The 57671-nt window shown below is 31.6% G+C and carries 60 protein-coding genes and 1 riboswitch (1 of these 61 cut by a window edge); of the genes, 52 read left to right on the forward strand and 8 right to left on the reverse strand.

Going from position 1 to position 57671, the window contains the following annotated elements; all coding sequences use genetic code 11:
- From ACO6VN_RS13325 to ACO6VN_RS13345, 5 genes are all read left to right on the forward strand, one after another.
- Nucleotides 1–306: the 3' portion of a class I SAM-dependent methyltransferase gene (locus ACO6VN_RS13325; RefSeq protein ID WP_016998831.1), read on the forward strand. The gene continues 255 nt to the left of window position 1, outside the view; the window shows 306 of its 561 coding nt (coding positions 256–561); the start codon falls outside the window, past its left edge; it ends in the stop codon at nt 304–306.
- A 225-nt stretch (nt 307–531) separates the two neighbouring features.
- Nucleotides 532–993, forward strand: a complete 462-nt coding sequence (locus ACO6VN_RS13330) for a DinB family protein (protein WP_016998832.1) — start codon at nt 532–534, stop codon at nt 991–993.
- Nucleotides 994–1239: 246 nt separating this feature from the next.
- Nucleotides 1240–1443, forward strand: coding sequence for a DUF1272 domain-containing protein (locus ACO6VN_RS13335; RefSeq protein WP_016998834.1), 204 nt, complete (start codon nt 1240–1242; stop codon nt 1441–1443).
- Nucleotides 1444–1473: 30 nt separating this feature from the next.
- Nucleotides 1474–1914, forward strand: a complete 441-nt coding sequence (locus ACO6VN_RS13340; protein ID WP_216683355.1) for a GNAT family N-acetyltransferase — start codon at nt 1474–1476, stop codon at nt 1912–1914.
- 24 nt (nt 1915–1938) lie between these two features.
- Complete coding sequence (locus tag ACO6VN_RS13345) at nt 1939–2952, forward strand: zinc-binding alcohol dehydrogenase family protein (protein WP_422404772.1); 1014 nt, start codon at nt 1939–1941, stop codon at nt 2950–2952.
- 371 nt (nt 2953–3323) lie between these two features.
- On the opposite strand, the gene ACO6VN_RS13350 is transcribed toward ACO6VN_RS13345, so the two are convergent.
- Together ACO6VN_RS13350 and ACO6VN_RS13355 are read right to left on the reverse strand one after the other, a co-directional pair.
- A complete protein-coding gene (locus ACO6VN_RS13350) occupies nt 3324–4760 on the reverse strand; it encodes a YhgE/Pip domain-containing protein (RefSeq protein ID WP_016998837.1) in 1437 nt (478 codons plus the stop codon).
- A complete protein-coding gene (locus tag ACO6VN_RS13355) occupies nt 4753–5214 on the reverse strand; it encodes a MarR family winged helix-turn-helix transcriptional regulator (RefSeq protein WP_016998838.1) in 462 nt (153 codons plus the stop codon). Before ACO6VN_RS13355 ends, ACO6VN_RS13350 begins: the two co-directional genes overlap by 8 nt.
- Nucleotides 5215–5459: 245 nt before the next feature.
- Between ACO6VN_RS13355 and ACO6VN_RS13360 the strand changes: the two genes are divergently transcribed.
- The 26 genes from ACO6VN_RS13360 to ACO6VN_RS13485 all read left to right on the forward strand — a co-directional run bounded on the left by ACO6VN_RS13360 (nt 5460) and on the right by ACO6VN_RS13485 (nt 32407).
- The gene (locus ACO6VN_RS13360; protein WP_194201529.1) at nt 5460–6560 is read left to right on the forward strand and encodes an ABC transporter ATP-binding protein; all 1101 of its coding nucleotides are present in this window, start codon (nt 5460–5462) and stop codon (nt 6558–6560) included.
- A gap of 37 nt (nt 6561–6597) precedes the next feature.
- Nucleotides 6598–7851, forward strand: a complete 1254-nt coding sequence (locus tag ACO6VN_RS13365; protein ID WP_016998840.1) for an extracellular solute-binding protein — start codon at nt 6598–6600, stop codon at nt 7849–7851.
- A gap of 15 nt (nt 7852–7866) precedes the next feature.
- The gene (locus ACO6VN_RS13370) at nt 7867–9135 is read left to right on the forward strand and encodes a sugar ABC transporter permease (protein WP_194201530.1); all 1269 of its coding nucleotides are present in this window, start codon (nt 7867–7869) and stop codon (nt 9133–9135) included.
- A complete protein-coding gene (locus tag ACO6VN_RS13375) occupies nt 9135–9977 on the forward strand; it encodes a sugar ABC transporter permease (protein WP_064204182.1) in 843 nt (280 codons plus the stop codon). Before ACO6VN_RS13370 ends, ACO6VN_RS13375 begins: the two co-directional genes overlap by 1 nt.
- Before the next feature lie 14 nt (nt 9978–9991).
- Nucleotides 9992–11008 carry a substrate-binding domain-containing protein gene (locus ACO6VN_RS13380; protein ID WP_194201531.1) on the forward strand — a complete coding sequence of 339 codons (1017 nt, stop codon included), beginning with the start codon at nt 9992–9994 and terminating at the stop codon, nt 11006–11008.
- A gap of 2 nt (nt 11009–11010) precedes the next feature.
- Nucleotides 11011–12663 (forward strand): glycoside hydrolase family 13 protein, encoded by a 1653-nt coding sequence (locus ACO6VN_RS13385; protein WP_194201532.1) that lies wholly within the window; start codon nt 11011–11013, stop codon nt 12661–12663.
- Between the two features lie 190 nt (nt 12664–12853).
- Nucleotides 12854–13819, forward strand: a complete 966-nt coding sequence (dhaK, locus tag ACO6VN_RS13390; protein WP_194201533.1) for a dihydroxyacetone kinase subunit DhaK — start codon at nt 12854–12856, stop codon at nt 13817–13819.
- Between the two features lie 12 nt (nt 13820–13831).
- Complete coding sequence (gene dhaL, locus ACO6VN_RS13395; protein ID WP_194201534.1) at nt 13832–14407, forward strand: dihydroxyacetone kinase subunit DhaL; 576 nt, start codon at nt 13832–13834, stop codon at nt 14405–14407.
- Nucleotides 14408–14410: 3 nt separating this feature from the next.
- Nucleotides 14411–14785, forward strand: a complete 375-nt coding sequence (gene dhaM, locus ACO6VN_RS13400) for a dihydroxyacetone kinase phosphoryl donor subunit DhaM (RefSeq protein WP_194201535.1) — start codon at nt 14411–14413, stop codon at nt 14783–14785.
- 72 nt (nt 14786–14857) lie between these two features.
- Nucleotides 14858–15550 (forward strand): FadR/GntR family transcriptional regulator, encoded by a 693-nt coding sequence (locus ACO6VN_RS13405; RefSeq protein ID WP_064204178.1) that lies wholly within the window; start codon nt 14858–14860, stop codon nt 15548–15550.
- A gap of 452 nt (nt 15551–16002) precedes the next feature.
- A complete protein-coding gene (locus ACO6VN_RS13410) occupies nt 16003–17532 on the forward strand; it encodes an AbgT family transporter (protein WP_422404773.1) in 1530 nt (509 codons plus the stop codon).
- A gap of 194 nt (nt 17533–17726) precedes the next feature.
- Nucleotides 17727–18668 (forward strand): mannose-6-phosphate isomerase, class I, encoded by a 942-nt coding sequence (gene manA / locus ACO6VN_RS13415; RefSeq protein WP_422404774.1) that lies wholly within the window; start codon nt 17727–17729, stop codon nt 18666–18668.
- Between the two features lie 17 nt (nt 18669–18685).
- Complete coding sequence (locus tag ACO6VN_RS13420) at nt 18686–18919, forward strand: hypothetical protein (protein WP_016998851.1); 234 nt, start codon at nt 18686–18688, stop codon at nt 18917–18919.
- A 285-nt stretch (nt 18920–19204) separates the two neighbouring features.
- On the forward strand, nt 19205–20200 hold the full coding sequence (locus ACO6VN_RS13425; protein ID WP_016998852.1) for a LysM peptidoglycan-binding domain-containing protein: 996 nt from the start codon (nt 19205–19207) through the stop codon (nt 20198–20200).
- Nucleotides 20201–20381: 181 nt separating this feature from the next.
- Entirely contained in the window at nt 20382–21746 is a 1365-nt protein-coding gene (locus tag ACO6VN_RS13430; RefSeq protein WP_218688334.1) for an EVE domain-containing protein, read from the forward strand.
- Nucleotides 21747–21905: 159 nt separating this feature from the next.
- Nucleotides 21906–23282 (forward strand): alanine/glycine:cation symporter family protein, encoded by a 1377-nt coding sequence (locus ACO6VN_RS13435; RefSeq protein ID WP_103268959.1) that lies wholly within the window; start codon nt 21906–21908, stop codon nt 23280–23282.
- Between the two features lie 229 nt (nt 23283–23511).
- Nucleotides 23512–23874 (forward strand): transcriptional regulator, SarA/Rot family, encoded by a 363-nt coding sequence (locus ACO6VN_RS13440; RefSeq protein WP_016998854.1) that lies wholly within the window; start codon nt 23512–23514, stop codon nt 23872–23874.
- A 176-nt stretch (nt 23875–24050) separates the two neighbouring features.
- The gene (gene nhaC / locus ACO6VN_RS13445; protein ID WP_422404775.1) at nt 24051–25469 is read left to right on the forward strand and encodes a Na+/H+ antiporter NhaC; all 1419 of its coding nucleotides are present in this window, start codon (nt 24051–24053) and stop codon (nt 25467–25469) included.
- A gap of 235 nt (nt 25470–25704) precedes the next feature.
- Nucleotides 25705–26091 (forward strand): thiol-disulfide oxidoreductase DCC family protein, encoded by a 387-nt coding sequence (locus tag ACO6VN_RS13450; protein ID WP_016998856.1) that lies wholly within the window; start codon nt 25705–25707, stop codon nt 26089–26091.
- A 67-nt stretch (nt 26092–26158) separates the two neighbouring features.
- Nucleotides 26159–27124, forward strand: a complete 966-nt coding sequence (locus ACO6VN_RS13455; RefSeq protein ID WP_070044870.1) for a LacI family DNA-binding transcriptional regulator — start codon at nt 26159–26161, stop codon at nt 27122–27124.
- A 1-nt stretch (nt 27125) separates the two neighbouring features.
- The gene (gene rbsK / locus ACO6VN_RS13460; protein WP_016998858.1) at nt 27126–28007 is read left to right on the forward strand and encodes a ribokinase; all 882 of its coding nucleotides are present in this window, start codon (nt 27126–27128) and stop codon (nt 28005–28007) included.
- Nucleotides 28000–28389, forward strand: coding sequence for a D-ribose pyranase (gene rbsD / locus ACO6VN_RS13465; RefSeq protein ID WP_194201543.1), 390 nt, complete (start codon nt 28000–28002; stop codon nt 28387–28389). Before rbsK ends, rbsD begins: the two co-directional genes overlap by 8 nt.
- Before the next feature lie 12 nt (nt 28390–28401).
- Nucleotides 28402–29898 carry a sugar ABC transporter ATP-binding protein gene (locus ACO6VN_RS13470; RefSeq protein ID WP_194201544.1) on the forward strand — a complete coding sequence of 499 codons (1497 nt, stop codon included), beginning with the start codon at nt 28402–28404 and terminating at the stop codon, nt 29896–29898.
- Nucleotides 29879–30817, forward strand: coding sequence for an ABC transporter permease (locus ACO6VN_RS13475; protein WP_016998861.1), 939 nt, complete (start codon nt 29879–29881; stop codon nt 30815–30817). Before ACO6VN_RS13470 ends, ACO6VN_RS13475 begins: the two co-directional genes overlap by 20 nt.
- A gap of 22 nt (nt 30818–30839) precedes the next feature.
- Nucleotides 30840–31754 (forward strand): D-ribose ABC transporter substrate-binding protein, encoded by a 915-nt coding sequence (locus ACO6VN_RS13480; RefSeq protein ID WP_194201545.1) that lies wholly within the window; start codon nt 30840–30842, stop codon nt 31752–31754.
- A 209-nt stretch (nt 31755–31963) separates the two neighbouring features.
- Complete coding sequence (locus ACO6VN_RS13485) at nt 31964–32407, forward strand: Dps family protein (RefSeq protein ID WP_016998863.1); 444 nt, start codon at nt 31964–31966, stop codon at nt 32405–32407.
- Between the two features lie 453 nt (nt 32408–32860).
- On the opposite strand, the gene deoD is transcribed toward ACO6VN_RS13485, so the two are convergent.
- A complete protein-coding gene (gene deoD, locus ACO6VN_RS13490; protein ID WP_064204172.1) occupies nt 32861–33571 on the reverse strand; it encodes a purine-nucleoside phosphorylase in 711 nt (236 codons plus the stop codon).
- Between the two features lie 109 nt (nt 33572–33680).
- Between deoD and ACO6VN_RS13495 the strand changes: the two genes are divergently transcribed.
- From ACO6VN_RS13495 to ACO6VN_RS13515, 5 genes are all read left to right on the forward strand, one after another.
- A complete protein-coding gene (locus tag ACO6VN_RS13495) occupies nt 33681–34619 on the forward strand; it encodes a sugar-binding transcriptional regulator (protein WP_135031114.1) in 939 nt (312 codons plus the stop codon).
- Between the two features lie 83 nt (nt 34620–34702).
- Nucleotides 34703–35365 (forward strand): deoxyribose-phosphate aldolase, encoded by a 663-nt coding sequence (deoC, locus tag ACO6VN_RS13500; RefSeq protein ID WP_216683347.1) that lies wholly within the window; start codon nt 34703–34705, stop codon nt 35363–35365.
- A 75-nt stretch (nt 35366–35440) separates the two neighbouring features.
- Nucleotides 35441–36742 (forward strand): pyrimidine-nucleoside phosphorylase, encoded by a 1302-nt coding sequence (locus ACO6VN_RS13505; protein WP_216683346.1) that lies wholly within the window; start codon nt 35441–35443, stop codon nt 36740–36742.
- Nucleotides 36743–36753: 11 nt separating this feature from the next.
- Nucleotides 36754–37938, forward strand: a complete 1185-nt coding sequence (gene deoB, locus ACO6VN_RS13510; protein WP_016998868.1) for a phosphopentomutase — start codon at nt 36754–36756, stop codon at nt 37936–37938.
- A complete protein-coding gene (locus tag ACO6VN_RS13515) occupies nt 37938–38288 on the forward strand; it encodes a hypothetical protein (protein WP_422404776.1) in 351 nt (116 codons plus the stop codon). Before deoB ends, ACO6VN_RS13515 begins: the two co-directional genes overlap by 1 nt.
- An 89-nt stretch (nt 38289–38377) precedes the next feature.
- Here ACO6VN_RS13515 and ACO6VN_RS13520 read toward each other — a convergent pair whose 3' ends face one another.
- Nucleotides 38378–38845: an S-ribosylhomocysteine lyase gene (locus ACO6VN_RS13520; RefSeq protein WP_016998870.1), complete on the reverse strand. Its 468-nt coding sequence runs from the start codon at nt 38843–38845 to the stop codon at nt 38378–38380.
- Between the two features lie 138 nt (nt 38846–38983).
- On the opposite strand from ACO6VN_RS13520, the gene ACO6VN_RS13525 reads away from it, so the two are divergent.
- The 9 genes from ACO6VN_RS13525 (at nt 38984) to ACO6VN_RS13565 (ending at nt 46780) form a co-directional block, all read left to right on the forward strand.
- Nucleotides 38984–39526, forward strand: coding sequence for a GrpB family protein (locus ACO6VN_RS13525; RefSeq protein WP_016998871.1), 543 nt, complete (start codon nt 38984–38986; stop codon nt 39524–39526).
- A 41-nt stretch (nt 39527–39567) separates the two neighbouring features.
- Nucleotides 39568–39667: riboswitch (SAM riboswitch) on the forward strand.
- Nucleotides 39668–39728: 61 nt separating this feature from the next.
- Nucleotides 39729–40916 (forward strand): M20 family metallopeptidase, encoded by a 1188-nt coding sequence (locus ACO6VN_RS13530; protein ID WP_422404777.1) that lies wholly within the window; start codon nt 39729–39731, stop codon nt 40914–40916.
- Complete coding sequence (gene ldmS, locus ACO6VN_RS13535; RefSeq protein ID WP_422404778.1) at nt 40913–42100, forward strand: L-aspartate--L-methionine ligase LdmS; 1188 nt, start codon at nt 40913–40915, stop codon at nt 42098–42100. Before ACO6VN_RS13530 ends, ldmS begins: the two co-directional genes overlap by 4 nt.
- Before the next feature lie 105 nt (nt 42101–42205).
- A complete protein-coding gene (locus ACO6VN_RS13540; protein WP_016998874.1) occupies nt 42206–42868 on the forward strand; it encodes a DUF2750 domain-containing protein in 663 nt (220 codons plus the stop codon).
- Nucleotides 42869–43044: 176 nt separating this feature from the next.
- Complete coding sequence (locus ACO6VN_RS13545) at nt 43045–43455, forward strand: hypothetical protein (RefSeq protein ID WP_239705996.1); 411 nt, start codon at nt 43045–43047, stop codon at nt 43453–43455.
- 42 nt (nt 43456–43497) lie between these two features.
- Entirely contained in the window at nt 43498–44295 is a 798-nt protein-coding gene (locus ACO6VN_RS13550) for a hypothetical protein (protein WP_216683343.1), read from the forward strand.
- A 639-nt stretch (nt 44296–44934) separates the two neighbouring features.
- The gene (locus ACO6VN_RS13555; protein WP_422404779.1) at nt 44935–45633 is read left to right on the forward strand and encodes a hypothetical protein; all 699 of its coding nucleotides are present in this window, start codon (nt 44935–44937) and stop codon (nt 45631–45633) included.
- Nucleotides 45630–46250 carry an ATP-binding cassette domain-containing protein gene (locus ACO6VN_RS13560; protein WP_422404780.1) on the forward strand — a complete coding sequence of 207 codons (621 nt, stop codon included), beginning with the start codon at nt 45630–45632 and terminating at the stop codon, nt 46248–46250. The genes ACO6VN_RS13555 and ACO6VN_RS13560 overlap by 4 nt, the downstream gene beginning before the upstream one ends.
- Nucleotides 46247–46780, forward strand: coding sequence for a hypothetical protein (locus ACO6VN_RS13565; RefSeq protein WP_422404781.1), 534 nt, complete (start codon nt 46247–46249; stop codon nt 46778–46780). Before ACO6VN_RS13560 ends, ACO6VN_RS13565 begins: the two co-directional genes overlap by 4 nt.
- A gap of 73 nt (nt 46781–46853) precedes the next feature.
- Here the strand turns inward: ACO6VN_RS13565 and ACO6VN_RS13570 are convergent, their stop codons facing one another.
- The 3 genes from ACO6VN_RS13570 to ACO6VN_RS13580 all read right to left on the reverse strand — a co-directional run bounded on the left by ACO6VN_RS13570 (nt 46854) and on the right by ACO6VN_RS13580 (nt 50031).
- Nucleotides 46854–47624, reverse strand: a complete 771-nt coding sequence (locus tag ACO6VN_RS13570) for a TrmB family transcriptional regulator (protein WP_323710971.1) — start codon at nt 47622–47624, stop codon at nt 46854–46856.
- 18 nt (nt 47625–47642) lie between these two features.
- Nucleotides 47643–48266, reverse strand: a complete 624-nt coding sequence (locus tag ACO6VN_RS13575) for a pentapeptide repeat-containing protein (protein ID WP_323710972.1) — start codon at nt 48264–48266, stop codon at nt 47643–47645.
- Between the two features lie 160 nt (nt 48267–48426).
- On the reverse strand, nt 48427–50031 hold the full coding sequence (locus tag ACO6VN_RS13580; RefSeq protein WP_103268942.1) for a BCCT family transporter: 1605 nt from the start codon (nt 50029–50031) through the stop codon (nt 48427–48429).
- A gap of 151 nt (nt 50032–50182) precedes the next feature.
- On the opposite strand from ACO6VN_RS13580, the gene ACO6VN_RS13585 reads away from it, so the two are divergent.
- The 3 genes from ACO6VN_RS13585 (at nt 50183) to ACO6VN_RS13595 (ending at nt 53423) form a co-directional block, all read left to right on the forward strand.
- On the forward strand, nt 50183–51043 hold the full coding sequence (locus ACO6VN_RS13585) for a GNAT family N-acetyltransferase (protein WP_064204161.1): 861 nt from the start codon (nt 50183–50185) through the stop codon (nt 51041–51043).
- 104 nt (nt 51044–51147) lie between these two features.
- Nucleotides 51148–51675, forward strand: a complete 528-nt coding sequence (gene rpoE / locus ACO6VN_RS13590) for a DNA-directed RNA polymerase subunit delta (RefSeq protein WP_016998885.1) — start codon at nt 51148–51150, stop codon at nt 51673–51675.
- A gap of 143 nt (nt 51676–51818) precedes the next feature.
- Complete coding sequence (locus ACO6VN_RS13595) at nt 51819–53423, forward strand: CTP synthase (RefSeq protein WP_016998886.1); 1605 nt, start codon at nt 51819–51821, stop codon at nt 53421–53423.
- A 390-nt stretch (nt 53424–53813) separates the two neighbouring features.
- Here the strand turns inward: ACO6VN_RS13595 and ACO6VN_RS13600 are convergent, their stop codons facing one another.
- Nucleotides 53814–54341 (reverse strand): DUF2529 family protein, encoded by a 528-nt coding sequence (locus ACO6VN_RS13600; RefSeq protein ID WP_216683337.1) that lies wholly within the window; start codon nt 54339–54341, stop codon nt 53814–53816.
- Between the two features lie 60 nt (nt 54342–54401).
- Here ACO6VN_RS13600 and ACO6VN_RS13605 point away from each other — a divergent pair, with 60 nt between their 5' ends.
- From ACO6VN_RS13605 to ACO6VN_RS13620, 4 genes are all read left to right on the forward strand, one after another.
- Nucleotides 54402–54755, forward strand: coding sequence for a response regulator (locus ACO6VN_RS13605; RefSeq protein ID WP_016998888.1), 354 nt, complete (start codon nt 54402–54404; stop codon nt 54753–54755).
- Between the two features lie 85 nt (nt 54756–54840).
- A complete protein-coding gene (gene fdaB / locus ACO6VN_RS13610; protein WP_016998889.1) occupies nt 54841–55698 on the forward strand; it encodes a class IIb fructose-bisphosphate aldolase FdaB in 858 nt (285 codons plus the stop codon).
- A 176-nt stretch (nt 55699–55874) separates the two neighbouring features.
- Complete coding sequence (locus ACO6VN_RS13615; protein ID WP_422404782.1) at nt 55875–57131, forward strand: UDP-N-acetylglucosamine 1-carboxyvinyltransferase; 1257 nt, start codon at nt 55875–55877, stop codon at nt 57129–57131.
- A 68-nt stretch (nt 57132–57199) separates the two neighbouring features.
- The gene (locus ACO6VN_RS13620) at nt 57200–57529 is read left to right on the forward strand and encodes a winged helix-turn-helix transcriptional regulator (RefSeq protein ID WP_016998891.1); all 330 of its coding nucleotides are present in this window, start codon (nt 57200–57202) and stop codon (nt 57527–57529) included.
- Nucleotides 57530–57671 lie beyond the last annotated feature (142 nt).

Consider the following 57671-nt stretch of genomic DNA (forward strand, 5'->3'; position numbering starts at 1 on the left):
TCAGATTTTAAAGATATTCAATTAAGTAGCGAAACATTCGATAGAGCAATTGCATCAATATCATTGCATGAAGTAAGTCCACTTTCGCAGGCTTTAAATGAAATATATAGAGTCTTAAAAAATAAAGGAGTATTTCTATGTATTGAATTAGAAAAGCTAGATTTAACAAAAGCTCCAAGAGTCTCGTCAGAAGATATGATAGAACAAGTTAGAGATGCAGGATTTGATAAAGTAGATGTATTTTATCCAGAAGGTAAAATTGCTAATCAACCTGTTTATATAGTTGTAGCAGAAAAGAATATATAAGCTATAAGTTTTCTAGATATATTAGATTGGCTATTGGTTAAATAATATACGATAAAATTAAACTCCCTATACAGTCATGGAATAAAGCCTGTTTCTTGATACATATGCTATAACAAGTTATGTTGTATATAGGATATTAAGATAAAGTAGAAAGTCACTTGATTAACTTCCGAATCATGAGTAGATATTTCATATTAATGAAATAATAATAGGGGGAAGATTTATATGCTAAAAGAACAGTTCGAAATTTCTTATAATATGTTATCAAATATTATAAAAGATATTGATGAGAAAGAAGCAGACTTTCAGTTAGAGTTGGCTAATAATAATATTAAGTGGCAGCTAGGTCATATCATAGTTGCAAATGAAACGTTTGTATTTGGTACGACTGAGGAAGAGAATACTTTAGGGGCTGAATTAGGAAAGTCATTTGCACCTGGTACTTCACCACAAAGCTTTACTGGCGCTGAACCTACATTTAAAGAATTAAAAGGTATTTTAAATACGCAGTTAGATAGAATTTTAAATATTGTAGATGACCAATTAGATCGTAAACGAAATGAGCCATTAGCTAATATGACAACTTTTGCTGAAACAATACCTTTTGGTGTAACGCATACTAATTACCATACTGGACAAATAAAATTGATGAAAACTATGATGGATAAACTCGATCAAGGCGTATAATTAATTAGGCTGAGACATTTAATTATGTCTCAGCCTGTTTTTTGTACATTTAAAACAAATTAATGTCTTATCTTCTAAAACAATACCTTCTATAAAACCACTGTTACAATAAATATTCTTTTGACAAATCTTACATTTACCGACAAGTTCTTTTTCCAATATAATCACCTTCATATTAATATTAAATACTAAAAAATGATATGATAATTATAATCAATATTAACATACAATAATGGAGTGATAGAGATGGTATTGGAAATGAAAACAAAATGCGACAATTGCGATTATGTTTTCCATGAAAAAAGTAATGCTTTTATTTGTGTTAAAGAACATACTTTTTGCCGTGATTGTGCAGAAAATCTATATTATGTTTGCCCAGAATGTAGTGGCGAACTTGTAGTAAGACCGAAACTTAAAGCTGATGAAAACACAATTATGAGTGATAGATAAATTTTTATAGATAAACAGGGGGATATACAATTGAATATCGTAAAAATTAACGAAGATGACATTTTACGAATTGTACCAATTTTTGATGCATATCGTGTTCATGCGGGGAAAAAATCTAATAAAGAACAGGCTAATACATTTCTGTATAATAATTTAAAAAATAAAAATGCTACTATATTTATAGCTGAAGAAGAAAATGATGTTATTGGATTTATACAATTATATACGATGCTTTCTTCGATGAAAATGTCACAACTACTTATTATTAATGATTTGTTTGTTACTGAGCAAGCACGTGGTAAACACGTTGGTGAGAAACTCATGAACCAAGCATTTCAATATGGTAAAGAAAATGGGTATGAGATAATGTATTTGGAGACTGAGAAAACAAATGTAGCTGGAAACAAACTATATCAAAAATTAGGTATGGTTTTAGATGAAGATCATAACTATTATAGTAAGCCTTTATAAAATAAAATAAGAGGTGAGGATTAAATGAAAGCAATTGGATTTAAAAACGGCTTTGATTTAAATGAAGAAAACGGTTTTGAAGAATTAGACTTACCTACGCCTAAAGCTGAAGGTAAAGATATACTTGTAAATGTAAAAGCAGCAAGTATTAACCCGGTAGATACAAAGTTACGAACGGCAAACTACGATGATTATAAAGTATTAGGTTATGATGCAGTAGGTGTTGTAGAAGCGGTTGGAAATGACGTTGAATTATTCCATGTTGGAGATGAAGTATACTACTCTGGATCTAACATAAGACAAGGTTCTAATGCAGAATATCAACTCGTTGATGAAAGACTAGTAAGTATTAAACCAGAACATTTATCCAATGTAGAAGCTGCTGCATTACCTTTAACTTCACTTACAGCGTTTGAAGCGCTCTGCGAAGGGTTAAATATATCAACAAACCCTGAAGATAATGAAGGGAAGAAATTACTGATTATTAATGGAGCTGGTGGTGTTGGTTCAATAGCAACTCAAATTGGAAAACATCTAGGTTTAACTGTAATTACTACAGCTTCTAGAAAAGAAACAAGAAGATGGTCTGAAAAAATGGGCGCTGATATTGTATTAAATCATAAACACCATTTACCAGATGAATTAAAAGCTCACCGTATCAATGAAGTAGATTATATTTTTGATACGCATAATAGTGATGAATACTTTGCGGTAATGGCAGAAATGATAAAGCCTAGAGGTAAAATTGTAGGGTTAGTTAATTTTATGGATAAAGTAGATTTAAACTTATTAAAAGATAAAAGTGTTTCATTTTCATTTGAATTTATGTTTACAAGACCTAAATATGAAACTGAAGATATGAAACAACATCATAAATATTTAAGTGAATTGATGAAATTAATAGATAGAGGCTCTATTAAAACAACACATTATCAAACATTAAAAGGCTTAACTGTAGAAACAATTACAAAAGCTCATGAAATGATAGAACAAGGAAATAGTATAGGTAAAATTGTAATAGACTATGAAGAAAAATAAATATAGTTAAGAAATATATTAAACAAAAGAGCTTGGGATATAAATCCCTGGCTCTTTTTTGGATAGAATATATAAAATCTAAAGAATATGTTGTTATTGGATTAATTAAACCGAAAATCCAATAAGAGTTCATTTTGTTGGATTAATAAAGCCGAAAAATCCAATAAGAGCCGTTTTGTTGGATTAATTAAGCCGAAAATCCAATAAGAGTTCATTTTGTTGGATTAATTAAGACAAAAATCCAAATAGACCCGCTCTTATTGGATTTACGATCACATAGACTCACGAATTTAATTTTTCTGACCTAAAATCAAAAAACTGGAACATTTATAATGTTCCAGCTTCTTTTTAAATAAGGATACGTACTTGTATTAATAATCGTTTTCGTTTGCTTTACGTCTAAAGTTTGGATATTTAGAACGTATTGTATAAACAAGCATTGATAGTAATGCAAAGACAATTGCGATACTTCCAATAATCAACATAGATTGTAAGTATGTTACGTCGCTTGTAAAGTTAAATATATTTTCTCTTAATGCTTTAATGACATAGCTCATTGGAGAAAATGGATGTAAGTCTTGGAAGAACTTGCCTGATAATTGAATAGGGAAAGTACCTTCACTTGAACCTAACTGCAAAATTAATAATATGATTGCTAAGAATTTACCGATATTACCTAATACTACAGTTAAGAAAGTAACAATCATATAAGCTGCTAAACTCCATAATAGAAGTGTCAGTGTGAAATATCCATGGTTGGCGATATCCATATCAAATATATATAGACATAGTACTGCTAGTGCGAGTGCGGAACCTACAGATTGTAAGAAATAAATAACAAATTTACTTAACCACCATTTGATTCCTGTTGAATCTCCCATACGTTTATCTATTGGATAGACTGCAGCAAAGGCTACTGCTCCGACATATAAGCTTAATGCAAGAATATATGGTGCGAAACTTTGACCATAATTATCTACTTCAGTTAAGTCGTTTTCACTTGATTTAACTGGTTTATTGATGGAATCTGTATTTTTCTTATTAAAATATTGGCCTTCAGACTGTTTAATAGCTTTATCAATATTATCTTTCAATTTATTATTATTAGCTTGTAGTTCATTTAGACCTTGTGATACTTGCTTACTACCTTGTAGAAGTTGCTCTCCTTGAGCTCCGGCCATAGGTGCCATTTGTTCTAACCCAGATTCAACTTGTTGATTACCATCTATAAGTTGGGATTCTGCATCAGACATTTGTCCTAAAGCTTTAGAGGTATCTTTATAACCATCTGTAAGTTTATTCATGCCATTAAATACTTCTGTAATGTATTTGTCTCGAATAGAACTACTTAGATTATCTTCAACTGCTGTTACTGCTTTAGTTGCAATTTGAGAACCAGTATAACTATATCCAGGGTTTGTTTTAATATTTAAATCAATTTTTTCTGGAGATTTATCTAACATGGACCCAGCGTTTTTAGTTGTATTTTCAGGTATTGTTATAACTGCATAAGATTCACCGCGTTCTAAATGTTTATCTGCAGTAGATTGTTCTACAAACTCCCATTTGAATTTATCATTATCCTTTAATTTATCAACGACGTCATTACCTATATTCGTCTTCTCACCATTAATTTCGCCGCCTTTATCATAATTGACTATTGATATTTTTAATTCGTCAGTTTTACCATAAGGATCCCATAAAGACCCCACGAATACAGAACTATAAATAAGCGGTAAAAGCATGATTGCTATTAAAGAAATGAGCATAAATTTATGTGTCCATAAGTTTTTTATATCATCAAACATGTTTAGCATTATCCTTTCCAGTTATAAGATTGTTTGCTTTTTGGAGCTGTTTAACGAATGTGATGATTTCTTGATCAGAGAAATGAGAAGATAATTTACGACTAAAAGTTTCATAGATTATATCTTCAGTACGACTAACAAGAGATAATCCTTTTTCAGTTAGCAATACAGATTTTTCTCTTTTATCTTCACCTTGTTGGATTGAAATAAGATCTAAATGCTTTAGTTTATTAATTCTATTAGATATTGCTGTTTTAAAAACACCTTGTCTTTGAGCTATAAAACTAAATGTACATTTAGGAGACTCTTTAATAATTTTTAGAGTTTGAAATTGTTCTTTAGAGATTACTTCATCTAACCCAGACTTATTTAAAATTTTTGCTACTTCGCTATGAATGTTAACAATAGATTCTTGAAATAGGTTAAATGCTTTTTTTAATTCATTATTTTCCATTAGTACACCTCCTGTACTTATTACTTTTCATATAGTACACCCTATGAACTAAAATTGCAACAATAAAGCATATTATTAAAACAAACGTTTGCGCTATAGTATAGATAAATATTTATAAGACTAATATATGTATGTAAATATAAATGCAAACGTTTGCGTAAAATTCATTGACAAATTGTTAAATTACACATATGATAAGTTTATATTTAAAAATGAAAGCGATTTCAATTAACGGAGGGAATCATATGACCGATTTAAAATTAGAAAATATTAAGAAAACCTATGATAAAGGAAATACGGTGGTTAATGATTTTAATTTACATATTAAAGACAAAGAATTTATAGTGTTTGTCGGTCCGTCAGGGTGTGGCAAATCAACAACATTAAGGATGATAGCAGGGCTAGAAGATATAACGGATGGAGAATTTTCTATTGATGGTTCAAGAATGAACGATGTAGCACCTAAAGATAGAGATATAGCGATGGTATTTCAAAATTATGCTTTATATCCACATATGACAGTATACGATAATATGGCTTTTGGCTTAAAACTTAGAAAAATGAATAAAAAAGAAATAGACAAAAGGGTACAATATGCTGCAGAAATTTTAGGTTTAAAAGAATTTTTACCGAGAAAGCCTAAAGCTTTATCTGGTGGTCAAAGACAAAGAGTAGCTTTAGGTAGAGCGATTGTTAGAGATGCTAAAGTATTTTTAATGGATGAACCTTTATCTAATTTAGATGCAAAATTACGTGTCCAAATGAGGACTGAAATTTTGAAATTACATGAACGTCTACAAACGACAACAATTTACGTAACACATGACCAAACTGAAGCATTAACAATGGCTAGTCGCATCGTTGTATTGAAAGATGGAGATATCATGCAAATAGGTACACCAAGAGAAGTGTATGATTCGCCAGAAAATGAGTTTGTTGCTCAATTTATTGGCTCACCTGCAATGAACATTTTCGATGCAAGAATAAATCAAGATAACTTAGAAATAGGCGATCAAGTGATTAAGTTGAATGAGAGACAGACAAGATTATTAACAAATGCTGGTTATGATGGGAAAGACATAAGATTTGGTATAAGACCAGAAGATATTCACGATGAACCAATATTTATATCAGCACATCAGGATACAACATTCAAAACAAAAGTATTAGTAAGTGAATTATTAGGTTCAGAAATAATGATACATGGTTTGTTTAGTGACAATGAATTTTCAGCGAAATTAGATGCAAGAACAGTAGTAAATCCTAATGAAGAAATTGAATTAGCCATCGATTTAAATAAATGTCATTTCTTTGATAAAGAAACCGGAGAAAAAATAAAAAATTAAATCAGTGTCAAATTAACACTTGAAAGAAGGAGAGCATATGAAGCGAATAATAAAATTTTGCTCAGTGATACTAGTTGTTACGTTATTAGTAAGTTGTGGTCCAAAACGTACACAAGAAGATATTGATAAAGCTTTAAATGATGATGAAAAGACTTCAAAACCTGAATCGTTAACAATGTGGGTTGATGGAGATAGGCAAATGTCTTTCTATAAAGAAGTAACGAAAGAATACACTAAAAAAACAGGAATAGAAATTATTCTAAAAAACACTGCTCAAGATGACCAAGTTGACAATTTATCTTTAGATGGCCCCTCTGGAAAAGGACCTGATTTATTCTTTCAACCTCAGGATAGAGCAGGAGATGCATACTTACAAGGATTGGCAGCAGAAATTGATTTTACAGAAGAAGAACTTGAAGGATATTCAAAAGATGCATTAGATGCATTAAACTACGAAGGTAAACAATTAGCATTACCAGTAATAGTTGAATCAACGGCTGTCGTTTATAATAAAAAGCTTGTAAAAACACCACCAAAGACTATGGAAGATGTAGAAAAAATTGCTGAAAACATAACTGATAAAGATAAAAAACAATATGGTTTCATGTTTGATGCTAAAAACTTTTACTTTAATTACCCATTTTTATTTTCACAAGGCGGATACATTTTTAAAGAAAAAGATAACGGGTTTGATACTACAGATGTAGCAGTAAATGATAAAGCTGTAGTAGAAAGTGGCAAAAGACTGCAATCATGGTATGAAAAAGGTTATATCACAAAGTCAGCAGATCAAGATGTCATTGTTGGTTTATTTAAAGAAGGAAAAGTTGGCATGTTTGTGACTGGTCCATGGCAAACTTCAGAGTTTAAAGAAGAATTAGGTGACGATTTTGGTACAGCGATTTTACCTAAAGATAATGGCAAACAAATGAAACCATTTTTAGGTGTTCGTGGTTGGTTTATATCAGAGTACAGTAAGGAGAAATATTGGGCTAAAGATTTATTATTATTTCTAACAAATCAAAAGAACATGCAGAAATATACTGACGATATGCAAGAAATTACAGGACGTACAGATGTTTCATCTAAAAATGAACTTCTAAGACCATATGAGCAACAAGCACAAAATGCTGTTCCAATGCCTAATATTCCAGAAATGAGTCAGGTCTGGGATCCTATGGGAAATGCAGCGATATTTATGTCAAATGGGAAAGATTCAAAAGAAGCATTAGATGAAGCAAAAAGTAATATAGACGAACAGGTGAAAATTATGAATGCATCTAAAAAATAAAAGAAGGTGTCAAATATGAAGAATAGAAATCCTAAATTAGCTGGGATATTGTCCATTATTCCAGGTGTTGGACAATTTTATAATAAAAGATACATAAAAGGCAGTATTTTTATTATATTTTTTATTAGTTTTATAAGTGTTTTTTATCAGTTTATGAACATTGGATTTTGGGGGTTATTTACGCTTGGTACAGTGCCAAAACTAGATGATTCAAGAGTATTGTTAGCGCAAGGGATTATATCCCTCATACTTATAGCATTTGCTATCACACTTTACGTTGTAAATATAATCGATGCATATAGAAATGCCGAACAATATAACAGAGGTCACGAAATTAAAGATAGTAAAGGGCGTATGGTTGCAACATGGGATAAAACATTCCCTTATTTATTGATTTCACCAGGTATTTTTTTATTAATTTTTGTTGTAGTGTTTCCATTACTATTTATGTGTTTTTTAGCTTTTACGAATTATAATTTATATAATGCACCTCCTAGAAATTTATTAGAATGGGTTGGCTTTGATAATTTTAAATCGTTATTAACTGTTCCTATTTGGAAGACAACTTTTTTTAATGTATTAACTTGGACAATTGTATGGACACTAGTAGCTACAACTTTACAAATTGTGTTGGCATTATTGTTGGCTATAATTGTAAATCACCCGTTGGTAAAGTTTAAAAAATTAATTAGAACAGTATTGATTCTTCCATGGGCAGTACCATCATTTGTTACTATTTTAATATTTGCAGCAATATTTAACGATGATTTTGGTTCAATAAATAATGATATATTGCAACCCTTATTAGGTATAGCACCAGCGTGGTTAAACGATCCATTTTGGGCGAAAATAGCTTTGATATTCATTCAAGTATGGTTAGGTTTTCCTTTTGTATTTGCTTTATTTACTGGTGTATTACAAAGTATTTCATCAGATTGGTATGAAGCGGCTGATATGGATGGCGCTTCGAGTTGGCAGAAATTTAGAAACATAACATTTCCTCATATTTTGTTTGCAACTGCTCCGTTATTGATTATGCAATATGCAGGTAATTTTAATAACTTTAACCTTATATATTTATTTAATAAAGGTGGACCGCCAGTATCAGGCCAAAACGCAGGAAGTACAGATATATTAATATCATGGGTTTATCGCTTAACATTCGATATGCAAAACTATAATATGGCAGCTACTATTTCATTAATTATTGGGATATTTATCGCAATAATTGCATTTATACAATTTAGAAAAACAAGTACGTTTAAAGATGAGGGGGATATTTAATGAATAAGAAAAACAAAAATATATTAAGAGCTATTTTGATGTATAGTATTTTGGCTGTTATGTTTATTATCATTATTTATCCGTTATTATGGACATTAGGATTATCTTTAAACTCGGGTTCAAATTTATATGGATCAAGTATGATACCTAAAGATGCTTCGCTAAAAAACTATATATTTTTATTAACAGATCCTTCTAGTGATTATTTAACTTGGTATAAAAACACATTAATCGTTGCGACTGCAAATGCATTGTTTTCAGTTATATTTGTAGGTTTAACGTCTTATGCTTTTTCAAGATATAGATTTGTAGGTAGAAAATATGGGTTAATAGCATTTTTAATACTTCAAATGTTTCCTGTTTTAATGGCGATGGTAGCTATTTATATCTTGTTAAATACTATCGGTCTTTTAGATTCATTATTTGGGCTAACTTTGATCTATATCGGTGGATCAATACCGATGAATGCGTTTTTAGTGAAAGGGTATTTTGATACAATACCAAAAGAATTAGATGAGTCAGCCAAAATGGATGGTGCTGGGCATATGAGAATATTCTTCACAATTATGTTGCCTTTAGCTAAACCGATATTAGCAGTAGTAGCACTGTTTAATTTTATGGGACCATTCATGGACTTTATATTACCTAGAATCTTATTAAGAAGTCCTGAAAAATATACATTGGCAGTTGGATTATTTAATTTTATAAATGACCAGTTCGGTAATAATTTCACAGTTTTTGCTGCAGGTGCTATGATGATAGCAATCCCAATTTCAATCGTATTTTTACTTTTACAAAGATATTTAGTCACTGGATTAACTGCAGGTGCAACTAAAGGATAATAAGGAGTGGTTTTGTGGTTACAATTAAAGATGTCGCAAAAGAGGCTAATGTAGCCCCTTCAACAGTTTCAAGAGTAATAAGCGGTCATAAAAGCATCAGTGAAAATACATCGAAAAAAGTAAAAGCTGTTATGCGAAAATTAGGTTATGAACCTAATGTAGCTGCAAGAACACTTGTAACACAAAAAACAAAAACAATAGGATTAATTTTAAAGACAGCATCTAAAGAAATGACTCAAAATCCGTTCTTTACTGATGTATTGATGGGCATATCTATCGCATGTAAAAAAAGAGCGTATTCTACGATTATGACCACTGCGATTGAGTCAGAAGAATTAATCGCAGAAGTAGAAAGTTTAATGAAATCTAAATCTATTGATGGATTTATCATGCTGTATTCAAAAGAAAATGATCCAATTATAAAATTACTTAAAAAAAATAAATTCCCGTTTGTTGTTATAGGCAAGCAACTACAAGAACGAGATATTATTCATATTGATAACGATAATATTGAAGCGAGCGAATTAATGACGCAGTTTATGATAGATAAGGGACATAACCATTTAGCTTTTATTGCTGAACCAGATTCGTATGCAGTGGCAATAGATCGAATTGAAGGGTTTAAAAAGGTTTGCATAAAAAATAATGTTAATGAATTTCAAATTTTTAATGCACGACCTGAAAGAAATGAAATTATGGAAGTCGTTAAGAAAATGAAGGAACAAAAAGTATTTCCAAGTGCAATTATTACATCAGATAGCATGTTAAATATAAATTTATTAAGTGCTTTGTATCACTACAATATAAGAATTCCTGATGATGTAATGACTGCAACATTTAATGATTCTTTCATTAATGAATCTGCTTCGCCACCTCAAACAGTTGTAAATATTCATCCTGAATATTTAGGGGAAGAAGCAGGTATAGCCATGATTAAATTAATAGAAGATCCAAATATAATTAAGAAAAACACTATTATACCGACTGAGATTATAGAAAGAGCATCTACAAAAAGACAGGAGAATGTTTAAATATGGAAGAGCGTATTTGGTGGAAAGAAGCTGTATGTTATCAAATTTATCCAAGAAGTTTTAAAGATTCTAATGACGATGGGATAGGCGATATTAACGGCATAAGAGAGAAATTAAGTTATTTAAAATATTTAGGAATTGATGTAATTTGGGTTTCACCAATTTTTACGTCACCTAATGATGATAATGGCTACGATATAAGTGACTATCAAGATATAATGGAAGAATTTGGTACGATGGAAGATTTTGATTTATTACTGGAAGAAACGCATGAACTCGGTATGAAATTAATCTTAGATTTAGTTATTAATCATACTTCGGATGAACATCCATGGTTTATTGAATCCAAGTCTGATAAACAAAACCCTAAAAGAGACTGGTATATTTGGAAAGAAGGTAAGAATGATAAAGAACCCAATAACTGGGGAAGTATTTTCAATGGATCTGCATGGGCAAAAACAAAAGAAACCGATGAATATTATTTACATATATTTAGCGAAAAACAGCCGGACCTTAACTGGAGAAACACCAATGTGAGAAAAGAATTATATAAGATGATTAATTGGTGGTTTGATAAAGGAATTGATGGATTTAGAGTAGATGCCATTACACATATTCAAAAATCATTTGAAGATGGTGATATTGAATATGCTGAAAATGAAACGAATTTTAAACCTGCGTTCGAGCGATATACAAATAGACCAGGTATTTTAGAACATTTAAGAGAGCTGAGAGACGAAACCTTTAATAAGTATGATATTATGACAGTCGGTGAAGCGAACGGTGTTTCTCCAGATGATGCTGAAAATTGGGTCGGGTTTGAAAATGGAATATTTAATATGATATTTCAATTTGAGCACTTAGGATTATGGAATACTGAAGATGCAGGGTTCGACATTCAAAGATATAAAGAAGTTATGACCAAATGGCAAAACCAATTAGAAGGTAAGGGTTGGAATGCTTTATTTATTGAAAACCACGATCAACCAAGACTTGTTTCAACGTGGGGAGACGATCAACATTATTGGTATGAAAGTGCGACAAGTCATGCGACGAATTACTTCTTACAAAAAGGGACGCCATTTATATATCAAGGACAAGAAATAGGTATGACTAACTATCCATTCCAATCATTAGAAGAATTTAATGATGTATCAGTCAAAAATGAAGTTAGATTAAAAAAAGAAAATGGAGAAAACGTAGAGCAATTATTACATGATTTCAGTAAAGTAAATCGAGATAATTCGAGAACAATGATGCAATGGAATCAAACTGATTATGCAGGATTTTCAAAAGAAAGACCTTGGTTCCATGTAAATCCTAATTATAAAAATATAAATGTTGAACAACAATTAGAAGATGAAGATTCAATTTTAAGTTACTATAAAAAGCTAATTAAACTTAAAAAATCTAATAATGTATTTAATTATGGTGTTTATGAATTAGTAGATGAATATCATCCACAAATTTATACTTATAAGAGAAAGCTTGATAACAATCAAGTTATTATAATGTGTAATTTAACTAGTGAAGAAGCGGATATATCTAAAGCATTTAAAATTGAAAATTATGATTTATTACTGAATAATTATAGAGATATTGAAAAAACACAAAAGTTAAAACCTTTTGAAACAAGAGTGTATCAAATAAAATAAATAACTTAGTATAAAAATCCATGCATAACATGACTTTTATAGAATAACGTATTATTCAATGTAGCTTATACGAATTCTTGATAATGTCTCTTGTGTATGGATTTTATATATATCCATATTGTTAACGCTTACTACCTTAAACGTTTTATAATAGTATTGAGGTAATAGAATTCAATCGGGAGGTCATAGTATGAAGAAATTAATGAAAGAAAAAACAAATTTTGTTGCTGATATGTTAAAAGGCATTGAAATAATGGATGATGCGGTTGAAATAATAAGTGAAAATGTAGTAGTAAGAAAAAATTTAAAAACAAAAGGTGTTGCTTTAGTTTCTGGAGGAGGTTCAGGCCACGAACCTGCTCATGCTGGTTATGTGGCAGGGGGTATGTTAGATGCAGCTGTATGTGGTGAAGTGTTTACATCTCCTACTCCTGATAAAATTTTAGAAGCAATCAAACATGTAGCTACAGATGAAGGTGTTCTTTTAATAGTGAAAAATTATGCAGGGGATGTAATGAATTTTGAGATGGCACAAGAAATGGCTGAGATGGAAGGTATCTCTTGTGAGTCAATCGTGGTGAGAGATGATATATCTATCGAAAACATAGAAGATAGAAGAGGTGTGGCCGGAACAGTCTTAGTCCATAAATATGCAGGTTTCTTATCCGATAATGGATTCAATCTCGCTGATATAAAGAGTAGAACAGAAACATTTATCGAAAAGATAAGAACAATTGGTATGGCTATTTATCCTTGTTTAGTACCAACTACTGGTCAATATGGTTTTGATTTAAAAGAGAATCAAATGGAAATAGGAATCGGTATTCATGGTGAACGTGGTATATATCAAGAGGATATCGAACCAATCGATGAAATAATTAAAAGGTTAATGCACGAATTAGAGAAAGAAATATCAGATAAAACATTAATCGTAATGATTAATGGTATGGGTGCAACTCCAGATTCTGAATTAGCGATTGTTTCACATTACTTTAATGAATATGCTAAAGAAAATGAATTAAATATCGAAAAATATTTAATCGGTAATTATATGACAGCTTTAGATATGCAAGGTTTTTCTATTACTTTAGTACCTTATGATGATGAATATCGCGATGCTTTTGATGCACCGACAGAGAGTAAATATTTCGTATAGGAGGATTTATCCATGGATGCAGATTTATTAACTAAAAAATTAAAAGATTTAAGAAATACTTTTGAACAAGAAGAACAACTTTTAACAGACTTAGACAGAGCAATTGGTGACGGAGATCATGGCGTTAATATGCTGAGAGGTTTCAAAGCAGTTGACGAGAAAATTTCTGGGAATACGTTAAGTGAAGTTTTGAAATCAACAGGTATGACATTAATGAGTTCTGTAGGAGGGGCGTCTGGTCCACTCTATGGATTTAGTTTTGTAAAAATGGCTTCTCTTAACCATGATGAAATTAATCAAGATAATTTGAAAGAATACATTGATGAATTTAAAAATGCTGTAGCAACGCGAGGTAAAGTTTCTGGTGGCGAAAAAACGATGTATGATGTGCTACAGAAAACATCTGAGTACTTAGAAAATAATCAATCTATAAGTAAAGAACAATTACAACAATTTGCAGATGATACGAAAGATTTAGAAGCTACTAAAGGAAGAGCAGCATATTTCAAAAAGGATTCAATTGGACATATTGATCCAGGTGCACAAAGTATGGTATTTGTATTAAATGCTTTAAGTGAGGATGTGTAGAAAATGGCGACAATAGGAATTATTAGTCATAGTAAAGATATAGCACAAGGTGTGAAAGACTTATTAGCACAAATGTCACCAGATGTATCAGTAATCGCTAAAGGCGGTAATAATGAAGGTGAAATAGGAACAAGTATCGATACAGTTAACGCAATCATCGATGAATTGACAGAAGATGCATTATTATTTTACGATATTGGATCAGCAGAAATGAACTTGGAAATGGCTATTGATTTATACGAAGGTGATTATAAATTATATAAAGTTGACGGGCCTATTGTTGAAGGAGCATTTCTAGCGAGCGTATCATTATCAACAGGAGCAACATTAGAAGAAGCAATTTCAAGCATTGAAAGGGAATTTTCTAAAAAATCTTAAAATGTGATCAAGTCAAAAATATAAAATGATATAATTGCTCTACTAATGATTTTACAAGGTGGAGAAATAAAAATGAAAATATCGAATCAGAAATTATATGAAAAAGTTGCAGATGTCATCATATTTGATATTAACGAAGGTCGTATAAATCCTGGTGATCGATTACCATCAATCAAAGCATTATCTGAGAGTTTTGGTGTTGGTCAAGCTACTATTAGAGAAGCATTGAATGCTTTACGAGCAATGGGATATGTCGATATTAAACATGGACAAGGAACTTTTGTTATAAATAGAGAAGAAACAAAATTTAATCTTGAAGCGATTAATGCTAATGTGGAAGACATCGAAAATTTATTAGAAGTACGTAATATAGTTGAAGTTGGTGTAGCAAGATTAGCAGCATCTAATCGTGATGAAAATAATCTTAAGGAAATTGAAGCGGCACTTTTTGATATGAAAGTAGCAATTAAAAAAAATGAATTAGGAGAAGCTTCAGATTTAAGATTCCATCTTGCTATTGCTGATGCTTCAAATAATTACATGTTAAAACAGCTATTGCGCAATGTATCAGAATTAATGCAACATACTATGAAAGAAACAAGAAGAATATATTTATATACAAAAAGCAAATCGATTGAGAAGCTCTATAATGAACATAAAGATATATACGAAGCTATAAAAAGTCAAAATAGTAAATTAGCTGAAGAAAAAATGGCATTTCATTTGTCTGAAGTTGAAAACGCAGTATTAAAACACATTAGATAATTATTAATGATATTAAATAAAGCTTGAGGTGAAACACTTGATCAATAAACCGAAAGAGGCCGAGACATTTGTCTCGGCCTCTATTCGTTATATATACTATTTATAAAAATAAAAAGCGATAAGCTTCAGGATGCTTATCGCTTTGGGTATGTATAACCCATCCGTTCCATTTCATAATCATATATAAAGACTTCTCACAGTAAAATAATAAACTGTAACTTATCATTGCAATAATGAAAAAGATTATTACAATTTAATATTTGTATCTTAAGTATAAGGTCCCTTCAAGAGTTTAGCAATATTAATTATTAAAAAAATAATATCCAAATTACACCGAATAAATAGATTTTATATAAATAATAAAATCATACATTACAAATCGTCTGAAACTTCAAAATATATAGATATTTTATGATATAATATTTCTAATTTCTTATATTAAGGGGGCTATTATGAATCAGACAAAGAGAAAAGTTTCTATTATTAATAGATTCTTAAACTTCATAGAAAAAGCAGGAAACCGATTGCCAGATCCAAGTATATTATTTTTCCTTTTATGTGTAGGATTAATTGTACTATCTTGGTTTGTATCTTTGTTCAATATAAAAGTTGAAAACCCAGGTACAGGAAAAACAGTAGAAGTAACAAATCTAATTTCTAGAGAAGGTTTTTCTAAAATATTAAGTGAATCTATAACAAACTTTTCCGAATTCCCAGCATTAGGCCTTGTACTTGCAGTTATGCTCGGAATAGGTGTAGCAGAAAAAACAGGATATTTTGATAAATTAATGATAATGATAGTTAATAAAGCACCTAAGAAAATCATAGTACCCATTATTATATTTGTAGGTATTATTGGGAATGCTGCTGGAGATGCAGCTCCAGTAGTTTTACCACCTTTGACGGCATTAGTTTTTATTAAACTTGGTTATCACCCGATAGCGGGTTTAGCGATGGCATATGCTTCTGCCTTAGGGGCGTTTGCAGCGAATTTAACTTTAGGGATGAGTGATGCGCTTGTTTATGCATTTACTAAACCAGCAGCTGAAATTATTAGCAAAGATATTTCGTTGAACGTAGCAATGAACTGGTATTTTATAGCAGCATCTTCTATCATTTTATTACCAGCAATTTATTTTGTAAGTATGAAAATTGTTATACCACGTCTAGGTACATATAAAGAAGAAACAGATAGTTCAAGTGATGATAATGAAATAACATCTAAAGAAAACAAAGCATTAAAGTTTGCTAATTGGAGTTTCTTTGCGGTTATAGTTATTTTATTAGCTTTATCAATACCTGAAAATGGCTGGCTAAGAAACGTTAAAACTGGAAGCTTAATTGAAGAATCGCCATTAATGGATGGTGTTGGTATAATCATTCTTGTTGTTTTCTTTGTTCCCGGTTTTGTTTATGGAATTATGTCAGGTAAACTTAAAAATACAAAAGATTTAGGGAAAATGTTAACTGATTCAATGGCGACAATGGGAAGTTTTATTGTAATTGTATTTTTTGCTTCACAATTATTAGCGTATTTAAATTGGAGCAACCTAGGTGTAGTTATATCAGTTAAAGGTGCAGAATTATTACAAGGTCAAAATGGTGTTGTGTTAATAATAGGATTAATATTATTAAGTTGTTTAATTAACTTGCTAATAGGTAGCGCGTCCGCAAAATGGGCGATATTAGCACCAATATTTATACCTATGTTTATGTTATTAGGATATCATCCTGCGTTTACACAGATGGTCTATCGTATAGGAGATTCAATCACAAATCCAATAACACCGATGATGCCTTACTTACCACTATTACTATCATATGCTCAAAAATATGATGAGAATATGAAACTTGGAACATTAATTTCTAGTTTAATGCCATATTCAATTGTATTGGCGATCGTTTGGCCTATATTTATGATTATATGGTTCTTACTAGGTTTACCATTAGGACCTGGTGGAGATATATACTGGAGTAAATAATAAGTTAAAATGTAGTCTCATTCTTTCTAGGATGAGGCTATGAAGTCTTTTTAGAAAAATGAGATTCCGTCCCACTGCCATTTCAGTATTTCATAAGTAAAGCACTATATGGTACAATCACGAAGGGTATATATTTAATTTAATTAATTGAACTTACATATATTTTTAACGACAAAAAAGAAAAGGATGATTAAATGTCTCCATTAGTATTGAAACCCGTGTTTAAAGAGCGTATTTGGGGAGGACGTAATTTAGAAAAAATGGGCTACGACATTCCTGATGGTAATATTGGGGAATGTTGGGGTATTTCAGCGCATCAAAATGGACCTAATGTTATTGTCAATGGAGCTTACGAAGGTCAAACATTGGATAAGGTTTGGGAAGAACATCCTGAATTATTTGGAAATCCTTCAGAAAAGAAATTTCCATTGCTTACGAAAATATTAGATGCAAACCAAAAATTATCTGTACAAGTTCATCCAGATGATGAATATGCACACGAACATGAAAATGGTGAGTTTGGTAAAACTGAGTGCTGGTATGTTCTTGACGCAAAAGAAGACGCAGAAATTATATATGGAACTTATGCAAATTCGAAAGAACAGCTTGAAGAATATATTCAAAATGAAGATTGGGATCATTTATTCAAGCGCGTTAAAGTTGAAAAGGGAGACTTTTTCTATGTGCCAAGTGGTACAGTGCATGCAATCGGAGAAGGTATTATGATACTAGAAACGCAACAAAATTCAGATACTACTTACAGAATTTATGATTACGATAGAATTGAGCAAGATGGTAAGAAACGTGAATTACATCTTGATAAAAGTATTGATGTTATCAATATAGGACCAACAAGCCCAAATGTAGCACCTGTGAGAATAGATTCTGATGAACAAAAAGGTCAAATGCTTGTAGAAAGCGACTTTTTCACTGTTACGAAATGGCAAATAGAAGGTACATTTAACTTCAGAAAACCTAGAGATTATTGCTTAGTGAGTATTATTTCTGGGGAAGGTGAAATCATAACAGACGGAAATGTATATGAAGTGTCAACGGGAAGTCACCTCATATTAACGGCTGATGATTTAGATAATCACATTAACGGGCAACTAGAAGTTATAGTAAGTTACGTCTAGATAGGAGTTATACTATTATGAAAAAATTCTTATATTTATCACTTGTTTGTGCCGTTATAGCTGGTCTAGGAATATTTTTTGAACAGCCAAAATATCCAAATCCAGTGATACCATTTATTATTGCTTTAATTGGGCTAATATTAGCTATTAGTACTTTTAAAGATAAAGAAATAACAATGGGGTTGAAAATCGGAGGCGTTCTAGTTAATTTAATGCCAACATTAGCCGGTTTATCGTTAATACTTCAATAAATAGATTATTAGTTTTGTAATATACATTTAAACTGTCGTAAAGTTAATAACTTTGACGACAGTTTTTTTGTGCAGATTTAAATTGTTATATTGTCATTTATTTCAATTTTACAGTGTATTCTCATCATATAAATAAAAAAATTAATTGTCTTTAAAAGAATTTTTCTATAATTCTATTAATATAAATGAAATAAAACTGTAATATAAAATTGCGCCATAACAGTGTATAATTAGGAAGAATTAATATCTTTATATAAAAATGTAAGATAATGGAGGTAACTAATTTTGAAGAAGAAGACATTAACGGCATTTGTAGGTGCTTCTGTAGCAGTAGCTTTAACATCACAAAGTGCTGAAGCTGCATCATATAAAGTTAAGAGCGGAGACTCACTTTGGTTAATTGCTGAAAAACATAATACAACTATCGCAAAAATTAAAAGCTTAAACAAATTAAGCTCTAATCTAATTTTTCCGAATCAAATCATTCAAGTACCTGGTTCTTCTAGTTCGTCTAATACGAATACAGGATCGACTTCAACGTCATCAACAACATACTATACGGTTAAATCAGGGGATTCGTTATCAGTAATTGCTGGTAAATATGGCACAACATATCAAAAAATAATGTCTTTAAACGGGTTGAATAATACAATTATTTATCCTGGCCAAAAATTAAAAGTAAAAGGGACTTCTAGTAGTTCAAGTTCAAATAATACGGGTTCATCAAACACATCTACTAGTACAACTACTTATACGGTTAAATCAGGAGATTCATTATCAGTAATTGCTGCTCGATATGGTACAACATATCAAAAAATAATGTCTTTAAATGGTTTATCAAATTTCATTATTTATCCGGGCCAAAAATTAAAAGTAAGTGGTTCAGTGTCAACAGGTGGTGGACAATCAAGCTCTAATAACACTGGTAGCTATACACCTCCTATGTTCTACCACCAAAATTTATATGATTGGGGTCAATGTACTTGGCACGTATTTAATCGACGTAAAGCAATCGGTAAACCAATAAGCACTTATTGGTGGAATGCGAACAACTGGGCTAGCGCTGCAGCTAAAGATGGATATAGAGTAAATCATAAACCTGCTGTAGGTTCGATTTTACAATCTTCTGCTGGTTATTACGGTCATGTTTCGTTTGTTGAACGCATTAATAATGACGGTAGTATTCAAGTATCAGAAATGAATTTTACATCTTCACCTGGTGTATTAACATACAGAACTGTACCAGCTTCACTCGTACCAAGTTATAATTTTATACATTAATCTTGAACTGAGGCATATATAATGTCTCAGTTTTTACTTGTGTAAACATAGACACGGATGCTAATGTCTTATACAATGTTAATATTAATGTCATGTAAAAAATATGATTAGTATAATAAACGTCATATTTACATAGTAAATCGTTTAAAATTGATAATTATTTATAACAAGGAGTATACATATGTCTGAAGAAACAAACTACTTTTGGCTAAATTGTGGATATAATAGGTGGAATCATACAGAACCTCTAGAAGGACAAGTTGCAGTATTTGAATCGGGTGCAAGTTTTAATCCTACTCAAGGTTACCATGCCTTTAAGACGGCAAAACCTGGTGATAAAGTAATTTATTATCAAGTCCAAAATCAAGTGGGATTATTAGGATATGGGGAAATTATTGATGTTCAGACAGGCGGCAACCAAAAAGTAAGCATTCATTTTAAATTTGAAACCTCTTTAACAATGCTTTCAGTTGAATACTTAAAGAGAAGTGAACATTTAGAATTGCGTATTAAGCAACTAACGGATCAATTATTCAATCGTATATCTAAAGAAGAATTTGAATTAATTATTGGCCTAGGACAAGGAGAAGTTAAAATACCTAGATATTTCTTACTTTCAGAAGAAATACAGTTTGAAGAAGATGAAACATATACTATTTTCACACATACAGTGAATGGTATTAAAAGAAATGGTTATATTTATTATACACAACTTGAAATCGGGGATCAGCTTGTATTCTTAAATAAAAACGCGAATCATTCTATTATTGGTGTTGGTGAAGTTACAGATAGTATACATAAACTTCCACCACAACCAGGACGAACTGATTCAACTTGCATAACTATTAGATATGAAAAGGATATTAATCCTATAAGTGTAGCAGAACTAAATAGACATCAAACATTAAAAAAATTATATTTCTTACAAGAAAATTCTAAGCAATCTATAGCTAATTTAACAAAAGCTCAATATGATGCAATGATGGATATGAGTAGAGGTGAGTTTTCTCAAAATAATTCACAACAATATCAAGTCTCGATTCCACAAGAACAAGAAGATAAAAAAGATAAGCCAATTATATTAATGTTATGTGATAGTAAAGAAGAAGGTATAAAAAAAGCAAAACATTACGTAGAGCGCGAGCTTGCTAAAGGTATTTATACAACAGGGCATCCAGATTTTTCTGAAGAAATGTTATACGGAAGGTATTTACCTAACGAAAGTGGAGCTCTATATTATCGTGAAGGATTTATCACGGGGCATATCACAAATTCAGAAAGAGAATGGCTTGTAATCGATCAATTTGAGCGAATAGACCCTGAAATATTCCAACTATTCCTAAATGTTTTAGATGGTCATGAAATGACACTACCTAGATATAATCATGATGGTAAAATGGTAAAATGGAGTTTAGAAAAAGACTCATTCTACCGCCATAATCCAAAATGGAGAATGATAGGTTTATGTTATGGGACAGTTGAAGATATAAAAAAACAATATTCACATCAATTTTTAAAACATTGTCGTGTAATACACGTTGGATAAATAAAATAAATTTTCATTGAAAAACACTATTTGTTTAATATCAAATGGTGTTTTTAATTTATAAGTGAAAAATTATCTTTTAAATTGATAGAATTTTCTGTAATATGATATATATAATTAAAATTGCTCTTATCAATAAACAACAAAGGGGACGTGTTTATGGACAAAATAGTAGCATTTTCAGATTGGTTATGGGGATATCCACTCGTAACTCTATTATTAGTATCTAGTTTATTTTTAACAATTTATTTAGGGTTCATACAGTTTAGACATTTTGGCTATATGATGAAACAAACATTTGGCAGTATTAATAAAAAACCTAAAGGTGAAGGAACAATCACACCGAGGCAAGCATTAACTTCTGCTTTATCTTCTACTGTTGGTGCAGCAAATATCGTAGGGGTACCTACAGCAATCATGATGGGTGGACCTGGTGCAGTATTTTGGATGATGGTTATTGCATTTTTAGGGATGGCTTTAAAGTATAGTGAAAACGTACTTGGTATACATTATCGAGAAAAGAATAGTAAAGGCGAATTTGTAGGGGGACCTACATACTATATGAAAAAAGGAATGAAAAATAAAAAAGTTGGAATAGTATTCGCTTTTATTTTTGCATTCGCGCTTATGTTGGAACTCATTCCGAGTATTATGGTGCAAGGAAATTCAGCAGCAAGCACGGTAGAAGATACCTTCAATATTGATATGGGTTATACAGGAATCATTTTAGCTGTGTTAGCTGCTTTAGTTGTGTTTGGAGGCATTAAAAGAATTGCAACATTCACTGAAATGATTGTGCCGGTTATGGTTGGATTATATTGTATTATGGGTTTTATTATCATTTTAATGAACATTCAACATTTACCGGGAGTCATAGCGTTAGTAGTTGAAAAAGCTTTTAATCCTGATGCAGCATTAGGAGGTAGTTTTGGAGCTGCTTTAGCTACAACGGTTAGATGGGGATTTGCTCGAGGTATCTATTCAAACGAAGCAGGTTTAGGTACTTCTCCAATTGCCCACGCTGCTGCTAAGACAGATCATCCAGTGAGACAAGCTTTTTGGAGTGTAAGTGAAATAGTTGTAGATACTTTAATTATATGTAGTACAACAGCGTTTGTTGTATTGGTTTCAGACGTTTGGAAAGCAGATGATGCAAAAGAACAATCAGCTGCACTGACAGCTAGAGCCTTTAATGATGCATTTGGTACATTTGGAAGCTGGATTGTTTCTATATCAATGGTATTCTTTGTATTCTCTACTATAATTGTAGTTATTTATTATGGTTCAAGAATGGCAGAATATTTATTTGGATTAACTGCTGGATTTATTATGAAAATAGTTTATGTTTTATCTATAGCACTCGGTGCGTTTGGGGCAGGAACACAATTGTGGAATTTATTAGATATAGCGTTAGCATGCATTCTTATTCCCAATATTATAGCTGTTATTATGTTATCACCTAAAGTTAAAGACTTGACACGAGAATTTTTCACAAGCAAAGAATTTTATTTGAAAGATAAAAATAATAAAAACTGAAATAGTTTATTCCTTTTAGATTATAACGTTATCGTTATAATCTTTTTTTGTATTTAAAAAAATTGTAGTTGTCTTCAAAAATAAACCTCTTTTGTATGTAGTCATATAAATTATTCTAATTTACACAAAATGTCAAATATTTTATTAAATTCCATATTGATGTTATTTAATTTTATGGTAAGATTATTTTAAGATAATTTAATTAACTAATTTTTAGGAGGTTACAACAATGAGCACTCAATCTTATTCAGAAGCAATTACTTCATGTTCTGAATTCTTTGATTACCAAAATAAAATTGACAATATCTTTGTAGTAATTGAACAAAAGTATGGCTTAAAGAAACATGAATTTTTCTTCTTAATGAAATTAAATGAAGTGAAAGAAGTACACCTTAAAGATGCAATTGAAAAAGGATACATAAAGCAAAACAAATCTGCTCGTGCTATTAAGAGATTATTCGAAAAGAAATATATATTAAAAAACCGCTTAAAAACAGATGAAAGAGCAGTTATATTACGCTTTAACGATGATTATAAAGATGATTTTGAAGTGATAATGCAAGAAGTATTGGATATGTTAAATGTAGCTTAGATTATAAATCTTTTTAATATTAAAGAAATGCATTGTAAAAGTTAGTCAAAGGCTAACTTTTACAATGCATTTTTGTATTTATAATCAAATTATATTTTAAAATTTAATTTGTAAATTATGGTGGAAAGTTATACAATTTTAAATGTAAGCGCTTTATTATAGGAGGATTAGTCATTATGGTAAAAGAATCTACACCGAAGAATATAAGTTTTGTATGGGCGATTATTCCGTTTCTATTTATGATAGTCAGCATGCTCTATACTGTTGTTGTTTTAGAATTAGCGCCTCACATACCTTTAATGATTGGTACAGCTATAGCAGCCATAGTTGCCTATTATCACGGACATACATGGAAAGATATAGAAGAAATGATGTACAAAGGGATAAAATTAGCACTACCTGCGATTGTTATTATTATACTAGTTGGTTTAATCATTGGAGCCTGGATAGGTGGAGGTATAGTTGCAACAATGATTTATTACGGTTTAAAACTTATTACGCCTTCATTATTTTTAGTGACTATTGCTATTATATGTGCCATTGTATCTTTAGCCATTGGTAGTAGTTGGTCTACAATGGCTACAGTAGGTGTAGCCGGAATGGGTATAGGATTGAGCATGGATATTCCAGCAGGTATGATTGCGGGTGCTATCATATCAGGTGCTTATTTTGGTGATAAAATGAGCCCTTTATCTGACACCACAAATTTAGCAGCAGGTTTAACTGGTACAAATCTATTCGATCATATTAAGCATATGTTCTATACAACTGTACCTGCGATTGTAATTTCGTTAATTGCCTTCTTTATACTTGGTAGACAATTTTCTGCAGGTGACATTAATCAAGATAAAATTGATGCAATTAATAATGAAATGATTGATAAATTTGTCATATCACCTTGGCTACTATTAGTACCACTGATTGTTATTATTTTAGTAGCCTTAAAAGTACCTGCAATACCTGCATTGGTAGTTGGTATTATTTTAGGGTTTTTATCACAAATTTTTGTTCAAGGTGGAAGTATTCATGATAGCGTTCAAGCTTTACAAACAGGATATGTGTTAGAAACGAAGAATGAACTCGTAAAAGAACTATTTAATAGGGGTGGTTTGGAGTCGATGTTTTATACCATTTCTATGACAATTGTTGCGATGACATTTGGTGGAATACTCGAATATTCAGGTATGTTGAAGGCAATTATTACACAAGTTTTGAAAGTAGCTAAAGGTACTGGTGGACTAATCGCTTCTGTTATTATTTCATGTATTGGTACAAACGCTTCATGCTCAGAACAATATATTTCAATTGTTGTACCATCAAGAATGTATATTAATACGTTTTTAGAAAAGAGGTTACACCCTAAAAATTTATCTAGAGCTCTAGAAGATGGTGGAACAGTGACTTCAGTATTTTTCTTATGGAATACTTGTGGTGTGTTTATAGCTCAGACCTTAAATGTAAACGTATTGGAGTATGGGATGTATGCAGTATTCAATTATACTGTCCCAATCATATCTATAATATTTGGATACATAGGATTTAAAATTATAACAATTAACGAACAAGAATATAAACAATTTAAAGAAGTTCAATAACAATAATAACAGTCCAGGACATATATAAATGTCTCGGACTGTTTCATTATATAGGGGTAGTTGACTGGAATGAAAGTGTGTTTATACCAAATTTTTTCAAGCTTAGTCATCATTGACGGAATGGTATTATGAAGTCGTTTTAGCAAAATGAGATTTCTGGTTCACTTCCTTATTAATTTAATGTTTCTTATAATCGTGTTATCTTAAAACTAAAGAAAGGAATAAGGTGATATTTATGGCTATAGTATACTATGACGGTGATTGTGGTTATTGTAATAGAGTAGTAATGTGGTTGATTCATCATAATATTCCAACGAGATTCCAATTTGCACAATTAGAAGGGCAATATGGAGAGAACTTAATTAAAGCTCAACCTGAATTGAAAAATATAGACACAATTGTTGTAGTTGATAAATCACAAGTATTTACTAAAACAGATGCTATTATTCACTTATTGAATCAAATTAAGAAATATAAAATTTTTGCATTCCTATTGAAAATAGTGCCTCGTTTTCTTAGAAATCTAGGTTACGATTCATTTGCAAAAATAAGACATCGCATCCAATTTAAGCAAGCATGTAAACTACCAACTAAAGAAGAACGTCAGTATTTTTTAGATTAGTATTGCAATAGTTTTAGAGTGGTGGTATCCTTTTATGTAAACGGTTACACAAAAGGAAGTTGAACGAATGGCTACGATTAAAGAAGTTGCTAAATACGCTGGTGTCTCAGTGGCGACAGTTTCAAGAGCTCTTAATAGAAGTGGGTATGTCAAAGAAGAAACAAGAAAGAAGATTAATAAAGCGATCAAAGATTTAAATTACAGACCAAATGAAACAGCTCGGACATTGTATAAACGTAAATCTAAAATGATAGGTTTATTATTACCTGATATTAGCAATCCATTTTTCACGGTTGTCGCTAGAGGTGTTGAAGATGAAGCGATGGCTAAGGGTTATCACATCATTTTAGGTAATGGTGATGGAAATGAAGAAAAAGAATTAGCGTATATAAACACATTCAATGTGCATAATTGTAGTGGGATTATTGCATCACAATTATCTACTCAAGAAACATTTGATTCTTTTAAATCATATAATATGCCATTTGTTTTATTAGATAGAGTGTATGCCGACCATGAATTTGTTGAAACAAATCATTATAAAGGTGGACAGTTACAAGCTCAAGCCGTCATTAAAGGTTCGACAAAATCTGTTTTAATTATGCAACAAAACTTACAATATAAATCATTTAACGAAAGACTATCCGGTGCTAAATCTATTTTTGATGAAAAGAACATCCCTTACATTACTGTAGATGAACGTTTTCTCATTGAAGAAGATTTAGTATCGATGATTCATAAGCACAATATTGATAGTATTATTTGTAGTAATGATGTGAGCGCATTTGCTGTTATGCGTACTTTGTTACATCATGAATTTAAAGTTCCTTCTGATGTTCAAGTTGTAGGTTATGATGATATACCATTATCTCGTATGTATACACCAAGTTTAACTACAATTCATCAACCAGCATATTTAATAGGCAAAAAGGCTTGTCAGCAGCTTATCAATCAACTAGAAGGTAAAGAAAGAGAACATCATCAAATATTAGACGTTAGTTTAATAGAACGACAATCGACGAGGAGAGAGTAAAATGAAAAAGATTATGGTTATAGGAAGTATGTCTATAGATTTAGTAGTTTCAGCTTCAAAAAGACCTGAAAAAGGTGAAACGATATTAGGAGATAGTTTTTTCACTACACCAGGTGGAAAAGGCGCTAATCAAGCTGTGGCAGCAGCAAGGTTAGGGGAAGAAGTATATTTAGTAGGGCGCATAGGAGATGATGATTTCGGTAAAGAAATTTATCAAAATCTACAAAATAACTACGTTTTAGTAGATGGTGTGGAACCCGTTACACAAATGCCATCAGGTACTGCTCACATAACTTTAGCTGAACAAGATAATAGTATCATTTTTGTTCCATCTGCCAATAACGAAGTAACACCTGAATATGTTGAGAAACATTTAGCACACCTTAATAAAGGTGACATCGTTCTTCTTCAACAAGAAATACCTAGTGAAACAGTTGAACATGTAATTGATTACTGTAAGGAAAATGAAATTACATCTATATTAAATCCAGCTCCTTTTAGAGAAGTTAGTGATAATGTTATTGAAAAAGCTGATTACTTAACACCTAATGAAACAGAAAGTGACGGAATGTTTAAAGGAAATATGGATGAAGCGTTAGCAAAATATCCGAATAAATTGATTGTTACTTTAGGAGATAAAGGTGCAGTCTATCATGATGGTAACAAAAAGGTAGAAGTACCAGGTTATAAACGAGAAGTTAAAGATACTACTGGCGCAGGTGATACATTTAACGGTGCATTTGCAGTAGCGTTACAGAAAGAATTCAATCTAGAAAAAGCGTTAGATTTTGCAAACTTAGCAGCAAGTTATTCAGTAACAGGTATGGGTGCACAAGGTGGTATGCCTAAACTTTCAGAAATAGAGGGAGAATGGCATGTATAAAACAGGGATTTTAAACAGTGAAATATCTAAAGTATTAAGTGATCTTGGTCATACAGACAGAATAGTAATAGCAGATTGTGGTCTACCAATTCCAAAAGAAGTGAAGAAAATTGATTTAGCACTGTCTTTTGGTGTGCCAAATTTTGAAAGCGTTTACGAAGAAGTGATGAAACATATGTCGGTTCAAAAAATGATCGTTGCGGAAGAAATAAAAGAAAATAATGTTCCGCTTTTTGAAAAGATTACTCAATCTAATATTGATACAGAATATGTATCACATGAACGATTTAAAGAATTAACAAATGATACAGTCGCGATTATTAGAACTGGAGAAGCAACACCATTTGCAAATGTCATATTGGAAAGTGATGTTTTATTCTAAAGGAGGGTTACCATGTTACAGATGAAGAATATACATAAAGCTTTTGGACAAAATAAAGTATTAACTGGGGTAGATTTTATTTTAAAGGAAGCTTCTGTACATGCATTGATGGGAGAAAACGGGGCAGGTAAATCTACGTTAATGAAAATTTTAGTAGGTATACACGGCAAAGATGAGGGTCAGATAATATACAAAGATGAAAATATTGAATATAAAGATGCACAAATGGCTGAAGAAGCAGGCATAACTTTTATACACCAAGAATTAAATATTTGGTCAGAATTAACAGTGTTAGAAAATTTGTTTATTGGTAAAGAAATTAGAAATAAATTTGGAATCTTAAACGAGAGACAAATGAAGAAAGAAGCAATGAAAGTATTTGAAAAGTTAAATTTTAAAATACCACTTAAAAAAGTTGCAGGAAAATGTTCTATTGGTGAACAACAAATGATAGAAATTGCTAAAGCATTGATGACGAACGCTAAAATAATCGTTATGGATGAACCAACAGCTGCTTTAACGGATAAAGAAATTAATCAATTGTTTAAGCTCATTAAAAGCTTGCAAAAACAAGGCGTTGCATTTGTGTATATTTCACATAGAATGGCAGAAATCTTTGAGATATCTGATGAGATAACTGTAATGAGAGATGGTAAAACAGTGTTATATAAAGAAACGAATGGTACTAATTATGATGAGATAGTTAAATCAATGGTAGGTAGAGATTTAACAGAACAATTCCCGAAAAGAACTGTTTCACCTGGTAATATCATCATGGACGTTAAATCGTTAAATAATGATGAACATCAAATTAAAGATATATCATTTTCATTAAGAAAAGGAGAAATTCTTGGTGTTAGTGGACTAATGGGGGCTGGCAGAACTGAAATAATGCGAAGTTTATTCGGCATAGATAAAGGCAGTAAAGACATTACGATTAACGATAAAAAAGTTTCCATTAATTCACCAGAAGACGCTATGAAAAACGGAATTGGGCTTATTACAGAGAACAGAAAGGACGAAGGTCTGATATTAGATTTCTCTATTGAAGATAATATGGTTTTACCTTCTTTAGAAAGCTTTTCCAATAAAGGCTTTACGAAAGAAAAGTCTGTTCATATATTTGCTGATCAAATGAGTAAACGACTAAATATTAAAACAAATAGAAAAGCACTTGTTTCTTCACTTTCCGGTGGTAATCAACAGAAAGTAGTTTTAGCTAAATGGATTGGTACGGGTGCACAAGTTTTAATACTAGATGAACCGACTAGAGGTATTGATGTTGGAGCAAAGAGAGAAATTTATCAATTAATGAACGAATTAACTGAGCGCGGTGTTTCTATTATAATGATTTCTTCAGAATTACCAGAAGTTATCGGTATGAGTGATAGAGTCTTAGTTGTACAAGAAGGAGAAATAAAGGGACAAGTTGAAGCGGAACAAATTACAGAAGAAAATATTATGACATTGGCTACAGGAGGGGAATTAAATGCAACAGTTAACAGCTAAATCATCATTGTTAGAAAAAATTATACCATTTATAGGATTGATTCTTTTAGTGGTTGTTATAAGTGTTTTAAATACTGCATTTTTAGATTTATCGAATTTACTTAACTTATTGAGACAAGTATCTATTAACGGTTTAATTGCTTTTGGTATGACGTTTGTTATTTTGACAGGTGGTATAGATTTATCAGTAGGGTCTATATTAGCTTTATCAAGTGCATTTACAGCAATTTTAATTACGAGTGGTCTTGATCCAATTGTAGCTTTAATTGTTGGTGTATTAGGAGGATTTTTACTAGGGGTATTTAACGGTGTTTTGGTTACTTTCGGTAGCATGGCGCCATTTATTGCAACATTGGCAACTATGACAATTTTTAGAGGATTAACGTTAGTTATTACAGATGGTAATCCTATAACAGACTTAGGTGATAGTTATTTATTCCAATTGTTTGGTAAAGGTTATTTCTTTGGTATACCAGTACCGGCAGTAACGATGATTATCGTATTTATTGTATTGGCAATTATTCTACAGAAGACAACTTTTGGTAGACATACATATGCCATCGGGGGAAATGAAGTAGCTTCTAAAATTTCAGGAATCAAAGTTAATAAAGTAAAAATCTTAATTTATGGTATATCTGGTTTAATGTCAGCTTTAGCTGGAGCAATATTAACATCACGTCTAAATTCAGCTCAACCGACTGCTGGTACTTCATATGAACTAGATGCCATAGCAGCAGTAGTGTTAGGTGGAACGTCTTTAACAGGTGGTAAAGGGCGTATCGTTGGTACACTAATTGGTGTACTTATTATCGGCGTGTTGAATAACGGATTGAACTTATTAGGTGTATCTTCATTCTATCAACAAGTAGTAAAAGGTATTGTTATATTAATTGCTGTTCTTATAGATCGTAAAAAATAATTAACAAAGTGAGGGATAAATGATGAAGAAATTTTTAATACTTTTTCTTTCGTTGGTAGTGTTTTTATCAGCATGTTCGTTAGAATCTCCATTAAAAAAAGACAATGGTAGTAAAACGAATAAAAAGAAATCAGATATTACAATAGGGGTAAGTGTTTCGACTTTAAATAATCCATTTTTTGTTTCAATTAAAGAAGGACTTCAAAAAGAGGCTAAAAAGCAAGGTATGAATGTTAAAGTAGTAGATGCAAGGGATGATTCTGCTAAACAAACAAATGATATAGAAGACTTAGTTCAACAACAGGTTGATTATTTAGTTGTGAATCCAACTGATTCAAGTGCCATTTCTAGTGCAGTTCAATCTGCTAACAATGAAGGTATTCCAGTTATTACGTTAGATAGATCAGTTGATAAAGGTGATGTCGCTACATTTATTGCTTCGGATAATATAGAAGGCGGTAAAATGGGTGGTAAATTTATCTTAGATGAATTAGGTGAAAATGCTAAAGTCGCTGAATTAGAAGGTGTACCTGGCGCAAGTGCTACTAGAGAAAGAGGAAAAGGATTCCATGAAGTAGCAGATAAATCATTAGATGTTATCGCAAAGCAAAGCGCTAAATTTGATCGTGCAGAAGGGCTCAATGTCACTCAAAACATATTACAAGCTCATCCAGGTGTTAAAGCAATATTCTCTCATAACGATGAGATGGCTTTAGGAGCAATAGAAGCGGTAGGCGATAAAGATATACTCGTTGTAGGATTTGACGGAAATGAAGATGCGATGCAATCTATTAAAGAAGGTAAGTTAGATGCAACAATCGCTCAGCAACCTGAAAAAATGGGGCAAGAATCAGTAAGTTCAGTATTGAAACTGATGGAAGGTAAAAAAGTAGATAAAGAAATTAAAGTACCACTTAAACTTGAAAAATCTAAATAAATGTTTATTTTATGGTGAATAAGGTAAAAGACTAATGTAGTCTTTTACCTTAATTTATTTGAGAAAAAAACTTTTAGAATTTGCAACTTATTTAGAATCGTTATAAATAAGTGTGCAAATAGCGTTGACAGATTAGAATGATTATAATATAATAGTTGTTGTAATCAAAAGAGAGCAAATAATAAACAAATCTTAGAGGAGTGTAATAAATGAATAACAATAAAGAAGTAATTGAAGTATTAAACAAACAAGTAGCAGAATGGACAGTACTTTTCACTAAACTACACAATTATCATTGGTATGTAAAAGGGCCAAACTTCTTCTCACTACACGAAAAATTTGAAGAATTATACAATGAAGCAAGTGTATATATAGACGACATTGCTGAACGTATTTTAGCAATCGATGGTAACCCAATCGCTACTTTACAAGAAGCTTTAGAATGGTCAGAAGTTAAAGAAGCAGAGAAAAATCTATCAGCTAACCAAATGGTAGAACAATTATCAAAAGACTTCACAACTGTAATTGGACAATTAGAAGAAGGTATTCAATTAGCAGAAAAATTAGATGACGAAATGACAGGAGACATGTTATTAGGTATGGTAACAAGTCTTGAAAAACACAACTGGATGCTTAAATCATTCTTAGGATAATAAAATATAAATGAGGTAGGTTAAATAAATCTATCTCATTATCAAGCCCCGGCTTATTGAGAATTCTCAATAAGCCGGGGCTTTTTTTATTATTAAAGAATGTAGAATATTTGATATATATAGTTTTGCTTGTTGACACGTTTAGTGAGAAAAGGAAATAAGGGTACTGTTATTGACAAGTTTTACGAGAAATGACAATAAGAACCTAGAATGTTGCAAGAGACCATCCATGTGCAACATAGCTCCCTTGAATATAACAACGTTATAAAAAAGAGCCTAGCACATAAATGATTGTCCCAGACTCTCTTTTTGTATTGGCAGTAGCTGACTGGTACGAAAATGCGCTTATATCAAGCTTTTTTCATACCTAGTCATCTTTGCCGGGGTGGGACTACGAAATCTTTTTAATAAAATGAGATTTCTGTCCCACTCCCTACTAATATATTCTCTTAATTATTCAGCGATTTCTAAAGCAATTTCCATCATTTGAGTAAATGAATTTTGTCTTTCTTCTGCTGTTGTTGCTTCGTCTCTTAATAAGTGGTCACTAACTGTAAAGATACCTAGTGCTTTTTTACCGGCAGCAGCAGCATTTACGTATAAACCTGCTGATTCCATTTCAACACCTAAAATACCTAATCTTGCCCATTTACTTGTTACTTCTGTGTCTGCATTATAGAAAATATCACTTGAGAAGATATTACCTACATGAGTAGTTGCTCCAATTTCGTCTGCTTTATTTTTAGCGCTTGATACTAAACCGAAGTCAGCAATTGGTGCGAAGTAACCTGGTACGTTGAATTGGTCAACATAGCGAGAATTAGTAGATGCACCTTGTGCAATAATAATATCATATAAATTGATATTCTCTTGCATAGCACCGCATGATCCAATTCGGATAATCGTTTCTACATCAAAGAAATTATATAGTTCATAAGAATAAATACCGATTGAAGCGATACCCATACCTGAGCCCATAACCGATACTTCTTTTCCTTTATATGTACCTGTGTATCCTAACATATTTCTTACATCGTTGAATTGTTCAACATTTTCTAAAAAGTTTTCAGCAATAAATTTAGCACGTAATGGATCCCCAGGCATTAGTACAGTTTTTGCAATTTTTACACCATTTGGTTGAATATGCGGTGTCCCTTGTGTCATAACTATCTTCTCCTTTAAAAATAAAAGTTTTTTCAATTTAAAGATAACATTTGTTTCAATTTTTTGCGAATTTTTGTACGATTAAGTTGAAAGAAAGTGGTGAATGGAGATGGATTTACAAAAAAATAAAGACAGCATACGCGTAGCAAAACTATATTATGAAGATAGTTTAAGTCAAGAAGCAATAGCTCAAAAGCTTAATATCTCTAGACCAACTGTATCGAGATTATTGAATCACGCGAAAGAACATGGGTTTGTCAAAGTAACAATTGAAGATCCATATCAAGATGCTGAAAGTTTAGCTTCACTATTAAAAGCTAAATACCAATTGAAAGATTGTATTGTTGAACATGCATCGCATAATGATTATTTAAACGTACAAAGTGCTATTGGAAAGCGTACCGCGGAATATTTAAATACTATTGTTAAAGATGGAGATAATATTGGCATTAGTTGGGGTAAAACAATGTATCAAGTGTCTCAATTTTTACAGTCTACACATTTAAAAGATATTGGTGTAATACAACTTAAAGGTGGTATTAGTTTTTCTCATATAGACACAAGAAGCCATCAAATCCTTGAAAGGTTTGCACAAGCTTATAATGCGACACCTAGAGATTTGCCTCTACCAGTTATATTTGATGTGAAAGAAGTTAAGCAAATGGTAGAAAAAGATAGACACATCCAATCTATTTTAGAACAAGGAAGACAAGTTAATATCGCTTTGTTTACAGTAGGAACAGTTAGAGATTCTTCTTTATTATTTAAATTAGGATTTTTTAACGATGAAGAAAAAGAGAGAATTAAACACTCAGCTGTAGGAGATATTTGCTCACGCTTTTATAACGAGCAAGGGGAAGTTGCAGATCAAGCTATAAATGACCGAACGATAGGTATTGAATTAGATGCTCTAAAAGAAATAGAAAATTCTATTTTAGTAGCTGGAGGAGACCACAAAATTTCTGCTATACGTGGTGCTTTAGAAGGTCATTTAAGTAATATATTGATCACTGATCAATATACAGCACAAGCATTACTAGATTTATGAACAAAATTTCTTATATCATTTTACATTTGTTCAAAGCTTGTTTATAATATAGTTAAAGATAGAATATACGAGGAGGATTCACTATGACATTAGCAAAATATATCGATCACACAGCTTTAAAACCAGACACAACACTGGAACAAATTGATGCTTTATTAGAAGAAGCGAAAGAATATGGATTTAAATCTGTATGTATTAATCCAACACATGTTGCACATGCACGAAAAGCATTAGAAGGTACAGATGTATTAGTTTGTACAGTAATTGGGTTCCCTTTAGGGGCAACAACAAGTGAAGTGAAGGCTTTTGAAACAGAAGACGCTATTAAAAAAGGTGCACAAGAAGTAGACATGGTCATCAATATTGGTGCGCTTAAAGACGGTCGTGATGAAGAAGTTAAACGTGATATTGAAAGTGTTGTAGCAGCAGCAAATGGTGTAACAACTAAAGTAATTATTGAAACTTGTTTATTAACAGAAGATGAGAAAGTTAGAGCATGTGAATTAGCGCTTGCTGCAGATGCAGATTTCGTTAAAACATCAACTGGATTTTCATCAGGTGGCGCAACTGCAGAAGATATCAAATTAATGAGAGAAACAGTTGGTCCTGATTTAGGCGTTAAAGCTTCAGGTGGTATCCGTTCATACGAAGATGTTAAGACGATGATTGATAATGGTGCAACTCGTATTGGTGCTTCAGCAGGTGTGAAAATATTAAAAGGTGAATCATCTGATTCAGATTATTAAAATTAAAGGTACGTTTATGTACCTTTAATCTTTTGAATTACAAGTAAGCGTATTCATAAACAGGAGGGTTTCATTATGAGAATGGTAGATGTTATAGCTAAGAAACGAGACGGGAAAGAATTAACGAAAGAAGAAATTGAATTTTTCATTAAAGGGTATACTGATGGAGAAATACCTGATTATCAAGCTTCAAGCTTTGCAATGGCGACATATTTCCAAGACATGACTGATAACGAACGTGCATATTTAACGATGGCAATGGTTGAATCAGGTGACCAAATTGATTTATCTGAAATTGAAGGCATTAAAGTGGATAAACATTCAACAGGTGGTGTGGGAGATACAACTACTTTAGTATTGGCTCCTTTAGTAGCCGCATTAGATATACCTGTAGCAAAAATGAGTGGCCGAGGATTAGGTCACACTGGCGGTACAATAGATAAATTAGAAGCGGTTGAAGGTTTCCATGTAGAAATATCAGAACAAGAATTTATTGATTTAGTAAATAGAGATAAAGTAGCTGTTATTGGTCAAACTGGAAACTTAACACCAGCAGATAAAAAGCTTTATGGTCTACGTGATGTTACTGGAACGGTTAACTCTATCCCGCTTATTGCGTCATCTATAATGAGTAAGAAAATTGCAGCTGGAGCAGATGCGATTGTTTTAGATGTGAAGACGGGTGCTGGTGCGTTTATGAAAACGCTAGAAGACTCAGAATTATTAGCGCATGCAATGGTGAAAATAGGGAATAATGTAGGGCGAAATACTATGGCTATTATTTCTGATATGAGTCAACCATTAGGAAGAGCAATTGGCAATGGACTTGAAGTGAAAGAAGCAATAGAAACGTTAAGAGGTAAAGGACCTGAAGATTTAACAGAACTTGTATTAACTTTAGGATCTCAAATGGTTGTATTAGCTAAAAAAGCTGAGAATTTAGATGAGGCACGAGAAAAATTACAAGAAGTTATCCAAAACGGTAAAGCACTTGAGAAGTTTAAAGTATTCCTTGAAAACCAAGGCGGAGATGGTTCGGTAGTTGATGATGTTTCTAAATTACCTCAAGCTCAACATACATTTGAAGTAAAGGCGAAAAAATCTGGATATGTATCTAACATTGTAGCTGATGAGATTGGTGTTGCTTCAATGCTTTTAGGGGCAGGAAGAGCTACAAAAGATGATATAATTGACTTAGCCGTTGGTTTAGTATTAAATAAAAAAGTTGGAGATAAAGTTGAAGAAGGAGAATCACTTGTAACAATCTATGCAAATCAAGAAGATATTAAAGATGTTGAAGAGAAAATTTTAAATAACATTGATATTTCTGATGAACAAGTGAAGCCGACTTTAATCCATAAAGTGATTACAGATTAGGAGTGTGTCAAATGACAAACCGATTTAAACGTATTCATTTAATTGTAATGGATTCAGTAGGAATAGGCGAAGCACCAGACGCTAAAGATTTTGGTGACGAAGGTTCACATACATTAAAGCATACGCTAGAAGGTTTCAAAGAATCCTTACCAAACCTAGAAAAATTAGGACTTGGAAATATAGAATCTTTACCAGTTATCAATAATGTAGAAAAACCTGAAGCATTTTATACAAAATTAAGTGAAGCGTCTGTAGGAAAAGATACAATGACAGGACATTGGGAAATCATGGGATTAAATATTGATAAACCATTCAAAGTATATCCTGAAGGTTTCCCTGAAGAACTTGTTAAAGAAATAGAAGATTTAACAGGTAGAAAAGTTGTGGCAAATAAACCAGCATCAGGTACTGAAATTATAGAAGAATACGGTAAACATCAAATGGAAACAGGCGATTTAATCGTTTATACGTCAGCAGACCCAGTATTACAGATTGCTGCACACGAAGATATCATTCCATTAGAGGAATTATATGATATTTGTGAAAAAGTTAGAGAACTAACTAAAGACCCTAAATATTTAATCGGGCGTATTATTGCACGACCATATCTAGGAGAACCAGGTAATTTCACAAGAACATCTAATAGACACGATTATGCATTGAAACCATTTGGTAAAACTGTCATGAACACGCTAAAAGATGCAGATTACGATGTAATTGCAATTGGTAAAATTAATGATATTTATGACGGAGAAGGTGTAACAAAAGCAATACGTACGAAAGATAATATGGACGGCATGGACCAACTTCTTAAAGTTGTAGATACAGATTTTACAGGAATTAGTTTCTTAAATTTAGTTGATTTTGATGCGTTATATGGCCATAGAAGAGATAAAGAAGGTTACGCTCAAGCAATTAAAGATTTCGATAATCGTTTAGGTGAATTGTTAGAAAATGTTCGCGAAGATGATTTAGTTATTATTACAGCAGATCACGGTAATGATCCAACAGCTGATGGTACTGACCATACTCGTGAATATGTTCCATTATTAATGTTTAGCCCAAGCATTACGGAATACCACGAACTTTCGGGGGATACAACGTTTAGTTCAATTGGTGCAACAATTGCAGATAACTTTAATGTAGAATTACCGCAGTTCGGTAAGAGCTATTTAAGTGAAATGGGGATTAAATAATGAACGCAGTAAGACGTATTTTTGGTCTGGCATTTAGTTTTGCAGGCCTTATGCATTTTATGAGATCAGAAGGTTTTGAAGCTATTGTACCTAATTTCTTGCCCTTTAAAAAAGGAATTGTATGGATTTCAGGCGTAATGGAAATTATTTTCGGTATTTTATTACTCGTTAGAAAACCAAATAGTATGACTAAGAAATTAATTGAATGGTTCTTAGTTGCTGTATTTCCAGCAAACGTATATATGGCACAAAAAAATATACCGTTAAATGGGAAACAATTACCTACATGGGCTTTATGGGGTAGATTACCATTACAATATGTACTTATTAAAATCGTTAGAAAAATGTAATTAAAAAGGAGTGGCACAGAGATTTTTTTGAAAAATTAAATCTCTGTGCCACTCCTTTTTTCTATTTTAAAAATTAATAGTGTGTTTTATTAATCTTCTTTAAATATTACATTCCATCCATCTTTTTTCGATAAGAATTCAGTTGCAAGTCGTTGAGCACCTTCTAATGAGTGGCTTGCTGCCCAACCACATTGTACTTCATTACATGCTGGAACTTCTGTAGCTTGCTCAACATCTTTTAACGTTTTTTCTATAATATTTAAGACATCATCATAATCGTCATGATTTATAAATGAAGCGTAAAAGCCTGTTTGACAACCCATTGGGCTTACATCTACAACATTATCAGTATGGTTTCTAATGTTTTCAGCCATTAAATGTTCTAAAGAGTGTAAAGCGGGCATTTCCATATGTTCTTTATTTGGTTGTTTAAAACGAATATCATATTTGTGAATAACATCTCCATTTAAACCTTCTTTAATTCCCGCAAGTCTTACAAATGGTGCATCTACTTTAGTGTGATCTAAATTAAAACTTTCTACATTCATCTTTGTCATGAAGATTCCTCCTTTGATTTCGGCATCATTATATCAAGTAAATTTTGAAAAAACAATAAATTCAGATTTCAATTACTTTCTTTATGTGTTACTTTATAAGATAATAAAATAAATTATTCTGAAAATGGAGTGATGTGTATGGAGAGATTAAGAGTCGTCCCATACGATAGTATATGGCAACATCTTTTTTTAGAAGAAAAGAAATATTTACAATCGTTATTAAAAGAACATAGCATAAATATAGAACATATTGGATCTACAGCTATCCCGGGGTTATCAGCTAAACCTATCATTGATATTTTAATGGTGGTAAAAGATAGTGAAACGATAGATGATTATACAAAGGAATTATCTGCACTAGGTTACGAGTCTAAAGGTGAACGAGGCGTTATTGGAAATCGTTATTTTAAAAAATATAATCATAACGGTGATGTCTCTCATCATTTACATATCTATGATGAAGACAGCCCACACATATTGAGACTTATTTCTTTTAGAGATTATTTGAGAACATTTAACGGTGAGAGAGAACGATATAGTCGCCTTAAACATGACTTATCTATAGATTTTCCAGCGGATAGTGTAGAGTATTATCAAGGTAAAGATAGTATGATTAAAGAATTTGAGAAAAAGGCTGAAAAATGGTACTTAAACTCAAATGATGCGCTCGCAAAACATTGACATATCCGAGTGTTAAAGTTAGAATTAAAACAATTTCATACGTATTATCAAGAGTGACTGAGGGAAAGGCCCTTTGACGTCCAGCAACCTCCCTACATGGAAAGGTGCCAAATCCTGCAGTGTTCAACTGAGAGATAAAATTTCGATTGGCGCATTTCCTAACTAAGGAGTGCGCTTTTATATTGGAAAGGTTGTATAGTGAATGAGCAATTTATCGCAAAATATTTTAAATTATATTGAACAAAATAAACACTTATATTTGTCTATGAGCCATCAAATACACGAACGTCCAGAACTAGGTAATGAAGAAGTTTTTGCTTCAAGATTGTTAAGTGATCAACTGAAAAATCATCATTTTAAGATAGAGAAAAATATAGCAAAGCATCCGACTGGATTTATAGCTACATATGACACGAAAATAGAAGGTCCAACGATATGTTTTTTAGCGGAATATGATGCATTGCCAGGCTTAGGGCATGCATGTGGACACAATATAATCGGTACTTCGAGCGTTTTAGCAGGTATTAGTTTATCAAAAGTTATTGACCAAGTGGGCGGTAAAATAGTCGTGCTTGGTTGTCCAGCAGAAGAAGGCGGGGTTAATGGTAGCGCTAAAGCTAGTTATGTTAAAGAGGGTATTATAGACGATTTAGACATTGCACTTATGGTACACCCTGGCCATGAGACGTATGTCACAGTGCCATCATTAGCAGTAGATGTATTCGACGTAAAGTTTTATGGAAGGAGTGCTCACGCGTCTGAGAATGCTTTTGAAGCGATTAATGCTTTAGACGCTATGTTGTCCTTCTTTAACGGTGTAAGTATGTTGAGACAACAAATTAAGAAAACAGATAAAGTGCACGGTGTAATATTAAATGGAGGTGAAGCGGCAAATATTATTCCTGATTTTACACATGCAAGATTTTATACTAGAGCAACCTCACGTAAACATTTAGATGAACTGACTGATAGAGTTCGAAAAATCGCTGAAGGAGCTGCATTGCAAACTGGTTGTAAGTCAGAAGTAAGACCAATACAAAATGGTGTAAATGAATTTGTTATTAATAAACCTTTAGATGAATTGTTTAGAAAACATGCAGAATCTTTAGGAGAAGATGTTATAGAAGATGATTTTGGTTTTGGATCAACAGATACGGGGAATGTAAGTCATATCATACCTACTATACATCCACATATTAAAATCGGACCATCTAATTTAGTTGGTCATACGAAAGAATTTTGCCAAGCTGCAGCAAGTACAATGGGAGATAAAGCATTGATAAGCGGTGCTAAAATATTAGCATCGATGGGATTAGAATTAATAGAGAACGTACCCCTTAGAAATGAGATTATCGAGCATCATCAAACATTAAGGGAGAACTTATTATGACAAAAGCCTATCATAAACCTTTATTATTAACACTTAAAGATTTATATGAAGATAATATTATCTATAATTCGAGGCCATCCTATGAAGATAATCCTTGGTTAAAAGCCGAAGAAGATCAATCTAATTTTTTAACAGCTAGAGAATTGGTTATTAGTAAAATGCCAATGATTATTCATGAAGCATGTTTAACAAAAAGGATAGAAGATTTGTTAAATCTAGTTGGAGAAAAAGTGCCAGACAATATACATCGTTTTAAAGATAAAGAAAGTTACGAACAACTGATACAGCAATTAACAAATAAACGTAATAAAATATTCTTTCAATATATTCATGGAGAACATTTATGTGATAAGGACGATTATGCTATATATAAACCAAAGTTTATAGACTTAAATAATAAATCGAAATTATCACAGTGGACTAAAGGAAAGTATTTACCTAGACGTGAATGTGTTAGTGTTAAAGAATATGAAGAAGAAATTAAAAATTGGGAACTACCTCTTGTATTAAAGCCGGGAGATGAATTACCGACAGCAGGTGGGTATGGGGTTATGATATGTTATACTGAAGATGATCTAAAGAAAGCAAATCAAAGAATTAAAGAAGCTGCTGAAACAGAACATATTATTATAGAACAATTTATCGAAGAGGTAGACAATTATTGTGTACAATATGTATATAGTGAAGATACTGGTATCCAATATATAGGGGCAGTTAAACAATTAACAGATGACTACGGATTTTATAATGGTAATGTTAATTCAGACGAAGTACCACAAAGCGTTATAGATGCAGGATATGAAATTATGCAAAATGGTGTTGATTATGGTTATAAAGGTGTTTCAGGCTTTGATTTACTGATAGATAAAGAAGGAAAAATATATGCCATAGATTTAAACTTTAGACAAAATGGTTCAACGAGTATGCTTTTACTTAAAAATAGATTAAAAGATGGTTTTCATAAATTTTTAAGTTACCATGCAAAAGGAGATAACGAACACTTTTATAAAGTGATTGAAAAATATGTTGAAGATGGCCATCTTTATCCACTCTCATTCTTCGATGGGGATTGGTTTGGAAAGAATAAAGTAAATGCAAGATTTGCTGGCATATGGCATGCTGAAACAGAATCTAAAGCACTTCAATTAGAACAAAAATTCCTTTCTGAACTCTACGATGAATAGCGTTTAAAATAATTATGGAAATTAAAGCAAATTTTCATTGACTTATAGCTTTTAAATATACTATATTTTATTGGTATTAAATATAAAGAAGAGGGTGGTATAACAATGGCTATCCAGGATATGTCTATGTTCAAACAAATATTAACGAAAGAAAAATTTTACGTTGTTCTAACAGATAAAAGAATTTTAAGAGATGCAGATACAAATACTCGTTTAATTTGGTCAAAACAAGAATACGCAGAAAAGTATTTAAAAGAAACTAACATTACAACATACGAAAAAGTGATGGAATTAGATCTAGACCGCTTTGTAACTTATGAAATGGACGATATATTAGACGAAGGTGACCGATTCATAGTAGACCGTTATGAAGAATTTTCAGGTACAGAAGTCGAAGCGATAAGATTTATCGAACAAATCATGAGTGAGTTAGATGATATTCGTATTGAAGAATTTGCTGAAGATATTTGCAATGAAGACTACGTATACGGGTTAACAGTAAAAGGGCAAAAGCAATTTATTATCGTTTCAGAAGAAGACAGCAGCCTACCAAATATGATGACAGTGTGGAGTACAAGAAAACTTGTAGAAAAAGTACACCGCAATGATTTTGAGGAATATGACATCATCGAAGTAGAAACTGAAGTATTTGAAGAATGGCTAGAAGATTTAAAACAAGATAATATTGCATTAGGTGTGAACTTAAAACCGGGAATGATTGGTACAGTTACAGATCCTAAAGTAGTATTAAACGCGATGCCTTGTTAAGGGAATAAAATATTAATTTTAGACTTTTGCTAAATAGCAAAAGTCTTTTTTTTATATTTCAAATTAATCGCAATTAATCAATAATAAAATATTATTCAATTATTGTAAAAGCGCTTTCAAGGTATTATAATACTTATAACATCATGATGGAAAAATTAGGATAGGAAGTGATTTTTATGAAAAGACTCGCTTTAATCATAACTTGTTTCATTTTATTGCTAACATGTCAATCTGTTGCTAATGCAAAAGGAAACACTACTGATACTTATTGGCATAATGAATTTAGGATGTGGAGTCCATATGATCATACTCCAGCTAGAAGTAAATTAAATACATCAGCTTATTATAATAAGACTTTTGGCTGGGTAGGTGAGAATTCAAGGAGAGTAAGGGGTATGACTATTTGGGCGGCTTTATATGACGGAAGAGATGTATCCAATGGTCATTATTATTGGGCTACTAGAGGATCAGTAACGAAATTATATAATTTAGCCGTTGAAAGATATGCACCAGGCGTTGCTGTTAGAATAGATGCGAAAACATATGCTAATGGATATCTTGATGGTGTATGGAGTCCCGATAGTTAATAATAAAAACTCAAATAATGATTGTAAAAGAGAGGGTTATCAATGTTAAAATATATGAATTTACGCATAATAAGACTACAATTTGTTATAGCATTTTTAATTTTAACAAGTATATCTATGTTGCATTTATATGAAGCTTATAGGTCTTACGGTACTTTTGGACTTTTAGAAAACACTCCATATACGCAATCTTTATTATTTGATGGCTTTAGTGGGGTACCATTAATTTATTTACTAATTATGCCTTTAGCTGTATCTGTAGGTGTTAGTGACATATATATACAAGATCGTAAACAAAATTTGTTACATTATGCTTATATGTATCAATTAAAGAAGAATGTTGACTTAAAAGTGATTTTATACTCTAGTGTTGTTGCTGCGTTACTTGTAATTACTCCTTTAATAATGAATTTTATTGGTGAATTTTTAATACTGCCGAATATATTACCAGAAAGATTTACTAATAAACCATTAGGTTTTTTTACAACTTATACATTAAATGCTTCTCTTTATTATGCTATGCCGATATTATATATTTTATTATATATTCTATTAGTTGGTATGTGGGCTGCCACTATGAATGTATTATCGATAACTCTTTCTTTATATACGAATAAGAGGATATATGCAATTATAGGGTCATTTATCTTTCAAATTATACTAATTATCTTGACTAATTTTACTGATGAACCATATATAGCGCCACCGATATACTTTTTGCTAGGAAAAACAGGATTTATGTATATAGATGTTTTGCCGATTTTGTTGACTTTTATTTTATATGTCAGTTTATCAATCTATTTCTATATAAGAGGTATGCAAAAATATGAACTTGATTAAATATAGAGTTGCTTCAATGATTAATATAAAGTTTCTAATTTGGAATACAATGTTCTTTGTGTTAATAGCTTTTTATCAGAAGAGGAATGTTGATTATTTCCCTTCTGATGAATTTCAATTTACAAATTTATTGTTGAGTAATTTTACGCTTACTTATGTTGTATTGCCTATTTTAATTATCAACACTATTGTGTTTTATCGAGACGAATATATCCATAATACATTTATTGAATATAGGAAGAAATTAAAAATTGATGTAATACTATATGTAAGTTTTATATCCTTAATAATAAGCTTACTAATGATATTCGGAAGCATAATTGCAATGAATTTTCAAGTTAGATTTAATATGATATTTTTTGTAACAGCTTGTTTGTTGATGGTAGGTAATTTTACGATTTCTTTAGTGTCAATAACATTATATTTTAAGTTTTTAAATCGTGGTATTTCTTTAATAATAGCAAATATTTTAATGTATTTAGATTTCATCATAATGCAAGGTGGAAACAGGAATTGGTTGATTATTGATTCAAAGAGATTATTTTCACTTTCTTGGCAGTGGATTATGTATCAATTGGTTCTCATAATATTCCTTTATTTAGTTGTAGAGTGGATTATTAGTAAGAAGGAAATAATGCGATGAATATTTTAAAATTTATAGGTGGCATCATTCAAAGTTTATGGAAAATATTCATTATTATAAATGGGATATTTATTTTGGTTTTATTGTTATTTAAGCCATATATAAGAGTTGGTTTATGGGAATTTATTTTTCGAGGTAACAATGACATTGAATTGAGTATGCATTTATATAGAATACCTGGGTTATATATATTAATTATGGTACTTGCTATTATCTTCATTTATCGATTTATACACGTTATTTACCACTATTACATTGTAGAGTGGCAAATGTTATTAAATATTATTGGAAAATGGATGGTTCTTCTTATAGTCCCATTTATTATAAGTATAATTTATATTATAAGTATATGGTTGATCATTTCCCTTATCGAAGGCAAATTTAGTATTAATGCTATACATTTATCCTATTTAATAGTGAGTGTATATTTCTTAATGATTGTATTTATATGGACTTACATTGCTTATAAGTTTTATATAAGCTTTATGATATCGTTATTGTGGGTAACTGCCACAACAAGGTTTGATTTAGATATTAATATATTAAATGCATCTTTGTTTTCAAGAATTCAAGGTGTATCTTACACATTTTTATTGTATTGCGCACTATCTATTGTTGTGGTGAATATGTTGTTGTTTATTGAATTAGGACGTGGTCATCACATTAAATTCCAAAGAGGTGATGATGAAGAATGATTAAATTAGTAAATGTTTCAAAAGAACATCAGCGTAATCAATTGCTGAGTAATATTAATTTAGAAATCAAACGTGGTAAAGTTTATGGATTTAAAGGACGTAACGGGTCTGGCAAGACAATGCTTTTAAGGGCGATATTAGGATTGATTAAAGTTGATGGGCAAGTAATGATTAATAATGAACCGCTTAAATTTGGCTCAAAATACCCTCTTAAAGTCGGTGTATTTATAGAAAAACCAAGCATTATAACTGAATTTACGGCTTTAAAAAATCTTAAATTAGTAGCTGCATTAAAAGGAATAACAGATATCAATGAAATGACTAAATATTTAGTAGAACTTGGATTAGATTATAAAGATAAAAGAAAAGTTAGGAAATATTCACTAGGTATGAAACAGAAAGTTGGCCTTGCTCAAACTTTAATGGGTGATCCTGAATTAATTGTTTTAGATGAACCTACCAATGCTTTGGATAGAAAGAGTATTGAGAAACTTGTTCAAATCCTTGAAAAATTAAAACAGCAAGGATGTACAATACTGATTGCTTCACATCAATTTGAAGACATAGAAAGTGTTGTAGATGAGGTTGTTCATATAGAAGCAGGTGCATTAGAATGAAAAATAAAGTAATTCTATTATCTTCTTTAATTGTATTTGTAGTTCTCGTTATATTAGGATTCATTCAGTATCGTAAAGTAAACGGAGAATTTCAAGATTATGAATTTAAGGAAGAGAAAATTAAACTTAATCAAACGCATAATATAACTTTTGGAACAATGAAATTTAGTAATTTGAGTTATAAAGTTAAAGATAAAGAGATATTTTTAAGTGCTGATATCAAAGTAGTTAAAAAGGATGACTATCCAGATAAATATTATAATAATATTGATGCAAGTTTATTTTTACGTGTTAATGATGAAATCTTACAACAGTCTGATGAATTTAAAACGAAAAAAGGTAAAAGACTTGTGCCGGATAGACCATACTTTGATAAGCATAATGTTTATGAGGGACACGTTACATTTAGATATACACCAATAGATCCTGATGGAGAACATGATTTAGAGATTGCTTACCTTGATCGCAACGGTCATAAATTAAAAAAATTATATTTACCAATAATAATTGACGATGGTAGAATAGTTTGATACATTATTACTAACTACTTAGGTAGTTACTACATCCCAACGTAGTAAAATAATTTTTCCATTAAAATAACCCTTAAGAGAAAAATCTTTTTCTCTTAAGGGTTATTTCGTCTTCTATATTTTCTTCGAACTTGCTTATATATAAATTCACAAGAACGTCGTGCCAAATGTAATCTTTCATCATTTTAATTTGCGTACTATCTCGACTGATATACGCACGCATATCATCATCTGGTGTTTGACCGTAAATCATATATTGATTATCGATGATTACGATAAATGGTTTAAGGGTCAATGAGCTTTGAACATAATTGGTATATCTGTGATTGATTAAATCGTGTCCTGGTTTATCTACTTGAAAAGTCATTCCTTGGATATGAATATCTTTATGCGCATTTTTGTCTATGACTTCATATATATCTGGCCAAATAGAAACAGTTATTTGCTTTTTTGCAGTTTTAACCGCTTCTGAAATATTACTATATATGTTTGATGAGTTTGTTAAAACTTCTATTTGTATGGCGTCATTTTGATTTGCGATATTTAATTTATCCATTTCTTCTTCTAATTGAATCAATGCATTATTTTGTTTCTTCTCAAATAATTCTACTGTTTGTTTAGGTGAAATAGCATAATAAAACTTTTTTTGATTTTGTAAATTATAGTATACAAGTCCTTGTTCTTCTAATTTATTTAATGATTCATAAATTTTTGAATTGGGTACGCTTGATAGTTCGCTTAATTTGTATGCAGTGATACCTGGGTTTTGTACTAAATAAATATAAGCTTTTGATCCATATTCACTTAAACCAAATTGCTTTAATAAATCTATCATTTTATTCATGCTGATCATCCTTTAACTTTAAGTTACCTTGACTCCAAATAAAGGGAGTATGTCATAGGCTTGGTATTCCGAAACAGTAGCGCCCTTTAAATCTGTAGGCTGTATTACAAGTTCTTCTATTTCATTTGATGATAAATCAACGCCATTTAAAGATGTTTCTACCACTTCTAATGAAGGTAAACTACAATCTTTAATTTCAAGCGCCTTTTGCTTACAGAATGATATGTAAGTTTCAGACATTTGATTATCATTAAATAAAACATGGTCAAATTGGCAATTAACAAATTGACTCATCTTTAACTGACAATTTGAAAATTGTACATGTTTAAGTGTTAAGTCAGTAAATGTCGCACCAATCATACGGCAATCTTTAAATTGTATTCTATTTAATGAAGCGTCTTCAAACTGGCAATTTGATAAGTCACAGCCTTGAAACACAAGGTCAAGTCCATGTATTTTCGTAAAATCAATAGATTCAAACGTACATTGGTTAAAATATAGTGTATCCATTTGCGTTGTGTCTTCATCGAATTCGATATGCGCTTTGTTAAAATATAAATCATAAGAAGATTGTAACAGTGTATAGTGCTCTTCAGGTTCATATTCAAATTCTTTCTTTATTTTTGGTTGAATAATTTTCATGAATGTACTCCTTATTATAATATGCGTTTGTACCTAAATAATATAACAACATAAATTATTATTCATTATACTATAAATATAATGATAAGAAAGTTAAGTATAAATTAAAAACACTTTCACTTAGAAATTCAAATTTTCTATGTGAAAGTGTATATATTTTTTATTTTTTATTTTCTTCGTCTTCACGTTCTTCTAATGATTTAGAAAAATCTGTGTCGTCATCGATATAAGTCATTTTGAAATGCTTAGTAGGCTCTCTTCGCAATGCTTTCATGATAGAGAATATCATCATAAAGAGTATGAATGCGAATGGAAGACCGGCGACGATGGAAGCAGTTTGTAAGCTTTCTAAGCCACCTGCTAACGTCATTGCAACTGATATAGCACCAATCAGTATACCCCAAACTAATTTGTATTTGAATGGTGGTGTAATTGAGCCTCTGTCCGACATACTTGAAAGAATAAATGTAGTTGAATCAGCGCTCGTAACTAAGAATAAGAAAATTAAAATAATCGCTAGTATACTTGTGAACTCGTATAGTGGGAAGTGTGATAATAATGAGAAAAGTGCTACTGTGTAATCACCTTTAACATCTTCTGCTATACTTGCACCTTTATTGATAACAAGATACATTGCTGTTCCACCGAATGTCGCAATCCAACTCATTGAGATAAGTGGTGGTATAATTAGAACACCGATTACAAATTCACGTATTGTTCTACCACGAGAAACACGAGCTACAAATCCACCTATAAATGGAGACCATGCAATCACCCATGCCCAATAGAACACTGTCCATTGTTGTATCCAAGAATTATCTCCTTCATATGGATTTAATCTTAAACTATATTGAACAAAATTCGTGATATAATCGCCAATTGCAACTGTGAATGTTTCAAATATAAATTGTGTTGGTCCTAAAATTAGAATGAATACTAGTAATGCAAAACATATAAAAATGTTTGAATTACTTAACCATTTTACGCCTTTGTTCAAGCCTGAAGCGGCAGATCCTAGGAATATTAATGTCATAATGATGGTAATAATAATTTTAGTCCAATTATTGTTAGGTATATCAAATACATGATTAAGCCCTCCACCGATTTGCATAATACCTAAACCGATTGAAGTAGCAATACCCATAACAGTAGCTACAATCGCTAACACATCAATGACATTTCTATATGGCTTTTTATAAGCTTCACCAAATACTGGTTCCATAGCAGTAGAAATTAGGCCATTTCTTCTTTTTCTAAATTGGAAGAATGCTACGATTAGCCCAGCCATAGCAAAGATTGACCATTGAGATATACCCCAATGGAAAAATGTATATCCCATTGCTAATCTTGCTGATTCTAATGTACTACCGTCTACTTCATTAGGAAGAGGTGATTTTAAATAATGTGTCATAGGTTCGGCAACGCCCCAAAAGACGATACCTACACCTAAGCCTGCAGAAAACAGCATACCAACCCAGGATATGAATGAGAATTCTGGCTCTTCGTCATCTCTACCTAACTTAAAACGTCCAAATCTAGTTATAGCTAACCCTATTAAAAATATATCTAAAACAAATACAATAATAAGGAATAACCATCCCGTACTATTGGATATCCATCCATATAAAATATTGGCGTACTTTCCAAAGCCTGAAGGAAATACTCCGGCTAATAAAGTGATTAATATGATTATAGACATGGATACCCAGAACACTAACGTTGTTTTGTTACTCTGATTATCTGGTTGTTCATTCGACTGACTCATTGTTTTCCCCCTTTTTAAACTTTAACAGTCTATATTCAAGTACCCTAAAAATTATAGAGATAACATACATATTTTATAAATAAAAGGTTCTTAATTGCGGAAGTAACTTATAATTGGTTATGATATATTTAAATCAACGGGGGGATCGTAAATGATTAAAGAAAAACAGTTCGGTGATATTTTTATTAAACCATTTGAAGAAAGTATGAGAACAGCACTATCTGAATTTCAATTAAATGAGCGTCAACAAATATATTCTTCACTACCTAAAGAAGTTCTAGATGAAGCGATACAAGATTCTGATAGAAGACCAAATGTCGTAGTTAATCGAGACAATGAAATAGTTGGTTTCTTCGTTTTACATAAATATTATCAGCATGAAGGTTATGAAACACCAGAAAATGTTGTGTATATTCGTTCACTTTCAATCAATGAAAAATATCAAGGTAATGGTTATGGCACGACAATCATGATGAATTTGCCTGAATATGTACAATTAGTGTTTCCTGATTTTGATCATTTATTTTTAGTAGTAGATGCTGAAAATGAGGCAGCATGGAACTTGTATGAAAGAGCAGGCTTCATGCATACCGCAACTAAAGAAGAAGGACCACTTGGCAAAGAACGATTGTATTATTTAGATTTAGATTCTAAGTATGTATCTTCGTTAAAACTAGAATTACATGATGATGACTACGATAATGAATTTATAAACATACATTTAATGAAAGATAATAAAAAAGTGGGTATTATTGTTTTAGAACATAAAAGTGATAACTTTGATATTCGAAGTATAGAAGTTGAAGAGAGCGAAAGAAAAGAAGGTATAGCTGAAAGTGCATTAAGACAACTTAGTACTTTCGTAAGAAGGAAGTTCCCAGACAAGAAAGAGTTGCACATATCTCTGTTTGGTTCAAACAATAAATTAAAAGCATTATGTTACAAAGCGAACTTTGTTGAAATACAAAAAGCTGACGATTATATTAAGTTGATGAAATATATTAACTATTAACAAACATTTGCTAAAAATCAGCTTGTCAATTATAATCGTAAACTGTTATGATTATAAATATTAATGCGCGACAATAGTACGATTGTTGAAAGGAAGAGTAAAGCATGAAATTAAAAGATTTTACTAAAGAAATGGTTGATGAACATTCATTTATAGAAATGGCTTATATTTATTTAAGTGAGAATAGCAAAGAAACAAATTTATATGACATGGTTGATGAGTTTAAACGTATCGGTAATTATAAAGATTCTGAAATTGAAAACCGTATCCTACAATTTTATACAGATTTAAATACAGATGGACGCTTTTTAAGTGTAGGCGAGAACATTTGGGGTCTTCGTGACTGGTATTCAGTTGAAGATATCGAAGAGAAGATAGCACCAACTATTCAAAAATTCAACGTGTTAGATGAAGATGATGAAGAAGATACAGGCATCACATTATTAGGTGAAGAAGATAAAACTAAAGATGTTGATATAACAATCGCTCAAGATGATGAAGAAGGATTAAATGATCCTGCAGATCCAGAAGATGAAGAAGTTGAAGATGAATTAGATGAAGCTGGGTTAGTCGTTGACGAAGAAGAGGAAGAAGACGACGACGAGGAAGAAGAGGAAGAAGAAGAATTATAATTGACTTTTCATTAAAAGATGGTAATATTTTATTTGGGCTCCTTTAAATAGGGCAAACGTATAAACTATAGCTCCCATCTTACATTTTAATTAATGTAAGTGGGAGCTTTTTTATTTTTTAATTATCAAATGGAGGTAAGGACATGACAAAGTTCATATTTGTTACAGGTGGCGTAGTTTCGTCTCTTGGTAAAGGTATTACAGCAGCATCACTAGGAAGATTACTTAAAAATAGAGGACTTAATGTAACGATACAAAAATTCGATCCATATTTAAATGTCGATCCAGGGACAATGAGTCCTTATCAACATGGTGAAGTTTTCGTAACAGAAGATGGCGCTGAAACAGATTTAGACTTAGGACATTATGAAAGATTTATAGATATTAATCTAAATAAATATTCAAACGTAACAGCTGGGAAAGTATATTCACACGTACTTAAAAAAGAAAGACGTGGGGATTTCTTAGGTGGTACTGTTCAAGTTATACCGCATATTACAAATGAAATTAAATCAAGATTGTTAATGGCGGGTGAAAGTACAAATGCTGATGTTGTTATTACAGAAATTGGTGGTACAACAGGTGACATAGAGTCATTACCATTCTTAGAAGCAATTAGACAAATTAAAAGTGATCTTGGAAGAGAAAATGTTATGTATATTCACTGTACTTTACTTCCATACATTAAAGCTGCTGGTGAAATGAAGACAAAACCAACTCAACATAGTGTTAAAGAACTAAGAGGCTTAGGAATACAGCCAGATCTAATTGTTGTTCGTACTGAGTATGAAATGACGGAAGATTTAAGAGATAAAATTGCATTGTTCTGTGATATTAAGAAACAATCAGTAATAGAATGTAGAGATGCAGATACACTTTATCAAATCCCACTTGCATTACAAGAACAACATATGGATGATATCGTTATTAATCGTTTATCATTAGATGCAGCACCAGAAGCAGAATTAACTGAATGGAATCAATTACTAGAAACAGTACGTAATCTAGATGGTTCTGTAAAAATAGGATTAGTTGGTAAATATGTTAGTTTACAAGACGCTTATTTATCAGTAGCTGAGTCTTTAAAACATGCAGGTTATGACTTCAAAAAAGATATTGAAATTAAATGGATTAACTCTGAAAATTTAGATTCAACTAATTATAAAGAAGAATTAGCAGATGTTGATGGTATTTTAGTACCTGGTGGTTTTGGAGATAGAGGTGTTGAAGGAAAGATTTTAGCAATTCAATATGCTCGTGAAAACAATGTACCTTATTTAGGTATTTGTTTAGGTATGCAATTAGCAACAGTTGAATTTGCAAGGAACGTAGTAGGTTTACAAGATGCACATTCAGCAGAATTAAATCCAAATACACCTTATCCAATCATCGACTTATTACCAGAACAAAAAGACATTGAAGATTTAGGTGGTACTTTAAGATTAGGCATTTATCCATGTAAAATCGAAGAAGGGACAATTGCACATAAAGTATATGGCGAAACAGAAGTAGAAGAGAGACACCGTCATCGTTATGAGTTCAATAACGATTACCGTGAAAAATTAGAAGCAAACGGTATGAGATTCTCTGGTACAAGCCCAGATGGAAGATTAGTAGAAATTGTAGAATTAGAAAATCATCCATGGTTTGTAGCATGTCAATTCCACCCAGAATTTATATCTCGTCCTACACGTCCACAAAAATTATTCCATGGATTTGTAGAAGCAAGTATTAATCATCAACAATAATTATAGGTTTTAAATTAAAGAGAGTCTGGGACAAGTATTTATGTCCCAGACTCTTCTTTTTTAAGGATTCTCAGTTTTAGGTTGTATCGGGCAAGTTATTGTCTTTTCTCACCAAACGTGTCAATAACGAGGGCCTTATTGACTTTTCTCAATAGTCTTGTCAATAAGGAGAATTTATGTTGCACGTGGACCTCGTCTAGCAACATTCCGACGCTCTAAGTTGCACGTGACGCTTGTCTAGCAACATTCTGGTCTTCTAAGTTGCACGTGACGCTCGTCTAGCAACATTCTGATGCTCTAAGTTGCACGTGGCGTTTGTCTTGCAACATTTGCTTCCTATACACCTCATAAAAATTTGTTTTACCCTTAAATATTATGATTACAAACTAATTATATTTCTTCATTTAAGTCTTGAGTAATCTCATACATTTCAGCATACATGATATAATGTATGTAATTTATTGCCATCATATGTGGTGTTATAATTTTGCTGTAATCAGCTGTAGGTACGATTGGTCGTGGTGTATATAAATCAATATAATGCATTAAAGTTTCGTGGGCTTTATTTTCTTTGTCTTTATTCGCTATAACAACAAAATCAACATCTTTATCAGTTAATTTCTCTATCCAAGTATTTAATTCATCAGTAAAGAATGGCGCAATTAATAAAGCGCGATCCGTTGTATCGATGGAATCTATATCTGTTAATGAAGACATTGTTTGAGATTGAGGCAAACTTTCTTTGCTTTCTGTTATAAATGATGAAAGGTGATTAGCCTCATCAAAAGTTTTTATATGGATTTTACCTTCACCACCAGCAGCTTGCATAAGTAATTGTGAAGCAATTGCGATTTCTTCTTCTTGTGCATCTATTTTACTAAAAATGCCGTTCAGCTGTGTATTAAAAATTTTAAGCACTATTGCATTCTCCTTTAAATGATAATAAATTTATTTTATATAAAAAGCGAGGTATCTTCAATGGATGTACTTATTATAGATGATGAAAAAAATATAAGACAATTATTAAAGGAAATTTTTGAGTTAAATCAATATCATGTTGATACAGCTGAAAATGGCCAAGAAGGTATAAATAAATTTCTCGAAAATGAATATAAACTTATATTTATAGATAAAAGAATGCCGGGTATATCAGGAGAAAAAGTTTTATTTAAAATAAGAGAAACAAATCCAGATGTTCCAGTTTATATCATTTCGGCTTTCCAAACGTCTACAGATATAGAGACGCTCACTAAAGACAATATAACTGGTGTATTAATGAAGCCGTTTACAATTGAAGAAGTTATGAAAATTGTAAGAAAACATTTAGGATAGGGCTTTCAAAAGATGCAAATATGAAAATAATTTGGTATAATTAGTTTGTAAATATTCGTGCCTTGCACATATAGGAGGAAACTCAATGCCTTTAGTTTCAATGAAAGAAATGTTAATTAAAGCGAAAGAAAATAGTTATGCAGTTGGTCAATACAACTTAAATAACTTAGAATTCACACAAGCGATTCTTCAAGCTACTCAAGAAGAAAATGCACCAGTTATTTTAGGTGTTTCTGAAGGAGCTGCACGTTATATGGGCGGTTTCAAAACTGTCGTAAAAATGGTTGAAGGATTAATTGAAGATTATAGCATTACAGTACCTGTAGCTATTCATTTAGACCATGGTTCAAGTTTCGACAAATGTAAAGAAGCAATCGATGCTGGATTCACTTCAGTTATGATTGATGCTTCTCATCATTCATTTGAAGAAAATATTGAAATCACGTCAAAAGTTGTTGAATATGCTCACGCTAACGGTGTTTCTGTTGAAGCGGAATTAGGAACAGTTGGTGGACAAGAAGACGACGTAATCGCTGAAGGTGTTATCTATGCTGACCCTAAAGAATGTCAAGAACTAGTTGAAAGAACTGGTATCGATACATTAGCTCCAGCACTAGGTTCAGTTCATGGACCTTACAAAGGTGAACCAAACTTAGGATTTAAAGAAATGGAAGAAATCGGTGCTTCAACTGGTTTACCATTAGTATTACACGGTGGTACTGGTATCCCAACACACGATATCAAAAAAGCTATCTCATACGGTACAGCTAAAATCAACGTTAACACTGAGAACCAAATAGCTTCTGCTAAAGCAGTTCGCGAAGTGTTAAACAACGACAGTGAAGTTTACGATCCACGTAAATATTTAGGACCTGCTCGTGAAGCGATTAAAGCAACTGTACAAGGTAAAATCCAAGAATTTGGTACTTCAAACCAAGCTTAATTTATTTAAAAAAAGACCTTTTTCAAGGTCTTTTTTTTATGAATTTATTTCTTACTATTTACTTTTTACGTTTTTGCGTTTATGTTATTGAATAGTATATAATGGAATTAATTATCATATTATTCATGTTGAGAGAGTATGCATTCTCTAAGACGATGAAGTAAAGGAGTAAACATATGTCTCAAGAAGTAATAAAAATCAAAGGCGGAAAAAAACTAAATGGCAAAGTCCAAATTAGTGGTGCCAAAAATAGTGCGGTTGCATTAATACCTGCTAGTTTAATGGCCAATGATGTTGTAACTCTAGACGGCTTGCCAGATATCTCAGATGTTAAGACATTAATGAGCCTGCTTGGAGATTTAAATATAAAAACTGAATTAAATGGTGATCAAATCGTTGTTGATCCAAGTGATGCGGTTAATCTACCATTACCTAATAATAAAGTTCAATCATTAAGAGCTTCTTATTATATGATGGGTGCAATGCTTGGACGTTTTAAAAAGTGTGTAATTGGTTTGCCAGGAGGTTGTCCGCTTGGTCCGAGACCAATCGATCAACATATTAAAGGGTTTGAAGCTTTAGGTGCTAAGGTAACGAATGAACAAGGTGCTATGTATTTAATTGCTGAAGAATTAACTGGAGCAAAAATTTTCATGGACGTTGTAAGTGTTGGAGCAACTATTAATATCATGTTAGCTGCATGCTTAGCTAAAGGTAAAACAGTTATAGAAAATGCTGCTAAAGAACCTGAAATAGTAGATGTTGCTACGTTGTTAAACAATATGGGTGCAAAAATTAGAGGCGCAGGTACTGATACTTTAAAAATTGAAGGTGTCGAGAATTTACATGGAACTAATCACTCAATTATTCCTGATAGAATAGAAGCTGGAACATATATGTGTGCAGCAGCTGCTATGGGAGAGGAAGTATTGATTGAAAACATCATCCCTCTACATTTAGAACCTCTGATTGCGAAATTAAAAGAAATGGGCACTGAGATTGAATTAGGAGAAGACTCTATCATTATTAGAGGTAGGGATGAATATAAACCTGTAGATATTCAAACCTCAGTTTACCCAGGTTTTGCTACTGATTTACAACAACCATTCACACCACTTTTATTAAAAGCAAAAGGACAAAGTAAAGTAGTAGAAACAATTTACCCAGCAAGGTTTAAACATGTTGATGAATTATTGCGAATGGGTGCAAAAGTTAATTTAGAAAACGGAACAGCTATATATTATCCATCAAAGCTTACAGGTGCCAGTGTGGCTGCTAGTGATTTGAGAGCGGGTGCATCATTATTAATTGCGGGATTAATTGCTGAAGACGTTACAACTGTATATAATGTTAACCATATTTATAGAGGTTATAGTGGTATAGTAGACAAATTAAAACATTTAGGGGCAGATATTTGGACTGAAGAAGTTTGAGTATAAAATATATACTTTATATATAAAATGTAGTAATATAGGAGTATGAAGTAAAAGAGGTGAGTAACATGGAAATGTGTCCATACTTAGAAGAAACTTTTAAAGTTATCGGGCGTAGTTGGAATGGTTTAATACTCAATTATTTATCTCGTTGTAATGACAAAGCAGCTCATTTTTCTGATATGAAGAGAGATTTGAAACGTATTACACCAAGAGCTTTATCCCTCAAACTAACTGAATTAAGTGAATGGGGATTAGTAGAAAAGAAAGTTGTGACAACAACACCTCTATCAGTTGAATATCATCTTACTAACAAAGGTTACGAATTAGCGCAAGCACTTGTCCCATTAGAAGAGTGGGCGCAACGCAATGTAGAACTAGAGGAAAACCATTCATAAAACAGTGTTTTGTTTTATAAACTTATATAAAAATTATTTAAGTTTAAGATACGAAAATAGGAGTAGGACAGGAATCTGATTAGAAAATTAGATTCCTGTCCTACTTCTTTTTTATTTCTATAAACACATTATTTTAAAAAAG

Origin of the sequence: Mammaliicoccus sp. JADD-157 (assembly GCF_049310805.1) — a bacterium.
Lineage (GTDB): Bacteria > Bacillota > Bacilli > Staphylococcales > Staphylococcaceae > Mammaliicoccus > Mammaliicoccus lentus.

What these genes read in the sequence shown, in the direction of transcription:
- ACO6VN_RS13330 (WP_016998832.1), top strand. Translation starts at nt 532, where the DNA reads ATGCTAAAAGAACAGTTCGAAATTTCTTATAATATGTTATCAAATATT.
- ACO6VN_RS13335 (WP_016998834.1), top strand. Translation starts at nt 1,240, where the DNA reads ATGGTATTGGAAATGAAAACAAAATGCGACAATTGCGATTATGTTTTC.
- ACO6VN_RS13345 (WP_422404772.1), top strand. Translation starts at nt 1,939, where the DNA reads ATGAAAGCAATTGGATTTAAAAACGGCTTTGATTTAAATGAAGAAAAC.
- ACO6VN_RS13350 (WP_016998837.1), bottom strand. Translation starts at nt 4,760, where the DNA reads ATGTTTGATGATATAAAAAACTTATGGACACATAAATTTATGCTCATT.
- ACO6VN_RS13355 (WP_016998838.1), bottom strand. Translation starts at nt 5,214, where the DNA reads ATGGAAAATAATGAATTAAAAAAAGCATTTAACCTATTTCAAGAATCT.
- ACO6VN_RS13360 (WP_194201529.1), top strand. Translation starts at nt 5,460, where the DNA reads ATGACCGATTTAAAATTAGAAAATATTAAGAAAACCTATGATAAAGGA.
- ACO6VN_RS13365 (WP_016998840.1), top strand. Translation starts at nt 6,598, where the DNA reads ATGAAGCGAATAATAAAATTTTGCTCAGTGATACTAGTTGTTACGTTA.
- ACO6VN_RS13370 (WP_194201530.1), top strand. Translation starts at nt 7,867, where the DNA reads ATGAAGAATAGAAATCCTAAATTAGCTGGGATATTGTCCATTATTCCA.
- ACO6VN_RS13375 (WP_064204182.1), top strand. Translation starts at nt 9,135, where the DNA reads ATGAATAAGAAAAACAAAAATATATTAAGAGCTATTTTGATGTATAGT.
- ACO6VN_RS13385 (WP_194201532.1), top strand. Translation starts at nt 11,011, where the DNA reads ATGGAAGAGCGTATTTGGTGGAAAGAAGCTGTATGTTATCAAATTTAT.
- dhaK (WP_194201533.1), top strand. Translation starts at nt 12,854, where the DNA reads ATGAAGAAATTAATGAAAGAAAAAACAAATTTTGTTGCTGATATGTTA.
- dhaL (WP_194201534.1), top strand. Translation starts at nt 13,832, where the DNA reads ATGGATGCAGATTTATTAACTAAAAAATTAAAAGATTTAAGAAATACT.
- dhaM (WP_194201535.1), top strand. Translation starts at nt 14,411, where the DNA reads ATGGCGACAATAGGAATTATTAGTCATAGTAAAGATATAGCACAAGGT.
- ACO6VN_RS13405 (WP_064204178.1), top strand. Translation starts at nt 14,858, where the DNA reads ATGAAAATATCGAATCAGAAATTATATGAAAAAGTTGCAGATGTCATC.
- ACO6VN_RS13410 (WP_422404773.1), top strand. Translation starts at nt 16,003, where the DNA reads ATGAATCAGACAAAGAGAAAAGTTTCTATTATTAATAGATTCTTAAAC.
- manA (WP_422404774.1), top strand. Translation starts at nt 17,727, where the DNA reads ATGTCTCCATTAGTATTGAAACCCGTGTTTAAAGAGCGTATTTGGGGA.
- ACO6VN_RS13420 (WP_016998851.1), top strand. Translation starts at nt 18,686, where the DNA reads ATGAAAAAATTCTTATATTTATCACTTGTTTGTGCCGTTATAGCTGGT.
- ACO6VN_RS13430 (WP_218688334.1), top strand. Translation starts at nt 20,382, where the DNA reads ATGTCTGAAGAAACAAACTACTTTTGGCTAAATTGTGGATATAATAGG.
- ACO6VN_RS13435 (WP_103268959.1), top strand. Translation starts at nt 21,906, where the DNA reads ATGGACAAAATAGTAGCATTTTCAGATTGGTTATGGGGATATCCACTC.
- ACO6VN_RS13440 (WP_016998854.1), top strand. Translation starts at nt 23,512, where the DNA reads ATGAGCACTCAATCTTATTCAGAAGCAATTACTTCATGTTCTGAATTC.
- nhaC (WP_422404775.1), top strand. Translation starts at nt 24,051, where the DNA reads ATGGTAAAAGAATCTACACCGAAGAATATAAGTTTTGTATGGGCGATT.
- ACO6VN_RS13450 (WP_016998856.1), top strand. Translation starts at nt 25,705, where the DNA reads ATGGCTATAGTATACTATGACGGTGATTGTGGTTATTGTAATAGAGTA.
- ACO6VN_RS13455 (WP_070044870.1), top strand. Translation starts at nt 26,159, where the DNA reads ATGGCTACGATTAAAGAAGTTGCTAAATACGCTGGTGTCTCAGTGGCG.
- rbsK (WP_016998858.1), top strand. Translation starts at nt 27,126, where the DNA reads ATGAAAAAGATTATGGTTATAGGAAGTATGTCTATAGATTTAGTAGTT.
- rbsD (WP_194201543.1), top strand. Translation starts at nt 28,000, where the DNA reads ATGTATAAAACAGGGATTTTAAACAGTGAAATATCTAAAGTATTAAGT.
- ACO6VN_RS13470 (WP_194201544.1), top strand. Translation starts at nt 28,402, where the DNA reads ATGTTACAGATGAAGAATATACATAAAGCTTTTGGACAAAATAAAGTA.
- ACO6VN_RS13475 (WP_016998861.1), top strand. Translation starts at nt 29,879, where the DNA reads ATGCAACAGTTAACAGCTAAATCATCATTGTTAGAAAAAATTATACCA.
- ACO6VN_RS13480 (WP_194201545.1), top strand. Translation starts at nt 30,840, where the DNA reads ATGAAGAAATTTTTAATACTTTTTCTTTCGTTGGTAGTGTTTTTATCA.
- ACO6VN_RS13485 (WP_016998863.1), top strand. Translation starts at nt 31,964, where the DNA reads ATGAATAACAATAAAGAAGTAATTGAAGTATTAAACAAACAAGTAGCA.
- deoD (WP_064204172.1), bottom strand. Translation starts at nt 33,571, where the DNA reads ATGACACAAGGGACACCGCATATTCAACCAAATGGTGTAAAAATTGCA.
- ACO6VN_RS13495 (WP_135031114.1), top strand. Translation starts at nt 33,681, where the DNA reads ATGGATTTACAAAAAAATAAAGACAGCATACGCGTAGCAAAACTATAT.
- deoC (WP_216683347.1), top strand. Translation starts at nt 34,703, where the DNA reads ATGACATTAGCAAAATATATCGATCACACAGCTTTAAAACCAGACACA.
- ACO6VN_RS13505 (WP_216683346.1), top strand. Translation starts at nt 35,441, where the DNA reads ATGAGAATGGTAGATGTTATAGCTAAGAAACGAGACGGGAAAGAATTA.
- deoB (WP_016998868.1), top strand. Translation starts at nt 36,754, where the DNA reads ATGACAAACCGATTTAAACGTATTCATTTAATTGTAATGGATTCAGTA.
- ACO6VN_RS13515 (WP_422404776.1), top strand. Translation starts at nt 37,938, where the DNA reads ATGAACGCAGTAAGACGTATTTTTGGTCTGGCATTTAGTTTTGCAGGC.
- ACO6VN_RS13520 (WP_016998870.1), bottom strand. Translation starts at nt 38,845, where the DNA reads ATGACAAAGATGAATGTAGAAAGTTTTAATTTAGATCACACTAAAGTA.
- ACO6VN_RS13525 (WP_016998871.1), top strand. Translation starts at nt 38,984, where the DNA reads ATGGAGAGATTAAGAGTCGTCCCATACGATAGTATATGGCAACATCTT.
- ACO6VN_RS13530 (WP_422404777.1), top strand. Translation starts at nt 39,729, where the DNA reads ATGAGCAATTTATCGCAAAATATTTTAAATTATATTGAACAAAATAAA.
- ldmS (WP_422404778.1), top strand. Translation starts at nt 40,913, where the DNA reads ATGACAAAAGCCTATCATAAACCTTTATTATTAACACTTAAAGATTTA.
- ACO6VN_RS13540 (WP_016998874.1), top strand. Translation starts at nt 42,206, where the DNA reads ATGGCTATCCAGGATATGTCTATGTTCAAACAAATATTAACGAAAGAA.
- ACO6VN_RS13545 (WP_239705996.1), top strand. Translation starts at nt 43,045, where the DNA reads ATGAAAAGACTCGCTTTAATCATAACTTGTTTCATTTTATTGCTAACA.
- ACO6VN_RS13550 (WP_216683343.1), top strand. Translation starts at nt 43,498, where the DNA reads ATGTTAAAATATATGAATTTACGCATAATAAGACTACAATTTGTTATA.
- ACO6VN_RS13555 (WP_422404779.1), top strand. Translation starts at nt 44,935, where the DNA reads ATGAATATTTTAAAATTTATAGGTGGCATCATTCAAAGTTTATGGAAA.
- ACO6VN_RS13560 (WP_422404780.1), top strand. Translation starts at nt 45,630, where the DNA reads ATGATTAAATTAGTAAATGTTTCAAAAGAACATCAGCGTAATCAATTG.
- ACO6VN_RS13565 (WP_422404781.1), top strand. Translation starts at nt 46,247, where the DNA reads ATGAAAAATAAAGTAATTCTATTATCTTCTTTAATTGTATTTGTAGTT.
- ACO6VN_RS13570 (WP_323710971.1), bottom strand. Translation starts at nt 47,624, where the DNA reads ATGAATAAAATGATAGATTTATTAAAGCAATTTGGTTTAAGTGAATAT.
- ACO6VN_RS13575 (WP_323710972.1), bottom strand. Translation starts at nt 48,266, where the DNA reads ATGAAAATTATTCAACCAAAAATAAAGAAAGAATTTGAATATGAACCT.
- ACO6VN_RS13580 (WP_103268942.1), bottom strand. Translation starts at nt 50,031, where the DNA reads ATGAGTCAGTCGAATGAACAACCAGATAATCAGAGTAACAAAACAACG.
- ACO6VN_RS13585 (WP_064204161.1), top strand. Translation starts at nt 50,183, where the DNA reads ATGATTAAAGAAAAACAGTTCGGTGATATTTTTATTAAACCATTTGAA.
- rpoE (WP_016998885.1), top strand. Translation starts at nt 51,148, where the DNA reads ATGAAATTAAAAGATTTTACTAAAGAAATGGTTGATGAACATTCATTT.
- ACO6VN_RS13595 (WP_016998886.1), top strand. Translation starts at nt 51,819, where the DNA reads ATGACAAAGTTCATATTTGTTACAGGTGGCGTAGTTTCGTCTCTTGGT.
- ACO6VN_RS13605 (WP_016998888.1), top strand. Translation starts at nt 54,402, where the DNA reads ATGGATGTACTTATTATAGATGATGAAAAAAATATAAGACAATTATTA.
- fdaB (WP_016998889.1), top strand. Translation starts at nt 54,841, where the DNA reads ATGCCTTTAGTTTCAATGAAAGAAATGTTAATTAAAGCGAAAGAAAAT.
- ACO6VN_RS13615 (WP_422404782.1), top strand. Translation starts at nt 55,875, where the DNA reads ATGTCTCAAGAAGTAATAAAAATCAAAGGCGGAAAAAAACTAAATGGC.
- ACO6VN_RS13620 (WP_016998891.1), top strand. Translation starts at nt 57,200, where the DNA reads ATGGAAATGTGTCCATACTTAGAAGAAACTTTTAAAGTTATCGGGCGT.